Source organism: Companilactobacillus futsaii JCM 17355 (assembly GCF_001435505.1).
GTDB classification, from domain to species: Bacteria; Bacillota; Bacilli; order Lactobacillales; family Lactobacillaceae; genus Companilactobacillus; species Companilactobacillus futsaii.
Map to the genome: position 1 here is coordinate 1 of NZ_AZDO01000015.1, position 45,166 is coordinate 45,166.

A 45,166-nucleotide genomic window follows, 5' to 3' on the forward strand; every position below is an offset into this window, starting at 1 on the left:
TCCACAAAGCGGAACGGACGACGACATCCAGCACTAACCTAACTTAAGAAAGAACCGCAATTGCAATTAACCTCTTTTCTTATGCTTTAAAATCACCATGAATAACAACTTTCATACCGTATGGCACATTCTCATAGACCCACTTACAATCGGGCACAGACAAATGAATACAACCGTGTGATGATGGCTCTCTACCTAAAGTCTTGGCAATCGACTCAACGTAGTTTCCTTGTTCATCAGTTGGGGTTGTATGGAATAAGTACTCGCCATGATTTAAGAATGAAACCCAATAATAAGCACCTAATTTCAATGGTTGAGTATAGAAGAATTCTCCACGTTCACCTTGAATGTGATAAGTACCTTTTGGTGTAGCATCTTTTTTACCAGTTGAGGCATACATTTCGTAAAGAACTGTCTTGCCGTCCTTGATATACATCCTTTGAGTAGCAATATCAACATCGATGAAAGCATCTGGATGATCTGCCAAATTAGGATAATCTTTCTTTTCCGAAGCTGTATTATAATCAAAATCCTTCAATGGCACCATGTCTTTGTCATCTTTGACATTTTTAGGTGAAGGAACTTCCTTTTTGGGAGCCTTCTTTACCTTAGCTGAATCTTTAGCTTCAACTTTGACATCTTTAGTCTGACTAGCAACAGCTTGATAGCCCCCGTATCCTAGTGCTGCGATAAATAAAACAATAATAGCAATTCCTGATATTTTTTTATAATTCATATTTTATCCCCAAACTCGTAATAACATAGTAATAATTATTACATGGCGTATAAAAAACATCAAGGGTGGTTAAAATGAATGAGACATTCTATAAATTTATACTCTTATAAATAGACTAATAATCGGTTATACTCTAATCGAACTATTTATATTTTAGATATTTAATTACTGCTATTTGATAATTCAAGTATTTATATTTAATTTCTAGGGGGAAATTTTAAAAATGCTGGCGAGTTATGTAGTACAGTTTGCTCCTCTCTTAATCAGTCTATTCTTTATCCTAGGAGTATTTGTCTTTTATGAAATCCTTTTTGATGGCGTGAGGCTACTTTTATATAAACGTCAAATAGATATCTCTACAGATATACTTAGGCCTTGGTTAGGTGTCCTATATATTTTTCTATTACTAATATCTTTTCAAGTAATAATATCCCATACACCTACTAATTGGCTCTTTATTAATTTTCAAATAACTGCTCTGGTTTTTCTAGCAATCCTATTAAATGTTCCAATCAAATACCATATTTTTATTCCCATAATTCTTATCTTCATGATTTTTAATTCCGCCATTTATTATTGGGAGTCATGGTGCTTTTCTATCACTTTGATCATTTTCTATGGATCATTGAAATACATCAAAAAACAAATTCCTGACAGCTTTCCTTTTTCTTATTATGCCGTGGATATTTTGATCTTTGGCTTTATTTTATGGTCTTTAGCTAAAATAAAATTTTCTTTATCTGCCATTACTGTATTGAAACAATTGACTTACATGATATTCTTCACAATTTTTGCTCTTGGCTATATTAGTTTAATAACCCGAGAAAATGGTCTTAAAAAGAAATTGTTTTCTCTAGCTAGTCATGATGAACTGACGCATTCAAAAAACTATACCATCTTCGAAATTGAATTAAAGCATCAGTTTAAAAATAGTATCCAAAATCAAAAGCCCCTAACTATGGCTATGTTTGATATCGACCATTTCAAATTGGTAAATGATACTTTTGGACATTTGGCTGGCGATAAAGTCTTAGCCACAGTCGTCGATATTGTTCAAACTATAATTAATGAAAATGATCCTACTATCTCACTCTACAGAACCGGTGGTGAAGAATTTAATATTATTTTCCCCGGCTATTCTATCAACAAAACCGATACATTCATTAATCAAGTTCGTTTGGCTATTAATCACACGACAATTATTTACAATCAAGAAACAGAACAACAACAAATTGATATTACAATTTCAATCGGAATATCAGAAGTAAATCAAGACGACCTTAATTCACAAATGTTTTATGATCGCGTAGATCAGGCAATGTATCAATCTAAACGCGACGGTCGTAATCGGATAACTAAAAAATAAAAGGCTGTATCATTGGCATCAACCAATAGATACAGTCTTTATTTTTAATATTAGGCCTTTTCTTTAACCTGATAATACTTCTCTGGTACTCGTTGCAACAACTGTGACAATTCACCGATTGAAGTAACTGTCAATCTATGCATAGCACGAGAAGCAATCGTATAAACTAACTGTTGCTCATCTTCATCGAATTTGTCCTTTGAAGCATCCCACATAATGACTGCATCAAATTCCAAACCTTTAGCCAAGAATGATGGCAAAACGATAGTTCCAGTTGCTAAACGTTGGTTTTCAGAACGGATCAAAGTGGACTTAACGCCTTGCTCACTTAGCATCTTATGTAACTGATCGGCATCCGCTAACGTTTTGGCAATAATGGCCGTCGTATATTTATGTTCATCATTAGAATTTATTTGCTTGATAACTTGTTGGACTGATTCTTCCTCTGATTGCGCTTGCCAAAGGTTAGGCAAATCACCATTTCGATTGAAAGGCTCAATTTTTTGTCCATTCGTCAAAATTGCCTTCGTAAAGTCCGTAATTTGTTTTGTAGAACGATACGAATGAACTAATTGCACTACTCGCGTTTCGTCGGCATCGAATAAACTTTGTGCTTCAGAAAGGAGTGTTTGACTATTTTTCTTAGTAAAGATTGACTGATTCAAGTCTCCTAGCATCGTGTAACGAGCTCTTGGGAATTTGTACTTCATATAAGCTAGTTGGAATGGAGTGTAATCTTGAATTTCATCGATAAAGACGAACTTCATTTCCAATTCACCATGCTTACCCGTTACTAAGTCATACAAGTACAAATATGGACTGAGGTTATTCATTGAAATTTGTTTGTTATTGAAATCTTGGACAAATTCAGTAACATATTTCTTCCATTGCTCTTCAGTGATTCCATGTTTTTGTAAATCAACGATCTTTGGCACAGCTTTTAAGAAATTCAAATAGTTAGTAGCTACATTCAAGAAACGCAATTGTTTGATGTATTTATAAACACCTTGCATCATTGCAGTAACAATCTTACGAGCTAGGAATTTTCTTTCTTCATCGCCATTTTTGAATTCTTGATCAGCAGTCACATAAAGAGCTTGTAATTGTTCCTTACTCAAGTTTTCAATTCGTTCAGAAACCCACTTTGAACGCATTTCCGAACCGATTTTACGACGTAGCATTTTAACCAATCGATCAACCGTCGCATCCAAACGATTTCCCAAATTGTATTGAGGACCGTAACTGTAATAAATTTCTTGAATCTTTTCTTTAGGAATGAAAACTTTGCCCTGAAATTTAATATCTTTGAAGGCCATTCCACTTTGACCTAACAATTTACTGTAGTTGGTCAAAATCTTGAAGAATTCGAGATCTGTGACGAATTTTCCAACATTCTTGCTCTCTGTATCAACAACAGTTTCAAATTGTTCTGAGAGTGTTTCTACACTTAAATTAGGCAAACGACGAGCTAAGAATTGCTTATAAGTCATTTGAACCATGTTTTGTTCACCCATTTCAGGCAAAACATCTTTGATATAGTCATTAAATAGTGAGTTTGGTGAAAACATTACTACTTGACTAGAAGTTAATGTCCCACGATATCTGTATAGTAAGAAAGCAATTCTTTGCAAGATAGCAGAAGTTTTACCAGACCCAGCAGCTCCTTGAACGAACAACAATTTAGATTTCGTATCACGGATAATCTTATTTTGTTCACTCTGAATAGTCTTGACGATACCCTTCATGTGCGTTGAAGATTTACCGTCCAAAACTTCCAGTAACATTTGATCTCCAATAGTTTCTTGAGTATCAAAATAAGCTTTGATTTTGCCATTTTCAACTAAGAATTGACGTTTTAAAAATAAGTCAACTGATTGTTCGCCATCTGGGGTTTGATAAGTAACTTCACCCAATTTTCCATCATAATAAATTGAAGAAATTGGTGCTCGCCAGTCATAAACTAAGAAATGGTCTTTTTCATCAGTAAAGGAACTCAAACCAATATAAACTGACTCTTTCTTAGGTTCGCCTTTTTCTTGGAAATCTAGTCGTGCGAAGAATGGTGTCTTTTCCAGCTTCTTTAAAATATCCAAACGTTGACGTGATTGTTGCCAACTGTTATTTCTTTCATCGAGCATTTGTTGTTGTTGATGAATCGAAAGTGCTGCATCCATCGAAATTGAGTCGCCACTGACACCCAAATGAATGTCATCAAAAGCATCATTAATAACTTTTAGATCTTCTTCAGCGACGGTAATGTGTTCTTGAAGTTTAGTTTCAGACTTCTTGATTTTATCAACCACATCATCGAGATGTGCCTGTTCAATTTGTTTTTCATCTAATTCACTAACTTTAGATTTATCTGTCATCATAACAACCTCTTAAATTAAAGTTATATAATGTTACCATTATTGACTACCGATTTCAAAGAAGAGCCGTTATGACAACAAAAATACCGCAATGAATATTCCATCACTACGGTATTAATTATTACTATTATTTATTTTTTATCGGCATAACTATAGTAATAAAATCCAGCCACAAAGATTAAACCACCGATAATATTACCTAAATATACTGGAACAAAGTTTTGGAAAAATAATCCCCAAGTACTGCCATCTTCAAAAATCGCTGCCGGAATAATGAAACAGTTAGCAATACTATGCTGAAATCCTACTGCCACAAAAATCATAATAGGAAACCAAATTCCCAAAATCTTTCCAGCTGCATCTTTGGCTCCAAAGGACAACCAAACAGCCAATCCGACTAACCAATTACAGCCGATGCCAGAAATCAAAGCTGACCAAAAACTAGCATCGGTCTTAGCACTAGCAATACTAATTACAGCTTGTTGAAAAGGTTGCGCATGCGTCAATCCTACTACATGACCAAAGAAGTAAGCGACAAAAATTGCACCGATAAAATTAAACAACGTAATTACCAACAAATTTTTCAAATAATCCAATAAGTGAGCCTTTTTATCAAACAACGACGTTCCCACAGCCATCATATTTCCAGTCGCCAATTCGCCACCAGCTAATAAAATAACGATCAACCCGATTGGAAAGACTGCTCCACCAACTAAAGCTTTGACACTAGCTAAGTCTTTGGGAATTGAAGCCGTTACCCTGACGTAAGCGAGAAATCCTAAAGAAATCATTGCCCCACCGATAAAACCTAAAATCATTTTCGCCAGGAAAGTTTTTTTCAACTTGTTAGTTCCTGCATTAATACTCTTTTGTAAAATTTCTTCCGGAGTAAACATATTTAATCCCCATATTTAGATTTGGTGAATTAAAAATACAGCATATCACGAACAAGGTCAATAATATTTCTAACAATAGTTCGGATAACACGTATACATAAAAATAACGCAAATTTATTATGATTTGCGTTATTTTTATTTAACTATTTTTCTTTTTCGATACTTGAATATTCCAAACGCAGCAATAGATATACCGACACCGGCCAAAACATATGGACCCGTACTACCACCGGCAGCCATGATGACTTGTGTTCCTAATTGTGGTGTCTTCATACTGATTTCTTGTCCTGCCATTGGTGCAACATCTAACTCCTCATAAGGAATTCGACACTCCATAATCGCATAGTCATACCCAGGACCAACGAATCGATGCACAATTGCCGAAGAATTAACTAAATTTCTATCACCATTACTAGTATCTTGCAACAAAACCTTAGTATTTTTATTAGGTTTAATATCCCAGGCATTTTTGACATAAATTACGTGTTGGCGATTTCCGATTTTTAATTGGTAGTCAATAGTTTGAAAACCAAGAGTATCTTTATGACTCTTCGATGTACTGACATAGTAATAAATATATTTATCGTCAGCCAATAAAGAAGCCTCTTTCACAGGGCCAAAATCATAGTAAACATCGTGCTTTGGCTTATCATCCCAATCTGAAAATTTACCATCGATCTTAATATTAAAATCATCTGTTGCAGCTGAGACAACTGTTGGTTCAAATGACATCCCTACGCCAAATAAAATCATTAATGTGAAAATTATTTTACGCATATTTACCCCTTTTTAATCCTGTATTCAAGATTGGTCTATACTAATTACAAGGTACTATATAGGGTAAAAATAAGCAATACAATAAACAAAATTGCAGCAAAAAAGCCAGCTTTGCAGCTAGCTTCTTTAATCAATCGATCATCATTAACCGATCAGCGTCTAAGATTTTAAATTCATTGTTACTAATTTTTTCAATCATACCCTGTTTAGTCAATGATGTAAGTTTACGACTAATTGTCTCAGGGGTCGTTCCTAGATAAGTTGCGATATCTTTTTTCTTAAGGGGTAGCTTAAATACCTCCTGATTCAAGCCGGCACTAGTTTCCAGTAGATAATTAGCTAAGCGACTTTCAACACTGGCAGTCGTTACTTCAGTTGTTTGTTGTTCCAACTGAGCAATTCTCTTACCTAAAGCATTGACCATATTGACAGCCATTTCAGGAGTCTTTTGCATCAATCTTTGGAAATCCCCTCGAGAAATCTGACAAACATCAGTCTTCATCAGAGCTTGAGCAAAACTATTGTGATCACTATTTGTAAACAATGCTGCTTCGCCATCAAAATCACCTGTTTGTAAAATCCTTAGCATCTGTTCTTTACCACTAGTAGCCATTTGGAAAACCTTTGCTTGGCCATGAGCCACGATGATCAATGAATCAGATGTATCTCCAGCAGAGAATAAATACTCGCCAGTTTTATAGTGATGGTGAGTCACTAAAGTTGCGATTGTATTCTTTTCATCTTTAGATAAATTGTCAAAAATTGGAACCAATTCAACACAATCTTCAGCTGTGTGGTCATGCAATAGTTTTACCATTAATTACCGCTCCTTAGTCAAAGTCCTCATCGTCTTCTTCTTCAAAGCCTTCCTTAGCTGACTTGCCAAGAAGTGCTTGGTAGATTCTGATTTGGTGATTATTGAAACCTAATAATTGAACCAATACTTGTTCCATGAAAGGACGATCTTCTTTTTGAGCTAACTTGATAGCACGAGTTATGAACATGTTATCAGTTGTGAAGTCGTCAACAACGGTTTGAAGCATGTCTTCAGCCTTCAAGTACTTGTTTTTACCGTCTTCTTCGATCATGGCGTATTCTGAATATTCTTTCATAGTTGAAGGAGGCAATTCACCTTCATCCAACAATTCATCGGCTATCTTATCATACCAGGCGTTGTTTTCGTCAATAGTTTGATTCAAAACGGCTTTGTAATTTTCAGCATTGGCACCTTTAACGAACCATTTAATTTGGTGTAATTTGATGTTCAATAAGAAATGATTGGAAACGATATGTCCTGTCATTGCTCCGGCTGTTGGTTTGTGGTGATCGGCATCTGCTTGTTTTTGTTCTGCCGCAAACTTCTCATCGATTGTTAATTCTGTCATTATGCAAGCTCCTTAGTTTTAACTTTTTTAACTTCGTATCCTAAATCTGTGATGACTGATGATAGGTCATTTCCTGTAACTTTGGCTTGATCAATATTGGCCTTAACTTTACCAGCATTGAAGAGAACCTTAACATCTGAAACGCCATCTTGATTTTCAACTGCTTTTCTAATCTTTGTCATACATGATGGGCATGTCAAATCGCCTAATTGTAAAATAACTTTTGCCATAATTAAATTCCTCCGTATTTAAAATATCTTTGTTCATCTAACTTACAAATACTATTCTAATTAGTTGGCTGGACTAACAACTTGATTTGAATCAAGTTTTGAAGATTTATTTCCAATTAATCTCATTGCGTTGAAGATAACTACTAAAATACTAATTTCGTGAACAAACATTCCACTACCCATATGGATAATGCCAACGACCAAACCTAATAATAGTAAGGCAACTGTTCCAACCGCGATGATGATATTTTCTTTCGTATTAGCAACGGTCTTCTTGGATAAAGTATAAGCATGTGCTAAAGCATCAAAACTAGATTTAACTAGGATAATATCAGATGTCTCAATAGCTACATCAGTACCAGTACCCATTCCAATACCAATATCTGCAGTAGCGAGTGAAGGTGAATCATTGATACCATCACCAACAAAGGCTACGGTACTACCTTGTTCTTGGAACTTCTTAACAAATTCAACTTTATCTTCTGGTAGTAATTCAGCATGAACTTCATCAATTGGAAGTCTTTGTGCAACACGTTGAGCGGCAACTTTGTTATCACCTGTCAACATAACTACTCGTCTCAAACCAGCATCCTTAAGAGCTTGAAGTCCTTCTCTAGCATCTGATCTCAATTGGTCATTAACACCAACGACTAAACGCAATTCTTGATCAACAGCCATCAAGACAACTGAATCACCGTCATTCATACGCTTGTTGATTGCTTTTCTTTGTGTATCAGAAATTTTTACATCGTTGGCTTTCATCAAACGTTCATTACCAACTAAAATCTTGAAATCATCATTTTGACCAACTAAACCTTGGCCTTTAACAGTATCTAATTCAGGTAATTTTGGCGTATCAGTAATTCCTAAATCATTAATGTGTCTAACAATAGCTTGGCCCAATGGGTGATCAGAAGTATTTTCTACCGCTGAAAGCAAAGCCAAATCTTCATTCTTATCTTTGCCAAAGTTATCGATATCAGTGACAGACATCTTGCCTGTAGTCAAAGTACCAGTCTTATCAAGAACTAAAGTATCAACATGTGAGAAAGTATTTACGGCGTTTCCACCCTTCATCAAAATACCATTCTTGGCACCATTACCAATTCCGGCAACGTTTGAAACTGGAGCACCGATAACTAAAGCACCAGGACATCCTAAAACCAATACGGTGATAGCTAGTGGGAAGTTTTGAGTAAAGATCCAAACTAAAATACCAATAATCAAAACTGCAGGTGTGTAATATGTAGCAAATTTATCAATAAAACGAGCGGCAGGTGATTGACTATCTTGAGCCTCTTCGACTAATTCGATAATTTTACCAAAAGTAGTATCCTCACCAACGGAAGTTGTTTCAATCGTAATAGTTCCATTGTCAGCAATTGAACCAGCAAAAACTTTGTCGCCATTACTCTTTTGAACGGGTGTTGATTCACCAGTAATTGAAGCTTCATTCATATAGCCAATTCCATCAATGATCTTTCCATCGACAGGAATTTGACCACCTGGTTTAACTAAAACGTGATCCCCTTCGTCCAAATCATCAACATCAACAGTTTCAGTTGTACCGTCTTCGTTGACTAGTTCGGCAGTTGTCGGAGCCATCTTTGTCAAACTCTTAACTGAAGAACGTGTCTTTTCCAAAGTCTTTTGTTCGAGGTAACTACCAAAGAGAAATAGGAATGTAACAATAGCTGATTCCTCATATTCTCCAATGATAAAAGCCCCTACAACAGCAATCGTAACTAGTAATTCAATACTAATAACTTTATTTTGCAAAGCACCGAAAGCATGCAATGCAACTGGAATTGCCCCAATGATACTAGCAACGATCATAAAGACTGTTGCAATAGTTTCAAAATGTAGCAAATAATCTGAAATCAAACTAAGTGCAATCAATACAGCGATTGATGCGGTCATCTTATTTTGATTTTTCGAAATCCATATATTTAATTTTGTCATTTCGCTTACCTCTCTCTTAACTTACAAGACATATTCTAAAGGGTAAGTGGGATTAAAAAATTGATGCGGGTCAAGTTTGGGAAAAGATTTTTAATTTTTGCTAAGTATGCCGTCGTCCGCAAAAGCCCTGTGATTGGCTGGAACGCTGCCGACGCCACTTTGAACCAATACATGGACCAAAGGCGTATTGTTTCAAAGCTGGGTCTTTTACTAAGCAACAAGTTGCTAAGTAAAATTTGGCGGCTGAGCCATCACAGGGCTTTTACTCCCGACTAGAGTCCAATTTCTATTTGGATAGAGTCATACACGTATTTCTTTAATAACTATTCTATTTCTTTTTTTTACAGTACTAAATAAAAAGAAGACATTACCAAACCACAGCAATATACTGCAATTCTGATAATATCTTCTATTAATTTTCTGAAGTAACTTATATAAAAATATAAACCACTATCCAGTCTGGAATAGCAAAGAAAATTGGCTCAGTAGTAAAAGACCGAGCTTGAAGACTTTGCCCGGTTTTGGTCTTAGCAAAGGCTCCAAGTCGACCCACTACGTTCCGGCCAAATTTTCTTTGCTATGGAGGACGGCATTCTAAAGTACTTTTTTTCGATGTTTGGGTCCAGGATTAAGATTCCACTTCAACAATCGTCTGATTTGTTGCACCGAAGTCTTCCATTCCAAAGTTGCCAAAATTAAGAACACTGGTAAAAACTGAATCAAATAGCGACTTCTTCCACCTTCAAAGATCAGTAAGAAAATAAAGCCACCGACTAAAGATAATCGTAATATTTGGACAATTTTTCGGTTGTCCTTCCAAGCAAAGAAAATTAAACCTAACCAAATACACCAAAATATTTGTGTTAAGAAGCGGAAATCACCGACATTATTACCATATAATAGTACGAAATTTTCTAGCTTACCTTTGAAACCGTGTTTATCTGGCGTGTATTTACTAGGTGCTGAAATACCTTCGCGTAGCCAACCAAAAGTCCCGTCAGAAGTATTGTTCTTTTGTTTTACAATCAAGAATTTGATGTAGCCAGCAAATCCCATCTTATGGAGTCTCTTTTTGATAGATTTAACTGAATAGTTGATTCGATCTTTTTTGTTGATCAAAATAACCATCTTATATGAATCTTTGGCATTGTAGCCACCGGTTTTAGATAACCCCATATTGATGAAGTGAATCATCGGTTTAGCCCGGAAAGTATTGACGTGAATATACGTCTGATTATCGATTATGTGATTGATTTTGTAATAACTACCACCAGCACTGATGGCAAAAATACTCGTTACCAAAAATAGCCAAATCCAATGTTTTTTATTTTTATTAAGCAAACTAACTAATTCGATAATTATAATCGCAATCATCGGTACGATCCCAGATGGCTTGATAAAATACGTTGCCCCAACGGTAAATCCACCTAAAATCGTGAAAATCAATTTCCAAATCTTACCTATACTGGAACGAGCAACAATGACGTAACAAAGAATATAAAATGCTACAAATGGCAAAACCCAAGTGTCAGTATAAGGGACGACTATTGCTGGAAAAAGTGCCATCCACATAGCTTGAAGGTACAAAAGAATGGGAATTTTTGATTTATCTATCACAAAGACGGACCCTAAATTGAACAACGCTGCTAAATCCACCATAAAAATCGTCATAAAATCAAAGAACAACCACGACGTGCGATGAAAAATCAAAGCAATTTGATGCTGTAGCAATAACAATCCCAAGTTATTAGGGTTAACACTAAAGTAACCAATGAGATTGACATCCTTAGTGTTCGTTAAGGCTGCGTGAACTGCCCCAACATCATCGTGTACTCCATAGTGGATCAATGAAACAAAGCCAATTTGAATCAAAATTGCCAATATGAAACAAACCGTTGCGGTAATCCAGCTACGATCAACAAATGACCATAGTAAAAAATCCCTTACTGAATGATTAACGTAACAAACAGTGAACAATGCCGCAAATATCAATAACACTACTGTTGTAAAAGCCGTCGTACCGATTTTTGTAATTGGATTGTCTCCCAAAATCAGATTAGACGATGTTAAAGCAAAAATAAACGTAGCTGTAAAAAAGATATAAAAAATTATCTTTATAGCTCGATGATTAAATTTAAATAGCGTCTCTCTCATATATTCCCTCAATTTGCTTCCTTATATGAATAGAGTACAACGTAAGCCTTTTTTTATAAACCACAGAAACTATTTACTTTCTTTTTCTAATAAATAACGTTTTAATCGTGGATAGATTTTATTAGCAATCGTTTCAGCAATAATAAAACCAATTGCCAAAGACATCCCCACAGTCAAAGCTTTCACAAAACCATAGGCAGCTAGAGCGTCTTTTCCCAAAGTAAAATTTTTCATACTGTCGTACAAAATTGCCCCAGGAACTAGTGAAACTAAACAAGGTACATAAAAAATATTAACTGGTGCTCGCACCAAAATAGCACATAAATTCCCTAACAAACCTATCACGACCGCTCCTAAGAGATTGGGCATAATTAGACCATGGTTGATCGACTCAACAAGAATATAAACTATCCAAGCTAACGCACCAACAATTCCAGCTGGAACCAAAGTCCGCCGGGGATTATTGGTGATAATGCCGAAGCCAACACTAGACAAAAAGCCAAAAATAAATCCATAAACTAGTTGCATTGCCATGATTAACCTCCCCAAATCGTTTGCATTAAAATTTGTCCTACAATTACACCACTACCGATAGAAATGCCGGACATAATGGCATCCGTTGCCCGAACCAATCCGGAGATCGTATTTCTCTCAATAATTTCTCTTAAAGAGTTAGTCATTGGCACGCCAGGAACTAATGGCATCAAAGCACTGATAATAATGTAATTGGCATCATGGGCAATGCTAACATCACCTAAAACATTGGCAATAAAGCTAATCGCTAGACTTCCTAAAGCCACTGGTATATAGGGCGTTTTATTGTGATGAGCTACGAATTGAGAAATCAAATAACCGATAATTCCCACGAAAAAAGCAATAAATAAATCACCCCAAGTAGCCTTGAACAAAAGCATTGGTGGCATGGAAACTAATCCTGCTCCGATACATTTGACTAACCACGAAAAATCCCTTGATTCATGATCGACTGATTGTACTTCTTTTTTGAGTTTTTTAAAACTAATTTCGTGTCGATAAAACTGTCTTGATAAAGTATTGATGTCATCTACTTTTTGTAAGTTGAAGTCTCCCACTCGCACCTTAAAAATTCTGGTGGCAGCGTCCTTTTCCGAACTAACAAAAATACCAGTCATTGTCGCGTGACAAACAACCGGTAAATTGGCAGCTCTTCCAACATATTCAACTGTATTTTCAACTCGAGCCGTTTCCGCCCCATTTTCTAGTAGAATCGTACCCACTTGACCACAAAGAGTAACAATTTCTGTTGCTGTTATTGTCTCCATGCTGGTTCCCTCCAAATGGTAGATTTTGTCTTGATAAACTATTATTAACATATTCTAATCTAGAAAAACAGTTTTTGGATAATTTTAATAATAAAAAAAGCGAATCCATCTTCATGAATCCACTCATTTTTACAAATTATTTTAACGTTTGAAAGTTAATCCCTTTATCAAGATTACCCACAATAAGACGACTAGACCAGCTATAACAAAAACAATATCAGTTGATTCACTACCAGTCTGTGGCAACGTGGCAGTTTTTGATTTGTTGTCTTCATCTTTAACCGTCTGCACGTCACTAATATTACTCAAACTACCCAAATCAGAAATCAATCCTGAAGCATCATCTGAATTAGAACTAGAACTATCTAACAAGCTAGATAAATCAGCAGGATTCAAACTACCAAAATTCAAATCGAAGTTTAAATCTTTGTCCAAGCCAAAATCAGGAATATTTAAAGAAATATCACCTGGAATCAAACTACTCAAATCGGTTAACTTCTTGATTGGAAAGTCAAAAGTAATGTAATTACTGTTTCCTTCACTCTTGAAGGTTAAATTAAATGGCTTTTGACCATTGATGGCGTTGATTTCAAAAGCAGTATTGCCAAATTTTTTCGGATACTTGATTGTTGCTTCAACATAATAAGTACCATCGGGATTTTGCATAACCTTAGCTGTATTAGTGAAGTAAGGTGAAATCAAAGAACCATCGCCATTATTTTTGGAAATTTGATACGTCAATTCCTTCAAAATAGTCTTAGGCGTTTGCGTATCAGTCGAATCATTAGTATCAGTATCATTATTATCTTGAGTAGTATCCGTATCATCGTCATCCTCACTCGGAGTAGCGATGATATCATTATCGGAATTATTACTTGCTCTAAAATCATTCAACAACGTTTTAGCATTATTAACTCTACCGGTAATATTATTCTCCGCCTGAGTTATCTTGTTAAGACTATCCGCTAGAGTTTGTGAATTTGGATCATCCAACGAACTCATATCGAATTTAAAAGTGACATTCTGTTTATCAACATTGAGCAACAATAATTTGGTTTGTACTGTTGCTGGAATATCTTTGTCCAAATCATTCAAACCGTCGATTGTAAAACTAATTTGAAGGTGGTGACTATCCTTAGTCGTAACCTTTGGCGTTTGATTATCAATAGTTGAAACTGTCAAACCACTGATATTGCTGACACGAGCCGTAACAAAGACCTTATACGTTCCATCATTGTTAGGAACAATTGTCGCACTCTTAGTAAACAAAGTATTCATTGGTGACAAAGCATTGGAATTCTCTTTATAAACTTCGTAATTAATTGTTTTATTATCGCTATCATTTGTATCTGCTTGAACTGTTTCTTCTAATACATTGGGTGAGCCCGTATCATTCAGACCTACCACACCAAATATTCCTAAAAGCATCCCCACAGACAATAGACTGATTAAAAATTTCTTCATCTTATCGTCCCCTTTAACATATATACCAATTTTATCATATTAATATCTTTCTCCGGAAATAATAAGACAAGTTTCCCAAATTATCGATTTTATTTTCATTAGAAGTATTAAAGTAGCATTATAGGAATATTTGAAATAAACTAATGAATAGATATATACTTATATTTATTACATGCAGGAAGGTGACTTTTTTATGAAACAAGGGACAACAATCCTAACTCTCGACAACGGATATCATTTGTGGACTAACACACAAGGACACGGTGACATCAAACTACTTTGTCTCCACGGTGGACCTGGTGGTAACCACGAATACTGGGAAAACTTCGGTGAAAAATTAGCTGATCTCGGCGTACAAGTTACGATGTACGATCAACTTGGCTCATGGTATTCAGACCAACCCGACTATTCTGACCCAGAGATTGCTAAGAAATACCTAACTTATGACTACTTCCTAGAAGAAGTTGAAGAAGTTAGACAAAAATTGGGACTAGATAACTTCTACCTCATTGGCCAATCATGGGGTGGTGCTTTGGTTCAAATGTATGCTGCTAAATATGGTCAACATTTAAAGGGTGCTATCATCTCAAGTATGGTCGACGAAATTGACGAATACGTTAAGAGTGTTAACCAATGTCGTCTCGATACTCTAGGTCCTGACAAAGTTAAGTACATGCAAGAAATCGAAGCTAAAAATGAATTATCAGATCCAACATACCAAAGCTACGTTGACATCCTAAATGCCGAATACGTTGATCGTAAACAACCAACAGCCATCAGACACTTGATCGATACTATGTCTGTTCCCGTTTACAACACATTCCAAGGTGACAACGAGTTTGTCATCACTGGTAAATTAAAGGATTGGCATTTCAGAAAGCACCTTAAGGAAATCACTGTTCCTACATTGTTAACTTTTGGTGAACATGAAACGATGCCTATTTCTACTGCTAAGATTATGCAAAAAGAAATTCCACATGCACGTCTAGTTACAACTCCAAACGGTGGTCACCACCACATGATCGATAACGCTCCTGTTTACTTCGATCACTTGGAACAATTCATCAAAGATGTTGAATCAGGTAACTTCAACGACTAGCAAAAAAGCTCTCCATTTCGGAGGGCTTTTTGTTTTGTCTAATTAGTTTTAATATATTTTCTCCACTTGAGACGGCCCAACCAAGTTTGTTGAGCAGAAATTCCATGTTTTTGAGAATGTTTAGCATATTCGCCATTACTATCTAAAACATATGAATTTTCGGTATCTTTTGAGAAAACCTTAATAATCTTAATCAATTGTTGTTTAGGTTTTTCTTCAATAATCGGTACAGCAATTTCAACACGACGTTCCAAGTTTCTTGTCATCATATCAGCAGAGGAAATCCAAACTTCTGTATGATCGTGACCAAATTGGAATTTGAAAATTCGACTGTGTTCAAGTAATTGACCAACAATACTCTTAACACGAATATTTTCCTTTGGACCACAAATTCCAAGTTTCAAAGAACAAGGTCCTCTGACAATCAATCTAAATGGCAATCCTACTTTGGCAGCCTTATAAATGGCATTGATGATATCAATATCAGTCAATCCATTCATCTTCATAAAAACTTCCCCTTGCCCATCACGCAAATATGCTTGAGCAGCTTTTTCGATATTAGCAATGACCATATCGTTAATGCCATTAGGTGAAGCTGTCAATAAATTATATTGTGATTTATGCCCTGTCATTAAGTAATTGAAGAATTTAATGGCATCGTCAACATATGTTTGGTTACTTGTGAAATAACTAATATCAGTGAATCCTTTGGCAGTTATTGCGTTATAATTTCCAGTTCCGATTTGCACATATCCAGTATTGTCGGCATGTAAAACCATACAGATCTTAGAGTGTACTTTGTTGATTTTGTCACCGAAGATAACTTTGACTCCCGCCTGTTTAAGTTCCTTTGCCACTTCAATATTATGAACTTCATCAAAACGTGCTCGTAATTCCACAACTGCTGTTACACCGATTCCCTTAGCCGAAGCTTCCTTTAAAAGACGTAACAATTCTGAATTCTTTTCAGTCCGATAAATTGTAATACAAATCTTAGTAGTTTTTGGATCATTAACAGCAGCTTCTAAGTATTTAACGAAAACGTTGAATGAGTCATAAGGATATTGCACTAAAATTGGCGAATGATTCAAATATTCCAAAATATTATGCGATTTATTCCAATCTAAAGCTTCAAATGGTTGATTGACTAAGTCTTTATGATCACGGAATTTCTTGTAAAAAATATTCAAGAATTTCAAATCAACTGGTCCAGGTACCTTATAGACACTCTTCTTGTTAAGCTTCATCAATTTAGAGAAATATTTACGCCCCTTCTCTTCATCTTCATCAGAAAACTCAATTCGCATGATTTCTCGCAAATCTCTCGTATCGACATAGTGAATCATCTTTTCTAAATATTCTTCATCACTCATACCTTTTTCCAAAAAATCATAAGGCTTGTTCTGATCGTAAGTAGCTCGAAAGACCATAATCTTAGAAATTTTGTACTTTCTAATCAAATCTTTGAACATAGCGCGCATAACATCTTCAATTAAAATGTAACGCCCTTCAACTCCCGTTTCCACTAAACGTCCCAAATCTTCTGGAATAGGACAAGTGTAAGTATACTTAGGTGTTTCCATTAAAAAATAAAGATTTTTTCTAAATTTATATTCTTTTGAAAAGCGCTGCATGTCCAAACGAGACGCAATCTTTTTATTGTAAAATTTCTTGACTGTTTTCTTTTCTGTATCGGATAAATCTTTATATTTAACTAAATGAAAAAGATCTTTGTCAGCAGCTTCTTTCATCAAATTATCATAAGCCTGATATTGTTCGGAGATATTTCTCTTATTGAAATCATATTCCAAATCTAAAACGCTCTTACCTGATAGGCCAGTTCGTTTGTCATTTCTTTTTTCATCCACCAAGTTATGAATGTTATGGACCCGCACTCGGAAAAATTCATCTAAATTGTTTGATGCAATCGACAAAAATTTAAATTTTTCCAGAAATGGAACGTTAGGGTCATAGGCCTGATCAATAACTCTCCTATCAAACAAAATCCAACTTAAATCCCTATTATAATATTTATCCTTCATATATTTAATAACCCTTCATTTCTAGTAATTAACTTTCATCCCTCTGCTCTTTTTTAAATGATTCATAATCGTATTCAACTTGCTTGATATAGCTATTTGTGAAAGTCATCAATGAATTAGCGATATCAGCGTATTCAGCTCCAAATCCGATGATCAATGGATAATTTGGCGAATGAGAATGTGCTCTGGCTAGTAAAATAACACAAACCTTCACGTAATCCTCAAATGATTCAAAATCTAATTTATCCAAATTTATCGATGATTTCATATCTTTAAATTGACGCATATAGAAACTATATTTTTTTGTATCAAAGGCGCCCAAAAATGGATCTGAAGCACTCTGAAGAATCAATTGACTATTGACAATATTCTGGCCTTGGCTGACATCATCACCCGAGTACAATTTATCATCATTATAAATAGGCAGTGCTTGTTTAGCCTGCAAAACTAAATAGTTGCTGTCCAAGTCTTGTAACAAAATCAAGTAACAAAGCGTTCCAACGCTACCAACTCCTACGCTATGACGAACGACATCGACAATATCGAAGTCCTCCAAGAAAAGTCTGACATCGCTTCTTTGTCCCTTTTTATACTCTTTGTAACCATCAACTACGCTCTTGTAATCTTTTTCACTGATATGTTGTGTAACTGGTTTATTTTCAACAAAACGTCTAGCCCCTGTTGCATCAACCTCAGTATACTTTTCAATAACTAGTTTAGAGTTACTTCTTTGAGCTTTTTTGATACTTTTTGCAATCATTTTATTAAAAGATTCCTGAAAATACTCTTCATTATCCTGCAAATTTCCAAAAATTTCAGTAATATTTTGCAAAGTATTTGGTAAAATGAATCTTTTCATCTCAGAAATCTTCGTCATATGATGCAAAGTATCAAAATAAGTATCCACTACCGTCAGCAAAAACTCCTGTACGTCGGTTTCTGGAAATCCATGTGATCTGGCAACTATTAAAGCACTGACTAACAGGCGTTTGAGATCATATTCCCAATGACCCAAATGCGCCTCGTCAAAATCGTTCATATCAAATAATAATTGTCCCTCAGAAGAACCATAGAAACCAAAATTGCCTAGATGAGCATCCCCACCAACCAACACCTTGATACCGCTGTTTTCATTCCTCGACAAATCATAGTGCATAACGTCAACCGTTCCCCGAAAGAAGGCAAACAATGACTTAGACATTCTTTCCCGTTTGACTGCCAAAAGTTCCGGCACTAGTAGTTTGTTTTTGATGTTTAAAATCTTATGGATATTGCGTTTCTTTGGTTCAAATCGATTGAACTTATCCGATACAGTCGTTGCAAAAAAGCGGCCTCTGATGATCAATTGTTCAGTACTCTTGAAGGCATCAGTATCTTGATAAGTATAGGGTGTTCGATGCATAATCTCATCTCCTCAAATTTATTATACAATAGCTTTCCTAGATAACGATTATTCATCGTTACTTTTTTTATTAAAGTTTACTATAACAAAATATATTTTTTAAGTATGACTAAATTTTTTTAAAAATTATGACAATCTCTCGTAAAAAAAAAGGCCCGTATTAACGAGTCTTATTATTCATATTTCCAATAGCCAATAAAGTTAACATCTGAATCGTAGTTGGATAATAATCTTTGTCGACGATTGGATTGATCAATACTTTCTTGTAACGCTTTTTCAAAACTTGATTACCCAATACCTCAGCTGAATATACTACTGGTGCACAAAAAGCTTCATTTTCATAATTTTCCACAGGTCTACCATTTAAGGTATAAATTGCTGTAATCTTCTTTTGTGTTTCAAAGAACCTATCTATTTTGGCCACCACGTTTTTACTGATTCGACTATGATTCATTTGATAATCATATGCTACTCGCCAAGGAATCCGGCAAGCATTAAAAGCGTATTGAGCATCATATTTAGAAGCAACCTGATTAGCTTTGACGGCCTTAAGATTTAAATCATTACCACTGATCATTATAAAGTCTGGCATTAAACCAGTTCGATTTTGATTACTTAATTTTTGCAAAGTATATTGACTATTCTGCATGGTTTTTGTCCATTTGCCATCTTTTGTATAACTGGCAAACTCACGAAAATAAACTGAAATTAAATCTGAAGTTCTAACAACGTTATTATTTCTTCCTTTCGTCCAATCACCAAGCTTAGGTAAACCCGTCTTAACATTTATTTCTTGACTATAAATATCATCGAGCAAGCGCATCGCTAATATATGATAATTTATTTTTCCCTTGCTGCCCCAATGTTTATCAGCCAATATCAGAGCATAAGCTATATCTAAATCACCATCGGTTGCGCTCGTTTTTTCAGCTTTTGTACTGACCATCTTATTGCCCTGCTGCTTTTGTCGCCAAGCCATTAAAGAATCTTGAGAACTGATGCGATGATTTAAATAGTAATTGGTTAATTGATTAAAAACTCTTTGATTATCAAAACCTTGCTGAGCTGCCATGACAGTAATCAACATCCCGTAGCCTTGAGCTTCAGAAAGAGTCTGATCTTTCGTACCGTTGTTAGTTTTAACGAATTTTTGAGTTTTGTCTCCTCTTAAATAAAATTTCTTCCATAGTTGATACTGTGATTGAATTGTTTGTGAGCTAATCCCCGTTCGCCTTGTTTCGGATTGGGTACTATAAATTGCAATCCCAATAGCAAAACTAACAAGAATTATTAGTCCACTGATCAACCATTGATATTTATGTCTTCTAAACATAAAGACCACTCCTTAGAAACGCTGAGTTTTGTACCATTTAGTATTATTTTTACCAGTGAATTTATCACGAATGATATCCCAAATTGCTACGACTGAAACAACGATAAATAGTTGCGCATAAGTAAAGTAAGATATCAACGTATACATAAAATTCTTAACGGTTTCTTGCCCGTAATCGCTAGCCAAGGCAATATTCATTTGTAATAAATATAAAAAGTACATTAAGAGCCAATTAATCATGAATAAAATAGACATTGGCGTTCCTATAGCAACAATTTGATGAACTTGTGGCCAAAATTGTTGAATTCCAGCGATGAGTATATTGGATAAAAAAATAAAATTAGAAATAATTATTGCCAAATTAAACCAAAAGAACGTACAGATATAATAAAACACTTCTAATTTTATACGCCATGATGTGTTATCGAACAAATGTTTTATATTATCCATAATCACTTCATAATTCCCTCGAGCCCAACGTTTACGTTGATTGTAATAAGCAGACAAAGTTTCTGGTTCTTGTTGAAAAGCTTCCGCACGGTGAGCCAAAGCAATCAATTTTCCTTCTCGCATCAAACTAAAAGAAATAGCTGTATCTTCTGTTAAAGCACCATCGTTCCACCCACCGAGATCTTGAACCATTTTTTTATTAATAATGAAATTAGTTCCCGGTATTCGTCCGATTTTAAATATCTGCCATAATCCGGTATGTTGAATCCGTTGAGTATTAACGATTTCCAAGTTGATACAACGGGTCAAAAAGTTTTGTTGGTAATTACGTGTTTTATTCCGTCCAAAAGCTGCCGCATAACGTGTCGGATTTTCCAAAACTTTTTCAACCAAAAAGTACAAAGCGTTTGCTTCTGGAGCTGCATCGGCGTCATAGACTACTAAATATTCACCAGTAGCGACTTTTAAGGCATCATTTAAAACACCTGCTTTGCCACCGGTACCAATACGTTCAATGACTCGAAAATTACAATCTTGGTATTGTTTCAAGGACATTAATTCCTGAACCTTTTGAGCAGTCTTATCTTCACAATTATCAGCATAAACTAACAATTCATAACGATCCTTGGGATAATTTAAATTCAAAATGGCTTTGACTGTATCTTGAATCACCAGTTCTTCATTATGAGCTGGTACAACTAACGTAACTTTGGGATAACGTTTTAAGGCTGGCAAATTATCAATATCAGTATGTTGCATATGTTTAAAAATAAAAACAATACCACCAAAAAGTGTCACGACCATCATGATCAATGATAGCCAAATTGTGATGATGGCAATCACATAAAAAGTTTTAATCATGATTTTTATCCTCCAAGTTAAAATGACGAATCGTTAATTTAAAAATTTTCCACCAACAAATTGCTAAAATAAATACAATAATTCCAAAAATCACTGTCATACCAAGACTAAATGAAAATAGCCAACCAAATTTTTCTAACATTTAACCATTTCCCCTTACATGTATTCTTTAACTATGTCGGTTTCTGCACTCCGTTCCAACTGAGCTAGTGTATCTTCAACACTACTGTTTTGAACTTTATCTTGCGTCGAATAACTCACCTGTCCCATTCGTAAAACTAGAGCATCACGAGCCAATCCAAATTTTTCTGCAATATCGTCGATATGACTCTTAATTTTTCTTTTCATAATAGGAGCATTATCAACTCCTAACATTGGAGATAAAATCACAAATCGACCGGTTCCAATGTAATACAAATGATCCACGGTAAATAACATATTGTTCAAATGATCTGAGGTTGCTTTTAATAAGTGATTGAATCTTTGGTTGCCTAAAAAATTAATGACATTTTCCAAAAAATCAATTTTAACCATCGTCAGAGTAAATCGATAATCTTTGTCATGATAATAAACTAGCTTCAATTCTTGAGCGATATCTTTATCCAGAGCATGCTTATTTAAAGCACCAGTAATAACGTCTACATCAGGTTTTTCTTTTTGAATCTGTTTGAATTCTTGAATCAAAGCCTTTCTTTTCAACAATTGATGATCTAACAAGTACATCAAATAGGTCATTAATGGCGTAATTGTCAATAAAGCAATTGCTGCCCAAAAATACATCGCTCTTGTATAAGGAATCATCAACATCAAGACACCGGCACTCATACTGACAAACGACAAAACACTACCCAAAATGATATAAGTCGTTCGGCCCAAAAATAGTCCCAAAATAAATACTAAAGAAACAATCAAAAAATTGACCCAAGAGCCATCAATAACACTTAAATAAAGCAAAGCATATTGATACACAAGAATCAAAAGCATTCCTGCAAAAATCATATTTTCTACCGATCTAAATTTCATTTATTCAACCTCAAACTAGAAATTTTATTTACTACCGTTTATATCTCTACAACTTGAGTATAGTTTGATTGATTTTTCGATACATTGATTTACTAGTTAAATTGACGATTAGTCTATTTAAGCGCAAAAAAAAGCTCCCAGAATAATCTGAGAACTTTTTTATTATTTCTGAATAATTATTTTGCTTTTGCAGCAGCTTCGTCAGCGTAAGCTTTGTTTCTCTTCTTCATTTGCTTTGCGTACCAGATGAAGATCAATAGGTATGCAACAAGTGCTAATGCAGCGTAAAGAACAAACTTGATTTCACCAGTTGAAGCGTTACCTACTAAGTAAGCCAAGAATTTTTCAATAGGACCTTCCATAGTTGAATGGGAAATCATTGTACCTGATGCAAGTCCCTTAGGGAATGCGCCAAGTTTCTTAGCTGTTTCAGTAACCATAGGAGCTGACAATGTACCGGCCCATAGGAACAATGGAAGTTCGATAGCACCGATAACGATCATACGAATAATCTTACCACGTGTAACAACTAGCAAGGCTGGTGTAACACCCATGGCGATGATACCACCTAAAGGCAAGATCTTGTTACCAGGTAGTACTAAAGCTTCAAGAAGCATGATAGGAGCCAAAACGTTAGCGGCAGCCCAGATTTCAGCACGTCCGGCGATAAATGGCCAGTCAAGTCCAACGTTCATTGTACGACCCTTAAGTTTCTTGTTAGCAAAGTCTGTAATACCTTGTGATAATGGTTCAACAGCGGCGATAAACCAAGCACCGATTTGTGAGAATAACTCCAAACAGAATGCAGCTGTAAATGATAGTGTAAAGATTTCCTTAACACCTTGGTGTGAAAGTAAACCGATAAAGATACCTAAATAAATACCAATGGCGAATTTACTTCCCCAGAATCCAATCTTCTTGTTCAATGCGGCAGCATCGAAGTCGTATTTATCAAGCCATGGGAAGACTTTATCAAAAATCTTATCAAAGACCATGATAATTGGGTTCATCATGTAGTTCATGTGTGTTGTAGTCATTGGGTTTGAAGCTGGAGCGTTTAATAGATCATTAAAAGTAGGTTTCATCAAATCTGAATTGATAATCTTCAAAACACCAATGAAAACAACTAGGATTGTAGTGATCAATAGGTTTGCACCAAAGAACATGGCTAACAATCCAACGAAAGCTAAGTGCCAAACATCGAAAATATCAACATCAAGAGTATTTGTCTTGTTCATAACAATCATAACGATATTAACGATAACTAATACAAGTAAGAAGAACAATGTGTATGGAGAACCCCAAGTAATAGTAGCAAGTGGGGCCCAGCCTAAGTCAGTAACTGATAGTTGAATACCAGTTGACTTAACAAAGGCGTTCAATGCGTCTTGGAATGCTGTAGTTAGCAAACCAATAACGGCACTGATGGCTGTAAGAGCGATGGCTAATTTAATACCACCCTCCAAAGCCTTAGAGAATTTAACTCTAAAGACCAAAGCGATAATTGTCAAAACGATTAACATCATTGGTGCGGCACCAAGGTCAATTAAAGGTTTGAAAATCGCGTTGGCGAAATCAATTATTCCTGACATATTTCTTTCCCCCTAGATAAGTCTTAAAAACTATGCTTTACCGCTGTCCTTAATGGCTTGTTCCACTTGGTCGTATACAGGTTTTGCCATAGCAGGCATTCTATATAGGATAGGACCAGCATCAACAACTGGGCAACTTGGTGTGAATCCAAGATCTGTGGCAGCGATTGGTGTGAACAAATCATAATCCTTCATCATATCTTCTGTGATGTCCTTAACCATTACGGCATCAGCTTGAACATCATAACCACGTTTGCTCATTTCTTCTTCCAAAGCATCTTTGATTTGGTGACTTGAGTTAACTCCAGCACCACAAGCAGCTAAAATTTTAAACATAACAACTATCTCCTTTTCTATTCGTTGCTCTTTGCGTATTGAGCAAATTTACGACTCAAGAAAGAATAAATCTCTTTTGGATCGTCACTCTTAAAGAATGGTACAAGCTCGTTTTCTGAAGTCCGAGCCATAAAGTCCATGATCTGTGCCAAAATGTTTGATTGGCCTTCTGGATCATTGTTTAAGATCATGAATAAAAACTTCACAGGAAATTCTTTCGATGGATCAATCATATTGTGGAAAGAAATTTCCTTATCTAACTTAATAGGAACAATCAATCTAGCTTTTACAAACTCACTTTCCGTATGTGGAATAGCAATGTTAGGTATCTTTGGAGATACAACTGACATATCAATTCCAGTCGGATAGTTTTGTTCGCGTTCCATTAAATTATTAATGAAGTCCTTAGTTACTAGATCCTTTTTTAACAAAGAATCAGCTATCTCACGAAACACATCCTCTTGTGTTGAAGCTTTTGAAATATAAACTTCATCTTCGCTAAATAGTTGATCAGTAGCTAATTCACTCATTAACACCATCACCTACCCGTTTTGTTTGTTTTTGTTTACAAGAACAATGGTAAACGCTCTCATAAAATATGTCAATACTTAATATCAAAATATAAACCTTTTATTAAGTTTTCCTATATATACCAACGAATCATTCATAATTCCTGTTTAATTAGCAAGGTAAATGCTTTCAAAATTTTAAATATTTATACTTGAAAAGGAATTGACAAGTGAACAACTAGATGCTAAATTATGTTTGTAACGAACAATAGTAAACAAAAAGAAGTGATCTTTTGTTAAAGAAAGAACGCTTTCTAAAGATACTATCGCAATTAGATAAGAACGATATTGTTACTGTTAATGATTTAACTACTTTATTGGATTGTTCTGATATGACCATTCGCAGGGATCTTGAAGAATTGTCAGAATCTGGCAAGTTGATCAGGATTCACGGAGGAGCACAAAAAATTAACGTTTCTCCATTGGAAGAAGCTTCTCACGTCGAGAAACGAGAAGTTCATATTAAGGAAAAACAAGAAATAGCTAAATTAGCAGCAAATGAAATCGATAATTTCGATACTATCTTTATCGGTCCAGGAACAACGCTTGAATTGATTGCTCAAAATATTAAAAATGTTAATTCTTTGAGAGTCGTGACACTCAGTATTCCTGTCTTTGAAAGCTTTAAAAATTCAGATCTTAATTGTGAACTGATTTTGGCTGGCGGTATTTATCGAAGTCGCTCAGGAACATTGATTGGTGCTTTAGCAAGTAATGCGGTGGGTGGATTGAAATTCGATAAGGCATTCGTAGGTGTCAATGGTATTCAAAACTCACAAATCATGACTGCCAATACCGAAGAAGGTCGAATTCAAAGCGTTGCTTTAAACAATTCCCAGAAAAAATATATCGTCGCTGATAAATACAAACTCAATAGAAATGATTTCTATACCTTCTATAGTTTGGACGATATTGATTATCTGGTTACTAACAAGAGCACTTCCAAAGAAACTATCGATTACTATCAACAGTATGTAAGACTTATAACCAACTAATAACGGAGGGATTATTTTATGAAAATCGCACTAGCTTCAGATAAAGCAGGATTTGAATTAAAGAACTACATCAAGGAATATCTTGAAAATGAAGGCAAAGGTTACGAAATCGTTGACCTATCAGAAGAACCAGCTGCAGATTTTGTTGATTCATCAGTTGAACTTTCACACGCCGTACTAGATGGCAAGACAGACCGTGGAATTATGTTTGATGAATACGGCACAGGTTCAGCTATGGCAAGTAACAAGATTCATGGCATGGTTACAGCTAACGTTACTGAAGAAAACACAGCTCACATGACAACAGAACATAACGGTGCTAAAGCTATTGCTATCGGTGCTGGAATTGTTGGTAAGAAACGTGCTGAATCAATTGTTGATGAATACTTAGGTGTTAACTACGCTGGTGGACGTCACCAAATCCGTTTGGACATGCTAGAAAAATTATATTAATAGGAGGGAATTAATTTATGATTATTGCATTAGGAAACGACCATATTGTTACAGATACTAAAATTAAAATTTCAGAAATGTTAAAGGCTATGGGCCACAAGGTTATTGATGTTGGTACATACGACCACACAAGAACTCACTACCCTATTTACGGACTACGTGTTGCTAACCTTGTTCGTGATGGCAAAGCTGATTATGGTGTTGTACTTTGTGGTACAGGTGTTGGTATCTCAACTGCTGCTGACAAGAACCAAGGAGTCCGTGCTGCTCTAGTTGCTGATACAACAGCTGCTAAGTATGCTAAGGAACACTTGAATGCTAATGTTATCAGTTTCGGTGGCGCCGTTGTTGGTGAACACTTGGCTGAAGAAATCGTTAAGACATTCCTTGCTGCTGACTACTTAGGCGAAGATGACGACCTAGTTAAGAAGATCGATGCTGTTGAAGCAAAAGATAATCCAGAACAACACGACAACCCTCACTTCTACGATCACGAAATGAAGCTATGGGACGAAGGATTCTACCACGATTAAAATCAGAGAGTGGAAAGCAACGCTTAGATTTTGAGCATTTGCCTAGCTATAAGAATTGGCTGCGGAACTTGTACTTGCAGACGATTCTTATAGCGTAGCAAAGCGCAGAAATCTGTTGCTTGTAACTCGTTTTGATAGAGAGTGGAACAAGCCTGGGAACTTTCGAGGATTTGCCTAGCTATGGGAATTGACCGCGGTATTTGCACTTGCGGGCGATTTTCATAGCGTAGCAAACCGGAAAAAGTTGGCTTGTGTAACTCGTTTTGATAGAGAGTGGAAAGCAACGCTTAGATTCAAATAAAACATGAGCTACCATTGTGTAACTCATCAACCGGGCTATATGAAATAAAAGTTAGCCTTGCGTCATGCACTGAACTGAAATGGTACAGTGCTTAACGCAGGGCTAACTTGAGAGGTTTGTTTCGTAGAACCCATTTTTAATGGCCGAAACCAGACTAATTAAAAGTAAACAAAGGAGTCCGCACAATGAGTAATTCGGTTTTAACAATCACCATGAACCCTTCAGTTGATATTTCTTATCCACTAGAACATCTTAATATTGATACCGTCAATCGTGTAAAAGATGTTTCCAAGACAGCTGGTGGTAAGGGATTAAACGTTACTAGGGTTTTGAGACAATTAGGCGTTTGTGTAACAGCATCAGGTATCATCGGTGGAACGATTGGTCAGTTCATTACTAATCAATTGGATGAGAATGACATCGATCATGCTTTTATGAAAATCAGTCAAGAATCTCGTAATTGTATCGCTATCTTACACGACAATGGCAATCAAACAGAAATTCTTGAAGCCGGTCCTATCCTTTCAAAAGACGATGAAAATGCTTTTCTAGAGCATTTCAACGATCAAGTTGGTAGCTTTGGATTGGTAACAATTTCTGGTAGTTTACCACAAGGGCTTTCAACAAGTCTTTATTCTAAAATGGTTCAAGTCGCTGCTAAACATGATGTCCCAGTAATTTTAGACAGTTCAAATGAGGCTTTGCGTCTAGCTCTAGAAAGCGCTGACAAACCATTTATGATCAAACCTAATCAAGATGAAATCGCTCAATTAATTGGCAAAGAAGTCACTGATTTGAACGACTTGAAAGACAAACTAGCAACCGAAGAAATTTTTCAAGGAATTCCTTGGGTTGTAGTATCACTCGGATCACAGGGCGCATTCGTTAAATACCAAAATAACTTCTTCAAAGTAAATATTCCAAAAATTCACGCCGTTAACCCTGTTGGTTCTGGTGACTCTACTGTAGCTGGTTTAGCTGCAGGTTTAGTCAAGAATGAAACACCAGAAGACATCATGAAAAGAGCTATGACAGTCGGAATCCTAAATACTTTACAGGAAAAGACTGGAAATATTGACATTAGCCAATATAAAGATTATTTTGAAAAGGTAGACATAGTTAAGTACTAATGTTTAATTTATTATTCGGAGGAATGAATGTATATGACAACACCAAGTAAGTACGCAGCACTAGAAAAAATGTCTGACAAGAACGGAGTTATTGCAGCTCTTGCTATTGACCAACGTGGCTCATTAAAGAAAATGTTAGCCGCAGCCGCAAATAAGCCCGCTAACGAAGAAGATATCGTTGAATTCAAGAAAGCTATTTCAAGTGAATTGACACCTTATGCTTCTGCTATCCTATTGGACCCAGAATATGGTCTTCCAGCTTCAAAAGTTAGAGCCGACGGTTCAGGTCTATTAGTTTCATATGAAAAGACAGGTTATGACGCAACGGAACCTGGTAGATTACCAGATTTGATTTCTGTATGGTCAGTACGTCGTTTGAAGGAAGCTGGAGCTGACTCAATCAAGTTCTTGCTATACATCGACCCAGACGAAGATAAATCAATCCTCGATCAAAAGGAAGCCTTTGTAGAAAGAGTTGGTGACGAATGTGTTGCCGAAGATATTCCTTTGTTCGTTGAATTAGTTACATATGACGACTCAATCGGTGACGTTAAGAGTGCCGAATATGCTAAGGTAAAGCCTCATAAGGTTATCGAAGCTATGAAAGAATTCTCAAAGCCTAAGTATCACATTGATGTTTTGAAGGTTGAAGTTCCTATTAACCTTGACTACGTTGAAGGATTTAACGGCGACAACCCTGTTGTTTACACAAAGGATGAAGCTATCAAGTACTTCAAGGAACAAAGTGATGCTACTAAATTGCCATACATCTTCTTGAGTGCCGGTGTTTCTGCACAAGCCTTCAGAGATGAACTACACCTAGCTAAAGATGCTGATGCTAAGTTCAATGGTGTTCTATGTGGCCGTGCTACATGGAAAGGCGCTATCGAACCATTCGCTAAAGACGGTGAAGAAGCTGGTAAGAAGTGGATGAACGATCAAGGTAAGAAGAACATCGAAGAACTAAACAAGGTTCTTGCTGAAACTGCAACTTCATGGAAAGACAAGGTTTCAAAAGACTAATATTTAGTTTTTAGAACTAATTGATTCGAATAAACTGGGTTTTCTTGGGCGAAGGTCTGAGATTATCCAGTTTTTCGTTTATTTTGCAATTTTATACATTTATTTATATTGGGGGAAAAATAATGGTACCAGCTAATTTTGAGCTAGCTAGAAATGCTATTACATCAATGGTATTGGTCCTTTTAATAGTAGTTTATATCATTTATATGATTTCAAAAGTTTCACATCGTAATGAAGAAAAGATTTGGACTAGCGACACGATTGCTTTAACCTTCATCGCTATCTACTGTATCTATTTGACATTTACGAACTTTTTCAAATTACCAGAAAATCTGAGTTATATTAACGCTATTGTCACATTCATCTTTATGTTGGCAGTAATCGTCTTTATCATTAGTTCAATCATTAAAAAAATCAAACTTAAATTCAGTAAAAAATAAACTGACAAACATCCATTTGGACAATAGTTAATCAACTATGTCTGAATGGATGTTTTGATTCCAAATTACATTCTGTATAACCTAGCCGTCTTCATGAAGTGAAAAAAATCCTTGATGCTATTCTAAACTAATAAGGAACATTAAGGAGTATGACATTATGAGTAAAGTTATCGTCATTACTGGCGCTTCGAATGGTATTGGAGAAGGTAGTGCCAAATTACTAGCAAAACAAGGAAATTTGGTCGTCTTAGGAGCTCGGCGTGAAAAACGTTTGGAAGAAATTACTCAAGTTATCAAAAAAGACGGTGGACAAGCAATTGCCTTTGCTGTCAATGTACCTGCCGATACTGCAATAAACGAGCTCGTAATGCGCCCTACTTCTCAACAATAATCGTGAAGAAAGTGATTTATGAATGAAAATTTCTGAAGTAAGTAAAGTTGTAGGATTATCAGTTGCTACCATTCGTTATTATTCAGGCTTAGGGTTGATTCCTTCAGAAAAAAGAGATTTAGCTGGTGAGCGAATTTTTGATGATGAAGCTGTCGTTTGGCTACAAGGAATCAAATTTCAACGTGATCTCGGCATCCCTCTTTCTGAAATCAAAAAATATATTGCACTTTGCCAGCAAACTGGCCCCGCTGCCGTGAAACGTCGTTATAAAATGCTACTTAAACAACGTGAAAAGGCTAAAAGTGACTTCTTAGATTCAGTCGAACGAATGGATATTATCGATTCAAAAATTAAACGTGAAGAAGAAATTATGAAAGGAAAAAGATCTGACAGTTTAAGTGCAGCCAGACGTTTTTCCCAATAAAAAACCGCAACCAAATTGATTGCGGTTTTTGTTATCCAATTTGACTAGTTCCATCATTGTAATTCAAAGTAACACCTTCTTGGACATTGAAAATATAAACATTAAAGTGAACAGCATTATCGCCAATAGACTGTGCTTCCATCTGTACCCCTCTTGGTAGTAGTTCATTGCCACGAAAAACTGGTGTAACGCGATATCTAATGTAATGTGAACTACTTTGTTTCAAATAATAAGCAATATCCATTTCGTGAGCTAACATTTCGGGACTGTTCAATGAACGAGTTCCTGTCATTAGATTTTTAGGGTTATTATTTTGACCAGTTAATTGATAGCCAATTAAGTGACTCCGATTGTACAACCAACCACCACTGATCCGCTTATTGTGCCAGCCTGTTGGATTCCAATGGAGCGGTTCACGTTTAGCAGAAGGCATCAAAGATACGTTTAGCAAAGCATTAGCTGCTGTAACTCGATTCAAATTATCCAAGTCACCATACTTTTGCCATGCCCCATTAGTGGTACTCAAATCAGATTGTGAAAAGTTAGGATTATTATTATTGACGATGATTTCTTGACTGCCGTTGTAATCAAGATTTGCTAAATTTGTATTATTGGCTTGTTGACCTGTCTGATTAGAATGTTCATCAATAAATTGTTGATCTGAAGCAATTTGCTTTTGAAGTTTAGTGATTGATTTCTTTAGCTTCTTATTCTTAGTAACTAATTTCTTAGTTCGTTTATGATAAGTCTGACTGCTGACAACTTCGGATTTGCCCTCTACTTCAGTTTGTTGACCAGCATAGGCAACACTTGGAATCATCAGTAAGATCATCAGAATTTTAACTAATTTTTTCATCATCTCAAGGCCCTCCGATATCCTGCATTAATGGCATCTTGTTCAGTGTCAAAATAAACCGCATTTTTAGAGTTCATTCGATAACCACTTTGACCTGGAACGTGATAAATATGTGAATTAACATTACCGACTATTTTCCCCGAATCAGAAGTATTCATATCCGTGTTTGATTGTGATTGGTTTTGTTGAGTTGACTGTGATGAAGTATTTGTTTGAGATTGTTCTTTTTGTTGCTGCTCTTGTTGTTCTTGAGCTTTTTTCTCATCACTTTGAATCTGTTCTCTTTGTGATGCCAAAGTGTCAGCCTGCTGCTGAAGTTTTTTCTTCTTGGCCAACAAAGCAACATTTTCTTTTTTAGCGATGCTGTATTTCGACTTATCAGCTTTAGTAGCTTTTTTAACTGATTCAGTCTTGGCTGCTGTATCAGAAGAATTCGATGTTGAATCATCTTCAGAACAACCAGAAACTACTAGTAAACATAGCAAAATACTCAATAAAGCAATAAACTTCTTGCTTGTTGTTTTGGACTGATCCATCTCCTTATCCCCCTTTTATTAAATATTCTTAGTTTATGTTACGAGAATTTTTTCGTCGACTCAAGGGGAATTGTATTCGATTACAAAAAAAGCGCTCAAATCTTCTCGATTTAAGCGCTAATCACTTTATTTCAAACTCTTCATAACATAATCACCCAAAGTCCGAACACGTTTTAAATCGTCTTCATCTGGATCTTGGTCAATCTTCACGGAGTCAGCAACTTGTTCGCCATTACTGGAATTTAGTTGCATCGTGAAATAATCTACCGCACGGCCAAAGTGAATGTGTCCTTTAGAACTTGATCCTAACACGGCAAACTTAGTTCTTTCCAAGTCAACGTCTGCCAAATCTTCATAAAAATCTTGAGCTTCTTCTGGTACTTCACCGTCATTATAAGTGTATGTATCGACAATCACGGCATCATAATTAGAAATCTCATATGCATCAGTGTCGATCATTTGTTATAAGGTCACGTCCGCATTATTTTTTTCTAAATAGTCAGTCAAATACTTGGCTAATTTTTCATTGCGACCAGTCATACTAGTATAAGTTATCAAAATGTTCATCATTTACCTACCATCTAACGCTAATACGTTCTTTTTGATGTTTGGCATTAACGATTTCATCAACCATGGCTAAAGCAAAATCTGCATAACTAATCTCACTGTTGCCATTTTTATCAAAGGTCAATTCTTCGCCAGCCAAAACATATTCGTCGGTCTTTGGTCCTTTGGCATCGAAACTAGCAGCGGGACTAATGAAGGTCCAGTTGATGTCACTTTCACGCAAAACATCTAATGACTTACCCATTTCTTCACTCAAGGGTTTAACACTTTCTGGAAAATCAGCTTCTTGATAAAGTTGTTTTATATGATCTTTATTTACGTACAATGAACCAGCTCCACCAACGACTAATAATCTAGTATTCGTACCTTCCAAAACTTCAATCAAATGTTTAGTTGCTGGAACGTATTGATCCACGTTAGGCCCGAAAAATCCTAAAACATCTACCAACACATCAAAGTCTTTGACATCATCTTTTTTCAAACTATAAACGTCACGGACTAAAAATTTATCCGTTTTAGCCTTCTTTTCATCACGCACAATTGAGGTTACATCTATTCCACGGTTCAAAGCTTCCTCAACGATCAAAGAACCTTCTTTACCATTAGCTCCAATAACTGCTATTTTCATATTAATTACCTCCAAATTCTTTCGACAAGATTACTTTACACAACTCTAAGCAAAATCACTAAAGATAAGTCTCTTTTATAGTAAACTTGTTGTGCTAGGAGGCGGAATTAATGGCATATCAAATTTATTTAGTAAGACACGGTAGAACTTGGTACAACGAATATGAAAAGATGCAAGGTTGGTCTGATACTCCTTTGACGACTGATGGGGTCGCAGTTGCTCAAAAAGCTGCTGAATCGCTCAAAAATGTCGACTTTGCAGCAGCTTTGACGTCCGATATGAAACGTGCAGTCGATACTACTCGCATTATTACTAGAAGAAATAAAAATCATTTGGTACCACAAGAATTATCCGAATTCAGAGAACAGTTCTATGGCTATTTTGAGGGTCGCAGTATTGATGAATCTTGGTTTGCCATTGGTAAGCCACATCACGCTAGAGGATTCGCAGATATCGTTAATAAATATGGCTTCGATGCCACAATGGACTTCGTTAAAGAAGCTGATCCACTTCACGATGCCGAAAATTCACAAGAATATTGGAGCCGAATCGAACGTGGTTTCAAAAAAGTTGACCAAATTGCCAAAGACGGCGATAAAATCCTTTTAGTTACTCACAGTATTACTATTTTAGGTTTTGCTATTCGCTACAAGACTAAAGATATTATCCTAAATGACATCCCCGCTAATGCCAGTTTAACTTTACTAGAACGTGACCCAACTACAGATACTAACAAAATCACTAAGTACAACCAGTCTCTAATCAAATAATGTAGTAAGATTAAGTTACACATTACCAGGAGGATACTTTTTAATGGCAAAATACCAAATTTACTTAGTTCGTCACGGACGTACTTGGTTTAATCGTTACAACAAAATGCAAGGTTGGTCAGATACTCCCCTTGCTCCCGAGGGAATTGAAGTGGCTAAACAAGCTGCTCATGCACTAAAAGATGTCGATTTTGCGGCCGCATTTTCATCCGATGCTAGACGTGCTATCGATACTTGTAAGTTGATCGTTGATGAAAATATCAACCACGATAAAATCACACCGCAAAAAATGATGGAATTTCGTGAAGAATTTTATGGATATTACGAAGGTATGAATTCACCCGAGGCTTGGTTCATGGTTGGTCAACCTCACGGCGCCAGTTCCTTTGCAGAAATTATCGCTAAATACGGCATGGATGCTACTAAAGACTTCATGAAAGAAGCTGATCCTTTCCACGAAGCTGAAAACGCTGAAGAATATTGGAGTCGTGTCGACAAAGGTTTTGAAAAATTAGACCAAATCGCTAAAGATGGCGACAAGATTCTTTTAGTTTCCCATGGAACAACGATTCGTTCAATCACTGACCGTTATAACGATGGTTCCTTTGATGTAACGGTTAGTCCTAGAAACTCTAGTTTAACAATGTTAACTCGTGATAACGGTGAAAATCACGTCACTAGCTATAATCAAATGCTCAAGTAAAAGAATATTTGACAAAACAATTTTATTAATATATTCTCAGGTCATCAATTACTAGGAGGTCCCAAACATGATTTTAATCAATGCTCAAAACTTATGTTGTTGCGGTTCGCATTCTATGCGTGCCGTCTGTTTGAGTATTTAAAAATCACAACGGACTAGTAATAAAACGCGTAGGGTGCAGATCATTTATTGATTTGCACCCTTTTTTTACGCTCAAAAACAAAGGAGAATTCATTATGAAATTCAATACAAAATTAATTCACGGTGGCATTAGCGAAGATCAAGAAACTGGTGCCGTCTCAATTCCAATCTATCGCTCATCCACTTTCCATCAACATCAACTAGGAGCTCAACCTAAATGGGAATATGCTCGTACTGGCAATCCTACTCGAAACGCTTTGGAAGCACTAATTGCCGATATCGAAAATGGTAAAGCTGGTTTTGCCTTTAGCTCTGGTTCAGCTGCTATTCATGCAGTCTTCTCGCTCTTTTCCAGTGGTGATCACATTATCATCGGTAATGATGTTTACGGCGGTACTTTTAGATTAGTTAACAAAGTTCTCAAGCGCTTCGGCTTAGAATTTACTGTTGTTGATACTAGAAACCTTGTAGCTGTTGAGAATGCCATTCAAGACAATACCAAAGCAATTTACTTCGAAACACCTACTAATCCACTTTTGAAAATCACTGATATCGAAGCTGTAGCTAAAATTGCTAAAAAGCACGACTTAAAGACTATCGTAGACAATACCTTTGCCACGCCTTACAATCAAAATCCCTTAACTCTCGGTGTCGATATCGTTGTTCACAGTGCTACTAAATACCTTGGTGGTCACAGTGACGTTGTCGCCGGTTTAGCTGTTACGAATGATGATGAAATTGCTGAAGAATTAGCATTCTTGCAAAATTCGATTGGTAGTGTCTTGGGACCTGATGACAGTTGGCTCTTGATGCGTGGAATCAAAACACTCGGTGTCAGAATGCGTGTCCATCATGAAAATGCTACAGCGGTCTACGACTACTTAACTAATAACGATAAAGTGGTCAAAGTCTATTATCCTGGCAATCCAAATTCAACTGGCTATGACATTGCTAAGAAACAAATGAATGGCTTTGGTGCAATGATCTCCTTTGAATTACAACCTGGCTTAGATGCTAAGAAATTTGTCGAGAGTTTAAAATTGATTGACCTTGCTGAAAGTCTCGGTGGCATCGAAAGTTTGATTGAAGTACCTGCTGTGATGACCCACGCTGCCATCCCTCGAGAAATCCGCCTTCAAAATGGTATTACTGACGAATTGATTCGCTTATCAGTTGGTTTGGAAGATGAAACTGATCTATTGGACGACTTGAAGCAAGCATTTGCCCGAATATAAAAAAAATGCCATCCTTTTGACAGGATGAACAGTCTTAATTATTTTAGTGACTCAATGGACCAACGAGTAACATGATCGCAAAACAAAGCAATCCGATTGCCGTTACATAATTGTTCCAAATCATTCTGGCTCCAAAGGACACTGGTTGACCAGTACCATGCTTCATAATCGTCTTTTTATAATTATGAGCACTTCTAAATTGATACAAAGATAATAGGATAAATATAACTGAGAAAACATGTTGTGCAGTAAAAATACTAGACATCTTGGTCACCTCACCATATTCATTTATTAATTTTATTATATCTCCTAATTGGTATCTAGACGAAAAAACATCCTCAATGAGGGTGTTTTTCTTCTTTAATGATTATTATTTATCATCTTTCTTTTCGTCATCTTTTTTATTCAAGTTTTCCATAACGAAGTCCAAAGCTTTCTTAGAATCACGTGTTAAGGCAATGTATTGTTGACCTTTTGTAGCAACTAATTGAATACCTAAACGATCAGTATCAGCTTTTAAATCATCGTAATACGTTCTAACTTGTGGAGCTAAGACAACTAAATCATAATTTGGAAGAATATCGTGGTGAGAACCATAAGCTCCGGCACTGGCTACAATAGGAACATTATATTCTTCAGCACCATCCATTAAAGCATTAGCTAATTGTTCACTAGTACCACCACCGGCACAAAGAACTAAAACTTTAACTTGTTTATCGAGTTTCTTTGCTTCTGGATCAGATGTTTCTTCTGTTGTAGCTGTTTCTGGTGTTGTTGAAACTGTTGCAGCTGTAGCTGCTCCTGCAGTAGCACCGGCAAGTTCAACACCGTCTGTAGCAGCTTCTTGTGCATCAACTTCGGCTTCTTGTTTAACAAGAGAAGCATCGTAAGCCTTACAGAATGGCAAATAAATCAAAGTATCTAACGCTAATAATACAACAACCAACAATAGTGAAACCAATTGCATATTAGTATTTAGGAATATTCCAATAGGTCCTGGCAAAGCCCATGACAATACATACATAAATCCACGCATGTGCAATAGATCGATAAACATTTTACCAACAACAACATTAACAATTGGTGATAGAACAAATGGTATGAAGAAATAAGGATTCAATATGATTGGGGCACCGAACAATAGAGGCTCGTTAACAGCAAACATTACTGGAACAACTGAAGCCTTACCAATAGCCTTTAATTGTTTTGATTTCATTAAAAGAATAAAGATAAATGGAACAACGAATGTAGCACCAGTACCACCAAGTTCACCAACGAAATTACCAAAATTTTCTGTTAGTGAGTGATATGGGAAGTGTCCCGCCTTAAACAAAGCCAAATTTGCAGTTGTATTACCATACAAAGCAGCGGTAATAGCAGGTTTTACAACTGAAGGTCCGTGGATACCCATGAACCAGAATAGAGGAATAAGGAACCAAATAATTGCCATTCCCCAATAGCTTTCAGCACCTTTGAATAATGGTGAGATCAAAGTAGTAAGCATTTCTCCAAAAGGAACGTTTAACCAGAAACGAATTAGTGCATCAATAAGACCCATAGCAATAACTGAGAATGAGAATGGGAAAATATCACGGAAGTTTTGAGCAATAGCACCAGGAACTTCTTTAGGCATCTTAATAGTGATATCTCTTTCAACACAGAACTTATAAATAGCTACAGTAGAAAATGCAGCAACAAAAGCTGATAATAGTCCTTTAGTACCAAAGTAGTCGCCAATATAAGCTCCACTCTTAGTAGTACCGATAGCTAAAAGCATGAATCCACACATTGAAGCCATCATTGTAGAAGTAGAGTTGATGAAACGTCCACCTTTAATATGTTGATTTTTAGAACCAGTCAAAGCCTTAGCAGTAGTACCTGCAACATACAAACCAACAAATCCCATTGTGTAATTATAAATCTTATTACACCAATCGTTTATACCGGCAGGAATATGAATTCCAACCAATGGCAAAACGGAAGTAATCAAAATAAAAATACTTGAGAACAAGATAATTGGCATAGCTGCCAAGAATCCATCCTTGATAGCCATCAAATAAATATTCTTCGAAATTTTATCAAAGAATTTTTGATGAGCCTCCAATTTATCAATAATAAATTGCATTATTACACCCCTTTTTTATTCCTATAACCAAAAATTTCATAAAAAAATGACCGCAATTGGCCAAGGTACGACAAAGTACCAAGCACCAACTGCGGTCATGCCTAATTTAATAGTAACAATCCACAACTAGAAGCTATTTCATTGTGTCAGCGAGTGCCTTGTACCACAAAGCACTCTTCTTGATGTAACGTTTTTGTGTTGCAAAATCTACAAAGAACAAACCATAACGCTTGTTGTATCCATTAGCCCATGAGAATTGATCTTGAAGCGACCAGACGAAGTAACCGTTTACATTAACTCCTTCACTACGAGCTTTCAAAATTGCTTCCATGTGTTGATCGACGAAATCAATACGTTTGTCGTCATTGATAATCGTGTCATCAGTCACATTTTCTGGCAATTCCTCTTTTAGTCCTAAACCATTTTCAGTAATGAAGATTTCTTTACTGTTTGGATATTCAGAACTTACTCGTTTCAAAATGTCATACAAGCCTTCTGGATAGATGTTCCAATCCCAATCAGTTGTTGGGATATTAGGGTTTTTAACTGCTTGACCAACTCCTTTGAATTTAAATGATGAGGTACCCTTCTCACCAGTACCATTGAAATGATTAGTACTTTCACCGTCATATGCAGCGAAGAATGATGGTTGATAATAGTTCAAACCAAAGTAATCATTTCGTGTTGAAGCTTTCTTCAAGATATCCATATCGCCATCTTGGATGTCCAATTTGGCATCGTTAGCGTCAAGAATTTCATTGATAAGTTTCATTGTCTTATCAGTGTATTCGCCTTTGAATGTCCCATCGAGCAAGAAGGCATTCATAAAGGCATCACTAAGGTCAGCTGCGTGCTGATTTTCCGGTGTATTTGGATATGGATAAACTGGTTGAAGTACGTGAATCAAACCAATCTTGCCCTTGTAACCACCATCTTTGAACAAATTGACTACTTTAGCATGTGCTAGTAGTTCATTGTGCTCAGCTTGAATAGCACTAGTTACATCGAACTTGTGGCTTGGTGGGAAGTTCCCTTGAATATATTGTGAATATGCTAGAGAAATCAATTCATTGATCGTAAACCAATGAGTAACTTCTGGGAATTCATCGAAACAGAATTTTGCATAATCAACGAAATGATCAATATTCTTGCGGTTCAACCAGTCGCCATCATCAAATAATGTCTTTGGAGAATCAAAATGATGTAGCGATACATATGGTTCAATGCCTTTATTTAAGCATTCCTTAAACAATCTGTGGTAGTAATCAACTCCGGCTTGAACTGGTTCTCCATAGCCTTTGGGGAAGATTCTTGTCCAAGCAATTGAAACACGGATAGCATTCAAACCGTATTTCTTAGATAGACGAATATCTTCAGGATATAAATGATAAAAGTCACTGGCTGGATCTGGAGCGAAACGACCTTGAGCTTTCAAATAGTCATCCCACATCGTTTTACCTTTGCCGTCGACCTTTGTAGCACCCTCTACTTGATATGCGGCAGTAGCGCCACCCCAAACGAAGTCTTTGGGCAATTTTTTCACACGATTTAATTCAATACTCAAACCCTTACCTCCTCTATTTCATATTCAAATTACGTTCGATCTTGTCGATACGTTTGTACTCATCAATGAAGAACTTGACCTCATCCATCAACATCATCGTTGTCATCAAAGTATCTTGTCCGTGAACCATGATGAAGGTAACATCCATATCTTCACCACCAGCTTCTTTACTCAAAAGCTTAGTCTGTTCATTGTGGGCATCAACGATTGATTGATTAGCTTCATCGACACAAGCTTCAGCCTTGTCAAATTCACCTTTCTGAGCATGTTGCAATGCCTCGATCAAACTAGTTTTAGCATCACCAGCATAAGCAACGATGGAAAAACCAGTCATTGATATTTCTTCTTTAGTAGCCATAAGAGAAACCTCCCTGAATTTTTTATTTTTCTTGTATAATTCTTTGGATATGAATTAAAAAGTAGAGCAATTCATTGTCATTCAAGATAATATCCAATCTTCTTTGAATCTTGTCACAAATTTCACTGGCAATCTTATAAGACTTTGGATATAACTTTCGAAAGTCTGACTCGATATCTTGGTTAAGAATTCTTTTGTCTTGTTCGTGCGTCTGAATCCTTGCAACCAAATATTGAAGATGAATCATCAGACGGTCAAAATAATTCTGATTAGTGATATTTCTGGTAATTCCGTATTCTTTAAAAACTGACTTAACAATTTTATTAACGTTATCACCAAAATCAGCTTGTTCTACTTTCTCCTTTTCCTCAGAGTTTTCACTCCCATGAGCATTGATAAAATGTAGCGCAATTGCTTGGGCCGCATCTTTTGGAAAACGAACATTCAAATCATGATTGATCATCTCAACAGCTTTGTCCGCAATCTCATACTCAGTAGGATATTTGTCACGTATGTCAGGTGCGGTACTCTTTTGATACTTTCCTGCCATGATGTGCTTGTAAGTTTGTGCAATGTGGTCTGTTAACGTTACGTAGATGTAATCCATGACTGGGTAATGGTAAGTTTGCTTTGCCATTTCAATGATTGAAAAGCTTGTCATCGTGATATCGATCGGTACGTCCTTGAGCAAGGTACCAAAACGATGCTTTGCTTCTTTCGTGTTCAAATAAAAGATCCGTTCAACTCTAGTTGGCGAAATATCATCTCCATGACGTTTTTGAAAGCCAACACCTTTGCCTTGAACAATTGCTTGATCAGAATTATCCACATCTACAAGAACTGTATTATTGTTATAAACTCGATTCACTACTAACAATGCCATCCATTCATCCCCCCTCTTTTCGAAAAAAAAAGACCATGATCCCCACCTAAATAAAATGAGGTTCATGGTCATGCCTAATTTAATAGTAACAATCCACGTGTTATTTAACTTACGACGTTAGTATAACTTCTATTGCCAATTTTGTAAACGTTTTAATTATAAAAATTGTTAAAAAATTTCATAATTCAATTATTACCGGTCTATTTTTCAAATAAAATTTCAATTGTTCTAGTCCATTAATTATATGTAAGGAATTGATTTTTTTCAGAAGCCAAGATTAAAATACAATTAATTTAATAAAAAAGTTTTTTCTCTTGAGATTAAGCGCTTAATTAGTTGTCTGACAACCAGTTTAAACATTTACATTTTTTGTAATATTAAATTTATTCTAATTATTACTACCAGTTTTATGAAAAATGCTTTAAACTATTATTAAGCTCGTATTTGAAAGGAGTTCTTTAACGTATGTCGAAATCTACACAAGCTATCGAATCTAAAGCATTTTATATTAACCCTAATCGATCAGTTGCCGTTGTTAATTACAATGAGGAATATGTCCAAGATCTTGTTCAATTGGTCAACAGCCAAGGTTTCCACAACTTAGTTGACTTATATCTAGAAGAAAGCCAACTAGCTGTGACAAATAAAGTCGAAGGCCTAGCTGCTGATACCTACATTAATATTCTCAAGGCTATCTTGGTCGACGATAAACCTGCATATGAAAAGTATGGCAATGAACAAATCTTGAAGAGTATTGAAGATTTCTATTCATATTACCGTTCATATTTTAGAGTTTCTCTAATCAACAAACATGACAGTGCTATTGTCAAAAGTAATTTCATGAATATCGATAACCGTTTCAATGAAGTCGTTATTAGTTTATATCGCGCTATTGAAGAAAAACTTCAAGGCTTCTCTAACCGTACTTATCGCCAAATCAATGCAGGTACTAATGCCTGTGTACTAACTCAATCAATCAAATGGGACACTCCTAAAAAGTATCAATCACTTGAAAGTATCCGTTTCTTGGACACGATCATGTTACGTCCACCAATGATGATGCACACTAAGAGTAACAAACGTGAAGGTGTCTTCAGTGCCGTTCCAACTAACCCTATCGAAAAATTCGACGGTACTCAAAAAGACTGGTATTGTTTCCCTGCTAAAATTGGTGAAAGCTTAGCCTTCATTTACTTCCACCGAGATTACTTTGTCAGTGGTATCGCCTTGGCTAACTTGTTTGAAGTTGCTGATAAGGAAAGCATCGAAGGTAAGAAACCGGATGAAATCATCCTCTTTGGCCTCAAAGAAACAGAAGGCGGCGTCAGCCACTACTATCACGATGAAGAAAATGATATCTGGGTCGGTGAAGTTCCTTATAACGATAAGACAACTTACTTCGGCTACATGAAGAAAATGTGCTTAACAGTTCACAATTTACATATGATTTATGAAAACCGCCTTCCAATCCACGGTTCAATGGTTAATATCAGTTTCTCAAATGGTAAGACTAAATCAGTTGTCTTCTTTGGTGATTCTGGTGCCGGAAAGTCTGAATCAATTGAAGCCTTGCAAGAAGTTGCCGATGACAAGATCATCAATATAGAAACTATCTTCGATGATATGGGTAGTTTTGCTTTCGATGATGAAGGAAACATTTACGCTCAAGGTACAGAAACTGGTGCCTTCGTTCGTTTGGATGATTTGAGTAGTTCCGTTGCCTTCAACAATATGGATCGTGGTATCTACTTGAATCCAGAATTGAAGAATGCTCGTGTTATCTTGCCTGCTAATACTTACAAGCGCGTCATCGAACATCATTCAATCGATATGTGGGTTTATGCTAACAACTACGATTCAGAAATCGGTTTGCATCAATTCCCTAATGAAGAAGAAGCCAAAGCAACATTCATCGCCGGTAAGCGTAAAGCTCTAGGTACAACTGATGAAGTTGGTATGACTACTACTTTCTTCGCTAACCCATTTGGACCTGTTCAAGAAGAAGAAAAGACTCGTCCAGTTATCGATAAAGTATTCAATAAATTATACAAAGATAATGTTTATGTTGGTGAAATTTATACTCACTTGGGTTATGACAAATCTAAGGATAGTTTGAATGAATCAGCTAAAGAATTGTTGTCAGAATTAATGAACAATTAGTAATAAAAAAACGTTACTCCTAATCGAGTAGCGTTTTTATTTGTATTTACGGTTAATTTGATTAGTCAATTTAGTTAATTCTTGTGCCAATTGTGTATCCGAATTTCTAACTGTAGGATTATTCAATTGGTATTTTTTTGTACCTGGTTTTCTAATCCAGAAATTATACTTAGCACCGTCCATTGCAAAAGAATTCTTAATAGTGAAACCACTTTGCTTCAAAGCTGAATTGTATTCTAAAGGCTCATCCAAATGTATTGGCATCAATCCAGTTATAATTTCTGAACCGATACTAGGTAGCGGAAATTCATCGTGTTTGATCAACATCTTATGATCGAAATCTTTTGGCTTGCTCATATTGGCATACCAACGGTCAAACGATACTACCCCGCCATTTAGAGCTACAAAGTAGTCCTTATTTTGAAGAGTTTTATCACCACTAAGGACTTTATCAATGTGAATAGTTGCTTTCGTATAAGCCATATTCTTAGGACTTTGCATCTTTTCTAAATTGACAACAGTTCCTTTAATTAAGGCTTGATTGTGATTTTTCAACTGATTCAAAGTCGTCCCTACGTATGTCGATTCATCCTTTAGTCCGTCACTTTCAATCACATCAGCATCCGCAATTTCTTTTTTCCAAGCTTGTTTATTTTTTTCTAATAATTGAGCTTGTTTCGATTGTCTGGATTGGTCCTCTTGCATTGACTTCATACTACACGCAGATAACGGTAGTATAACGCCTAATGCCACCAAAATAAGTAATATTTTTTTCATCGGTCATCCCCTCGTCTCAATTATCGCATGTCTGAGATAACCGTTGTACCTCAATTATTTCATATTAATAATTAGTCTTTTCATGAAAAAAGTATCAAATACTAACTATGTGATATCTAAAATCTAAACTATTTAAAAATTTCTTCAAATCATCCATTCCAATAAACATCGTTTTGGTATTATCATTTGGATGAAAGGTCAACGGAATATCACTAACAATATCTTTTTCAAAATAAACTTGGACATCTTTTTGAGTATTATTCAATAAACCAAAAATGGAAACAAACCCAGGTTTCAAGCCTAATTTTTCCATTAAGAGATTTTCAGATGCGAACTTCAGATGCTTTTCCCCGATAATTTCTGCGAATTCCTTCATATTTAGTCTTTTATCGTCGCCCATAAAGACTAAATAGTAGCGCCGTTTCTTATTATCAGTCAAAAAAAGCGACTTAGTCCGAATACCGACCTTACCTTCAATATACTTATCAGCCTCTTCAGTCGTATAAACCGCTGGATGTTCTACCATATCATAAGAGATATTTAACTCATCTAATTTTGCTTTCACTTTTTCATAAGGTGTCATATTTTGCCTTCTTGTAGTCATTTACTTTTATTCTAACAAAGGTCATTGCTAGATGGCGGCATTTGCAATTAATTCCACATAAACAAAAAATAACATCCATTTAGATTTTTGGTCATAAGAAACAGACTCATTATATCTGAATGGATGCTATTAATTTTTCTGAAGTTACTTATATAAAGATAGAAATCACTATCTAGTCCGGAATAGCAAAGAAAATTGGTTCAGTAGTGAAATTATTCTTAG

45 protein-coding genes and 1 pseudogene are annotated in these 45,166 nt (G+C 35.9%); 14 read left to right on the top strand and 32 right to left on the bottom strand.

All coding sequences use genetic code 11. The features are described 5' to 3' along the window. Window positions 1-79 precede the first annotated feature (79 nt). Complete coding sequence (locus FC88_RS01950) at window positions 80-736, bottom strand: L,D-transpeptidase (protein ID WP_057812240.1); 657 nt, start codon at window positions 734-736, stop codon at window positions 80-82. A gap of 604 nt (window positions 737-1,340) precedes the next feature. Between FC88_RS01950 and FC88_RS01955 the strand changes: the two genes are divergently transcribed. Then, window positions 1,341-2,102: a GGDEF domain-containing protein gene (locus tag FC88_RS01955; protein ID WP_057812242.1), complete on the top strand. Its 762-nt coding sequence runs from the start codon at window positions 1,341-1,343 to the stop codon at window positions 2,100-2,102. 50 nt (window positions 2,103-2,152) lie between these two features. Here the strand turns inward: FC88_RS01955 and helD are convergent, their stop codons facing one another. From helD to FC88_RS02010, 11 genes are all read right to left on the bottom strand, one after another. Beyond that, on the bottom strand, window positions 2,153-4,471 hold the full coding sequence (gene helD / locus FC88_RS01960; RefSeq protein WP_057812244.1) for an RNA polymerase recycling motor HelD: 2,319 nt from the start codon (window positions 4,469-4,471) through the stop codon (window positions 2,153-2,155). Between the two features lie 131 nt (window positions 4,472-4,602). Next, window positions 4,603-5,367, bottom strand: coding sequence for a formate/nitrite transporter family protein (locus FC88_RS01965; RefSeq protein WP_057812246.1), 765 nt, complete (start codon window positions 5,365-5,367; stop codon window positions 4,603-4,605). Window positions 5,368-5,502: 135 nt separating this feature from the next. Continuing rightward, complete coding sequence (locus FC88_RS01970; RefSeq protein ID WP_057812248.1) at window positions 5,503-6,144, bottom strand: Firmicu-CTERM sorting domain-containing protein; 642 nt, start codon at window positions 6,142-6,144, stop codon at window positions 5,503-5,505. 130 nt (window positions 6,145-6,274) lie between these two features. After that, window positions 6,275-6,961 carry a Crp/Fnr family transcriptional regulator gene (locus FC88_RS01975; RefSeq protein ID WP_057812251.1) on the bottom strand — a complete coding sequence of 229 codons (687 nt, stop codon included), beginning with the start codon at window positions 6,959-6,961 and terminating at the stop codon, window positions 6,275-6,277. A gap of 13 nt (window positions 6,962-6,974) precedes the next feature. Further along, window positions 6,975-7,529 carry a ferritin-like domain-containing protein gene (locus FC88_RS01980; protein WP_057812253.1) on the bottom strand — a complete coding sequence of 185 codons (555 nt, stop codon included), beginning with the start codon at window positions 7,527-7,529 and terminating at the stop codon, window positions 6,975-6,977. Then, window positions 7,529-7,759 carry a heavy-metal-associated domain-containing protein gene (locus FC88_RS01985; RefSeq protein WP_057812255.1) on the bottom strand — a complete coding sequence of 77 codons (231 nt, stop codon included), beginning with the start codon at window positions 7,757-7,759 and terminating at the stop codon, window positions 7,529-7,531. The genes FC88_RS01980 and FC88_RS01985 overlap by 1 nt, the downstream gene beginning before the upstream one ends. A gap of 60 nt (window positions 7,760-7,819) precedes the next feature. Next, window positions 7,820-9,721, bottom strand: a complete 1,902-nt coding sequence (locus FC88_RS01990) for a heavy metal translocating P-type ATPase (protein WP_057812257.1) — start codon at window positions 9,719-9,721, stop codon at window positions 7,820-7,822. Between the two features lie 594 nt (window positions 9,722-10,315). Next, the gene (locus tag FC88_RS01995) at window positions 10,316-11,875 is read right to left on the bottom strand and encodes a TIGR03766 family XrtG-associated glycosyltransferase (protein WP_057812259.1); all 1,560 of its coding nucleotides are present in this window, start codon (window positions 11,873-11,875) and stop codon (window positions 10,316-10,318) included. A gap of 69 nt (window positions 11,876-11,944) precedes the next feature. Then, a complete protein-coding gene (locus FC88_RS02000) occupies window positions 11,945-12,403 on the bottom strand; it encodes a threonine/serine exporter family protein (RefSeq protein WP_057812326.1) in 459 nt (152 codons plus the stop codon). 8 nt (window positions 12,404-12,411) lie between these two features. Next, window positions 12,412-13,176: a threonine/serine exporter family protein gene (locus FC88_RS02005; protein ID WP_057812261.1), complete on the bottom strand. Its 765-nt coding sequence runs from the start codon at window positions 13,174-13,176 to the stop codon at window positions 12,412-12,414. Window positions 13,177-13,317: 141 nt separating this feature from the next. Then, entirely contained in the window at window positions 13,318-14,640 is a 1,323-nt protein-coding gene (locus tag FC88_RS02010; protein WP_057812263.1) for an LPXTG cell wall anchor domain-containing protein, read from the bottom strand. Window positions 14,641-14,833: 193 nt separating this feature from the next. Between FC88_RS02010 and FC88_RS02015 the strand changes: the two genes are divergently transcribed. After that, complete coding sequence (locus FC88_RS02015) at window positions 14,834-15,739, top strand: proline-specific peptidase family protein (RefSeq protein ID WP_057812265.1); 906 nt, start codon at window positions 14,834-14,836, stop codon at window positions 15,737-15,739. A gap of 38 nt (window positions 15,740-15,777) precedes the next feature. Here the strand turns inward: FC88_RS02015 and ppk1 are convergent, their stop codons facing one another. From ppk1 to FC88_RS02055, 9 genes are all read right to left on the bottom strand, one after another. Further along, on the bottom strand, window positions 15,778-17,781 hold the full coding sequence (ppk1, locus tag FC88_RS02020; RefSeq protein WP_057812267.1) for a polyphosphate kinase 1: 2,004 nt from the start codon (window positions 17,779-17,781) through the stop codon (window positions 15,778-15,780). Between the two features lie 28 nt (window positions 17,782-17,809). Next, complete coding sequence (locus tag FC88_RS02025) at window positions 17,810-19,183, bottom strand: DUF2252 domain-containing protein (RefSeq protein ID WP_057812270.1); 1,374 nt, start codon at window positions 19,181-19,183, stop codon at window positions 17,810-17,812. A gap of 160 nt (window positions 19,184-19,343) precedes the next feature. Next, window positions 19,344-20,516 carry a family 8 glycosyl hydrolase gene (locus tag FC88_RS02030; RefSeq protein ID WP_057812272.1) on the bottom strand — a complete coding sequence of 391 codons (1,173 nt, stop codon included), beginning with the start codon at window positions 20,514-20,516 and terminating at the stop codon, window positions 19,344-19,346. A gap of 12 nt (window positions 20,517-20,528) precedes the next feature. Next, window positions 20,529-21,827 (bottom strand): glycosyltransferase family 2 protein, encoded by a 1,299-nt coding sequence (locus FC88_RS02035; protein ID WP_057812274.1) that lies wholly within the window; start codon window positions 21,825-21,827, stop codon window positions 20,529-20,531. Next, window positions 21,820-21,969, bottom strand: a complete 150-nt coding sequence (locus tag FC88_RS12750) for a hypothetical protein (RefSeq protein WP_157060407.1) — start codon at window positions 21,967-21,969, stop codon at window positions 21,820-21,822. Before FC88_RS12750 ends, FC88_RS02035 begins: the two co-directional genes overlap by 8 nt. A gap of 14 nt (window positions 21,970-21,983) precedes the next feature. Continuing rightward, window positions 21,984-22,850, bottom strand: coding sequence for a diguanylate cyclase domain-containing protein (locus FC88_RS02040; protein WP_057812276.1), 867 nt, complete (start codon window positions 22,848-22,850; stop codon window positions 21,984-21,986). 176 nt (window positions 22,851-23,026) lie between these two features. After that, window positions 23,027-24,442, bottom strand: a complete 1,416-nt coding sequence (locus tag FC88_RS02045; RefSeq protein ID WP_057812278.1) for a PTS galactitol transporter subunit IIC — start codon at window positions 24,440-24,442, stop codon at window positions 23,027-23,029. A 30-nt stretch (window positions 24,443-24,472) separates the two neighbouring features. Then, the gene (locus tag FC88_RS02050) at window positions 24,473-24,778 is read right to left on the bottom strand and encodes a PTS sugar transporter subunit IIB (RefSeq protein ID WP_057812280.1); all 306 of its coding nucleotides are present in this window, start codon (window positions 24,776-24,778) and stop codon (window positions 24,473-24,475) included. A gap of 17 nt (window positions 24,779-24,795) precedes the next feature. Next, window positions 24,796-25,308: a PTS sugar transporter subunit IIA gene (locus tag FC88_RS02055; protein WP_057812282.1), complete on the bottom strand. Its 513-nt coding sequence runs from the start codon at window positions 25,306-25,308 to the stop codon at window positions 24,796-24,798. 272 nt (window positions 25,309-25,580) lie between these two features. Here FC88_RS02055 and FC88_RS02060 point away from each other — a divergent pair, with 272 nt between their 5' ends. The 8 genes and pseudogenes from FC88_RS02060 to FC88_RS02095 all read left to right on the top strand — a co-directional run bounded on the left by FC88_RS02060 (window position 25,581) and on the right by FC88_RS02095 (window position 31,037). Further along, entirely contained in the window at window positions 25,581-26,342 is a 762-nt protein-coding gene (locus FC88_RS02060) for a DeoR/GlpR family DNA-binding transcription regulator (RefSeq protein WP_057812284.1), read from the top strand. Between the two features lie 18 nt (window positions 26,343-26,360). Then, on the top strand, window positions 26,361-26,795 hold the full coding sequence (lacA, locus tag FC88_RS02065) for a galactose-6-phosphate isomerase subunit LacA (RefSeq protein WP_057812286.1): 435 nt from the start codon (window positions 26,361-26,363) through the stop codon (window positions 26,793-26,795). 17 nt (window positions 26,796-26,812) lie between these two features. Then, window positions 26,813-27,328 (top strand): galactose-6-phosphate isomerase subunit LacB, encoded by a 516-nt coding sequence (gene lacB, locus FC88_RS02070; RefSeq protein ID WP_010018936.1) that lies wholly within the window; start codon window positions 26,813-26,815, stop codon window positions 27,326-27,328. Window positions 27,329-27,814: 486 nt separating this feature from the next. Further along, on the top strand, window positions 27,815-28,759 hold the full coding sequence (locus FC88_RS02075; RefSeq protein ID WP_057812288.1) for a hexose kinase: 945 nt from the start codon (window positions 27,815-27,817) through the stop codon (window positions 28,757-28,759). 27 nt (window positions 28,760-28,786) lie between these two features. Beyond that, window positions 28,787-29,782, top strand: coding sequence for a tagatose-bisphosphate aldolase (lacD, locus tag FC88_RS02080; protein WP_057812290.1), 996 nt, complete (start codon window positions 28,787-28,789; stop codon window positions 29,780-29,782). A 122-nt stretch (window positions 29,783-29,904) separates the two neighbouring features. Further along, window positions 29,905-30,222 (top strand): hypothetical protein, encoded by a 318-nt coding sequence (locus tag FC88_RS02085; RefSeq protein ID WP_057812291.1) that lies wholly within the window; start codon window positions 29,905-29,907, stop codon window positions 30,220-30,222. A gap of 157 nt (window positions 30,223-30,379) precedes the next feature. Beyond that, a pseudogene (locus FC88_RS02090) lies at window positions 30,380-30,539 on the top strand (SDR family NAD(P)-dependent oxidoreductase); the annotation flags it as partial. Window positions 30,540-30,635: 96 nt separating this feature from the next. Next, on the top strand, window positions 30,636-31,037 hold the full coding sequence (locus FC88_RS02095; RefSeq protein WP_057812295.1) for a MerR family transcriptional regulator: 402 nt from the start codon (window positions 30,636-30,638) through the stop codon (window positions 31,035-31,037). Between the two features lie 31 nt (window positions 31,038-31,068). Here FC88_RS02095 and FC88_RS02100 read toward each other — a convergent pair whose 3' ends face one another. The 4 genes from FC88_RS02100 to FC88_RS02115 all read right to left on the bottom strand — a co-directional run bounded on the left by FC88_RS02100 (window position 31,069) and on the right by FC88_RS02115 (window position 33,624). Beyond that, window positions 31,069-31,896, bottom strand: coding sequence for a DNA/RNA non-specific endonuclease (locus tag FC88_RS02100; RefSeq protein WP_057812297.1), 828 nt, complete (start codon window positions 31,894-31,896; stop codon window positions 31,069-31,071). Next, complete coding sequence (locus FC88_RS02105) at window positions 31,893-32,429, bottom strand: sunset domain-containing protein (protein WP_057812299.1); 537 nt, start codon at window positions 32,427-32,429, stop codon at window positions 31,893-31,895. The genes FC88_RS02100 and FC88_RS02105 overlap by 4 nt, the downstream gene beginning before the upstream one ends. A 126-nt stretch (window positions 32,430-32,555) precedes the next feature. Beyond that, window positions 32,556-32,888, bottom strand: a complete 333-nt coding sequence (locus FC88_RS02110; RefSeq protein WP_235526890.1) for a flavodoxin domain-containing protein — start codon at window positions 32,886-32,888, stop codon at window positions 32,556-32,558. A gap of 115 nt (window positions 32,889-33,003) precedes the next feature. Then, window positions 33,004-33,624: an NAD(P)-dependent oxidoreductase gene (locus FC88_RS02115; RefSeq protein ID WP_057812301.1), complete on the bottom strand. Its 621-nt coding sequence runs from the start codon at window positions 33,622-33,624 to the stop codon at window positions 33,004-33,006. A 110-nt stretch (window positions 33,625-33,734) separates the two neighbouring features. On the opposite strand from FC88_RS02115, the gene FC88_RS02120 reads away from it, so the two are divergent. The 3 genes from FC88_RS02120 (at window position 33,735) to FC88_RS02130 (ending at window position 36,473) form a co-directional block, all read left to right on the top strand. Then, entirely contained in the window at window positions 33,735-34,394 is a 660-nt protein-coding gene (locus FC88_RS02120; protein ID WP_057812303.1) for a histidine phosphatase family protein, read from the top strand. Window positions 34,395-34,437: 43 nt separating this feature from the next. Further along, window positions 34,438-35,097 (top strand): histidine phosphatase family protein, encoded by a 660-nt coding sequence (locus FC88_RS02125; RefSeq protein WP_057812305.1) that lies wholly within the window; start codon window positions 34,438-34,440, stop codon window positions 35,095-35,097. A 236-nt stretch (window positions 35,098-35,333) separates the two neighbouring features. Beyond that, the gene (locus FC88_RS02130) at window positions 35,334-36,473 is read left to right on the top strand and encodes a trans-sulfuration enzyme family protein (RefSeq protein WP_057812307.1); all 1,140 of its coding nucleotides are present in this window, start codon (window positions 35,334-35,336) and stop codon (window positions 36,471-36,473) included. Between the two features lie 43 nt (window positions 36,474-36,516). Here FC88_RS02130 and FC88_RS02135 read toward each other — a convergent pair whose 3' ends face one another. From FC88_RS02135 to FC88_RS02155, 5 genes are all read right to left on the bottom strand, one after another. Next, on the bottom strand, window positions 36,517-36,738 hold the full coding sequence (locus FC88_RS02135; protein WP_057812309.1) for a hypothetical protein: 222 nt from the start codon (window positions 36,736-36,738) through the stop codon (window positions 36,517-36,519). A gap of 105 nt (window positions 36,739-36,843) precedes the next feature. After that, a complete protein-coding gene (locus tag FC88_RS02140) occupies window positions 36,844-38,598 on the bottom strand; it encodes a PTS lactose transporter subunit IIBC (protein ID WP_057812311.1) in 1,755 nt (584 codons plus the stop codon). A gap of 133 nt (window positions 38,599-38,731) precedes the next feature. Further along, complete coding sequence (gene lacG, locus FC88_RS02145; RefSeq protein WP_057812313.1) at window positions 38,732-40,162, bottom strand: 6-phospho-beta-galactosidase; 1,431 nt, start codon at window positions 40,160-40,162, stop codon at window positions 38,732-38,734. Window positions 40,163-40,175: 13 nt separating this feature from the next. Next, window positions 40,176-40,520 carry a PTS lactose/cellobiose transporter subunit IIA gene (locus tag FC88_RS02150; protein WP_010018965.1) on the bottom strand — a complete coding sequence of 115 codons (345 nt, stop codon included), beginning with the start codon at window positions 40,518-40,520 and terminating at the stop codon, window positions 40,176-40,178. Between the two features lie 22 nt (window positions 40,521-40,542). Continuing rightward, complete coding sequence (locus tag FC88_RS02155; protein ID WP_057812316.1) at window positions 40,543-41,403, bottom strand: PRD domain-containing protein; 861 nt, start codon at window positions 41,401-41,403, stop codon at window positions 40,543-40,545. A gap of 465 nt (window positions 41,404-41,868) precedes the next feature. Between FC88_RS02155 and FC88_RS02160 the strand changes: the two genes are divergently transcribed. Continuing rightward, the gene (locus tag FC88_RS02160) at window positions 41,869-43,563 is read left to right on the top strand and encodes a phosphoenolpyruvate carboxykinase (ATP) (RefSeq protein ID WP_057812319.1); all 1,695 of its coding nucleotides are present in this window, start codon (window positions 41,869-41,871) and stop codon (window positions 43,561-43,563) included. Window positions 43,564-43,599: 36 nt separating this feature from the next. Here FC88_RS02160 and FC88_RS02165 read toward each other — a convergent pair whose 3' ends face one another. Together FC88_RS02165 and FC88_RS02170 are read right to left on the bottom strand one after the other, a co-directional pair. Next, on the bottom strand, window positions 43,600-44,340 hold the full coding sequence (locus FC88_RS02165; protein WP_057812323.1) for a hypothetical protein: 741 nt from the start codon (window positions 44,338-44,340) through the stop codon (window positions 43,600-43,602). A gap of 94 nt (window positions 44,341-44,434) precedes the next feature. Then, window positions 44,435-44,923 carry a prolyl-tRNA synthetase associated domain-containing protein gene (locus tag FC88_RS02170; RefSeq protein WP_057812325.1) on the bottom strand — a complete coding sequence of 163 codons (489 nt, stop codon included), beginning with the start codon at window positions 44,921-44,923 and terminating at the stop codon, window positions 44,435-44,437. Window positions 44,924-45,166 lie beyond the last annotated feature (243 nt).

Bases quoted from the DNA above. Each gene is read 5' to 3' on its own strand.
- FC88_RS02120 (WP_057812303.1), top strand. From the start codon at position 33,735: ATGGCATATCAAATTTATTTAGTAAGACACGGTAGAACTTGGTACAAC.
- lacA (WP_057812286.1), top strand. From the start codon at position 26,361: ATGAAAATCGCACTAGCTTCAGATAAAGCAGGATTTGAATTAAAGAAC.
- FC88_RS02130 (WP_057812307.1), top strand. From the start codon at position 35,334: ATGAAATTCAATACAAAATTAATTCACGGTGGCATTAGCGAAGATCAA.
- FC88_RS01990 (WP_057812257.1), bottom strand. From the start codon at position 9,721: ATGACAAAATTAAATATATGGATTTCGAAAAATCAAAATAAGATGACC.
- FC88_RS02115 (WP_057812301.1), bottom strand. From the start codon at position 33,624: ATGAAAATAGCAGTTATTGGAGCTAATGGTAAAGAAGGTTCTTTGATC.
- FC88_RS02095 (WP_057812295.1), top strand. From the start codon at position 30,636: ATGAAAATTTCTGAAGTAAGTAAAGTTGTAGGATTATCAGTTGCTACC.
- FC88_RS02010 (WP_057812263.1), bottom strand. From the start codon at position 14,640: ATGAAGAAATTTTTAATCAGTCTATTGTCTGTGGGGATGCTTTTAGGA.
- FC88_RS12750 (WP_157060407.1), bottom strand. From the start codon at position 21,969: ATGTTAGAAAAATTTGGTTGGCTATTTTCATTTAGTCTTGGTATGACA.
- FC88_RS01980 (WP_057812253.1), bottom strand. From the start codon at position 7,529: ATGACAGAATTAACAATCGATGAGAAGTTTGCGGCAGAACAAAAACAA.
- FC88_RS02165 (WP_057812323.1), bottom strand. From the start codon at position 44,340: ATGAAAAAAATATTACTTATTTTGGTGGCATTAGGCGTTATACTACCG.
- FC88_RS02075 (WP_057812288.1), top strand. From the start codon at position 27,815: ATGAGTAATTCGGTTTTAACAATCACCATGAACCCTTCAGTTGATATT.
- FC88_RS01975 (WP_057812251.1), bottom strand. From the start codon at position 6,961: ATGGTAAAACTATTGCATGACCACACAGCTGAAGATTGTGTTGAATTG.
- FC88_RS02055 (WP_057812282.1), bottom strand. From the start codon at position 25,308: ATGAGTGAATTAGCTACTGATCAACTATTTAGCGAAGATGAAGTTTAT.
- FC88_RS02125 (WP_057812305.1), top strand. From the start codon at position 34,438: ATGGCAAAATACCAAATTTACTTAGTTCGTCACGGACGTACTTGGTTT.
- FC88_RS02160 (WP_057812319.1), top strand. From the start codon at position 41,869: ATGTCGAAATCTACACAAGCTATCGAATCTAAAGCATTTTATATTAAC.
- FC88_RS01965 (WP_057812246.1), bottom strand. From the start codon at position 5,367: ATGTTTACTCCGGAAGAAATTTTACAAAAGAGTATTAATGCAGGAACT.
- FC88_RS02040 (WP_057812276.1), bottom strand. From the start codon at position 22,850: ATGAAATTTAGATCGGTAGAAAATATGATTTTTGCAGGAATGCTTTTG.
- lacB (WP_010018936.1), top strand. From the start codon at position 26,813: ATGATTATTGCATTAGGAAACGACCATATTGTTACAGATACTAAAATT.
- FC88_RS01985 (WP_057812255.1), bottom strand. From the start codon at position 7,759: ATGGCAAAAGTTATTTTACAATTAGGCGATTTGACATGCCCATCATGT.
- FC88_RS01970 (WP_057812248.1), bottom strand. From the start codon at position 6,144: ATGCGTAAAATAATTTTCACATTAATGATTTTATTTGGCGTAGGGATG.
- FC88_RS02140 (WP_057812311.1), bottom strand. From the start codon at position 38,598: ATGCAATTTATTATTGATAAATTGGAGGCTCATCAAAAATTCTTTGAT.
- FC88_RS02170 (WP_057812325.1), bottom strand. From the start codon at position 44,923: ATGACACCTTATGAAAAAGTGAAAGCAAAATTAGATGAGTTAAATATC.
- FC88_RS02015 (WP_057812265.1), top strand. From the start codon at position 14,834: ATGAAACAAGGGACAACAATCCTAACTCTCGACAACGGATATCATTTG.
- FC88_RS02085 (WP_057812291.1), top strand. From the start codon at position 29,905: ATGGTACCAGCTAATTTTGAGCTAGCTAGAAATGCTATTACATCAATG.
- helD (WP_057812244.1), bottom strand. From the start codon at position 4,471: ATGACAGATAAATCTAAAGTTAGTGAATTAGATGAAAAACAAATTGAA.
- FC88_RS02155 (WP_057812316.1), bottom strand. From the start codon at position 41,403: ATGGCATTGTTAGTAGTGAATCGAGTTTATAACAATAATACAGTTCTT.
- FC88_RS02030 (WP_057812272.1), bottom strand. From the start codon at position 20,516: ATGTTTAGAAGACATAAATATCAATGGTTGATCAGTGGACTAATAATT.
- FC88_RS01950 (WP_057812240.1), bottom strand. From the start codon at position 736: ATGAATTATAAAAAAATATCAGGAATTGCTATTATTGTTTTATTTATC.
- FC88_RS02050 (WP_057812280.1), bottom strand. From the start codon at position 24,778: ATGTTTAAAATTTTAGCTGCTTGTGGTGCTGGAGTTAACTCAAGTCAC.
- lacD (WP_057812290.1), top strand. From the start codon at position 28,787: ATGTATATGACAACACCAAGTAAGTACGCAGCACTAGAAAAAATGTCT.
- ppk1 (WP_057812267.1), bottom strand. From the start codon at position 17,781: ATGAAGGATAAATATTATAATAGGGATTTAAGTTGGATTTTGTTTGAT.
- FC88_RS02000 (WP_057812326.1), bottom strand. From the start codon at position 12,403: ATGCAACTAGTTTATGGATTTATTTTTGGCTTTTTGTCTAGTGTTGGC.
- FC88_RS02135 (WP_057812309.1), bottom strand. From the start codon at position 36,738: ATGTCTAGTATTTTTACTGCACAACATGTTTTCTCAGTTATATTTATC.
- FC88_RS02005 (WP_057812261.1), bottom strand. From the start codon at position 13,176: ATGGAGACAATAACAGCAACAGAAATTGTTACTCTTTGTGGTCAAGTG.
- FC88_RS02105 (WP_057812299.1), bottom strand. From the start codon at position 32,429: ATGGATCAGTCCAAAACAACAAGCAAGAAGTTTATTGCTTTATTGAGT.
- FC88_RS02035 (WP_057812274.1), bottom strand. From the start codon at position 21,827: ATGATTAAAACTTTTTATGTGATTGCCATCATCACAATTTGGCTATCA.
- FC88_RS02045 (WP_057812278.1), bottom strand. From the start codon at position 24,442: ATGTCAGGAATAATTGATTTCGCCAACGCGATTTTCAAACCTTTAATT.
- FC88_RS02025 (WP_057812270.1), bottom strand. From the start codon at position 19,183: ATGCATCGAACACCCTATACTTATCAAGATACTGATGCCTTCAAGAGT.
- FC88_RS01995 (WP_057812259.1), bottom strand. From the start codon at position 11,875: ATGAGAGAGACGCTATTTAAATTTAATCATCGAGCTATAAAGATAATT.
- FC88_RS02150 (WP_010018965.1), bottom strand. From the start codon at position 40,520: ATGGCTACTAAAGAAGAAATATCAATGACTGGTTTTTCCATCGTTGCT.
- FC88_RS02110 (WP_235526890.1), bottom strand. From the start codon at position 32,888: ATGATCGACACTGATGCATATGAGATTTCTAATTATGATGCCGTGATT.
- FC88_RS02100 (WP_057812297.1), bottom strand. From the start codon at position 31,896: ATGATGAAAAAATTAGTTAAAATTCTGATGATCTTACTGATGATTCCA.